Raw genomic sequence first — 57671 nt, 5'->3', positions numbered from 1 at the left:
CGCATCCATCGCATCAATGTGATGCAAGGCTACAGCTTCGGCCGTCTGCGGTTGAACCGGGCTTCCCCATTCCCCCAAATTATGATGAGATAACACTAAATGCTGCAACCCCATCACTTTCTCCGACTCCAAACTAATGCCTAAGCGGATCGCCGCCTCTGTAATCCAATTAGAAGCCATGGCAATATGCCCGATCAGCTTGCCCGGAACACTATACTCCGAAACGATACCGAGCTGGGATATCATTTCTTCCGGCTTGGCAATATCATGAAGAATGATACCAGCTTTCATTAAATCAGGGTTCAGAAAAGGTCGCTGCTTGCACAGGAACTCTCCAATCTCCAGCATTCGCACCATATGATAAGCAAGACCGGCAAAGTATGCATGATGATGGGTCTTAGCAGCCGGATAATGCATCAGTTTCTCTTCGACTTTGCTCACACAAAAGGAGACAATATCAGCGATTTCCCGGTCAGTGATACTCGTCATGGCTGTTTTAATCGTATAGATCAAATCCACCGGGCGAATGGGTGCCGAGCGGATAAAGTCGGTAAGAGCTACACCGTCAGACTCTACAGCAAGTCTCATTTTCGAGATTTTCACCTGCAGCTTCTCTCGGTAGGTATGAGCAGTACCCTGCACCTTCACCAGTGCCATCGGGAAGAACGTTTCCTTGTCCGTAGTAGTCACATCCCAAAACTTGGAAGATATCTGCCCGCTGGAATCACCTAATACAATATCAAAGTAATCCTTTGGAGGAGTACCATTGGTTTGTTTAATGACCAGCTCCCGCAGCAAGTAAAAACCGGTGAAGTCCTCTTGCGGAGTTAGTTGGTTAATTAGTTTCATATATGAGCCTCCCATTGAATTGCAGGTTGATGACCTGCTTTCTATATTACTGTTTAGACACTCGTCCCGGAAATCCCTTTAATCAATGAAAAAAGGGTCATCCCTCAGCCATTTGCATGACCTTAAGGATGACCCTTCAACATCTTAAATTATTGCTGTTTATTATTTACCAGCAGCTTCAAGTGCAGCTTTGATCGCTTCTACTGCTTTCGCAGAAACAGCTTTCTCAGCATCGTTGGCACCAAATGCAGCTGGGTTGTAACCATATTTGTGCATTCCGCCGATTGTGGATCCATCGATTTCACTCTTCACTGCTTTTTCTGCTGCAGTCAATTGAATATCAGTCTTCACTTTACCAGCAGCATCCAAGTAGTACACAAGCATGCTTACAGGAATACCGTGTTTAGTAGTTACCATTACGTTAACGGATTTATCTGTGCTTACACCGATGAAGATACCATCGAAGTAAGCGGTTTTGTTAACTTCTGCAATTTCGGCTTTGCCGTAAGCTCTTTCAACAGCGGCTTTCATTCCATTGCTGCTGCTAGTCGCGCCGGAGACAGCATCAACTGCTGCAACGCCTTCTCTGGTACCAGCTGCCATAAAGTTTGTAGTCAATTGCGGAAGAGCTTTAACAACTTGTGCATAAGCATTCGCGCCAAGGTCTACCATATTCATGCCCACACGGGACAATGCAATTTTAACGATTTTACCATTGCGAAGAGTTACGTCTGCTCTGTTAGTTCCTTTGTCATAAGCATTGCCATAAGCGGTGAAGGTTCCATCTTTATAAGCGCCTTGTGCTTTCGAAGCGTTAGTCAGAGCGTCTTCCAGAGCAGCTTTAGCGGCTTTGGACATCGCTTCTTGACCAACGATATCAGTCATGTTCACGCCTTGTGTAGTCAATCCTGCAGTCAATTTGCCAACAAGATCTTTTTGCTCAGCTGTCAATTTATCAGCAGCAATCAGTTTCTTAGTAGCTGCATCGAACAGGTTCACTTGAATAGCAGTAACTTTGTCACCGGCAATATCTACCAACAACATGAAGTTGGATTGGTTATCAACACCAGCGAATTTACCATCGAAGTATTTGCCTGCAGTTGGAACTTTCAATGCTTTTTCGAAAGCTCTTTCTACGGATTGGTTCCAGCCGTGGCTGCTTTCAGTAGCTCCGGAGATTCCATCAACCTTCTCATCGTATTTAGCGAAGTAAGATCCGTTAGCAAGTAGTTTAGCTGTCATAGGAGCGTTTGCTTTTACCACTTCAGCATAAGCAGTTGTTCCTCTGTCTATCAGATCAGTTCCAAGTCTGTACAGTTTAACATCAACCAGCTTACCGTTACGGATAACGATATCGGCTCTTTCAACACCAACACTTCTTGCAGTTCCGTATGCAGAGTAGAATCCGTCTACATAAGCGGATTTGTTATCGATAAGTGCGTTTTGTTGTGCATCCCAGAATGCATTTACAGCAGCTTTGAATTCAGCTTCAAGTCCAGCAGTTGCCTTAGCAGCTGTTCCATCAGCAAGAAGAGCTGGTTTGATTGCTGCAATTGCAGCGGTTTGAGCAGGTGTGTAAGTTTTTTCATCAACGAAACTTCCAGTAGCAGTCAAAGGATATACCTTAACGTCTGTCAGTACGTTGGAGTTATAAGTTACATATACTGCGTATTTACCTTCTGGATCAATACCCATGTGCTCGCCTTCAAAGTAGACAGCGCCAGCAGGTTGAACCTTCAGGGATCTTTGGAAAGCTCTGTCAACAGACAATTTCCAGCCTGCGCTTGAACGGGAAGCACCGGATACGCCGTCAACTGCAGCCGCTTGATCTCTCGTTTTACCGATCAATCTTGCTTCCATCAGTTCATACGCCTGCCAAAGGGCTTGATAGTTGCTGCGTGCATCTCTGTCAATCAGCTTAGGGCTTGTTCTCATAAGCTCAACAGCTGCGATTTTGCCATCTTTAATAGTTACTTTAGCGCCTTCAGTACCTTTGGAATACGCATTGCCGTAAGCAACATATACTCCGTCTTGGTATACAGCAGTTTTTACAGTTACAGGTTTAGCAGTTGGTTTAGCTGTTGCTGCTGGTTTAGCTGTTGCTACTGGTTTAGCAGTTGTTGCTGGTTTAGTAGTTGCTTTAGCTGTTGCTGCTGGTTTAGCAGTAGCTTTCGCAGTCGGCTTAGCTGTTGGTTTTGCTGTTGGTTTTGCTGTTGGTTTTGCTGTTGGTTTTGCAGCTGGTTTAGCAGTTGGTTCCGAGTATTCTTCGGAAGCTGCGGAAACCGCGTCTACTTTCAATTTCAGAGCAGGTGCGTTGAGTGTCAGCGCGAATGGCGACAACAACAATGCAGCAGTGATAGTCAAAGACATGAATTTTGAGTTTTTCAATCTGTATTCTCCTTTACCAAATCCCCAGTTTTATGTAGCCAGTTGTTTAAAGGTAAATCTACTGCAAGTAATATGATCACTTCTTGTGAAGAGCTTGTCCAGTCTCCACAAGAGGTCATCCCCCCTCTCCCGCTCACTTCTTCAAACATTCATACTTAGAAAAGTATTCTTTAAATCTTTATTTTGATAAAAGGTGAAACAATTCACATGTTAAGGTGAATTAATTCACATAAAAAAACTGTAACTAACTACCATATTTCCTGCTTAATAATACCATACTTTTTAAATGATTTTCTGTAAACAAAATCACATACAGGATGATATAAATCACTATTTCCCATTTGACATCCCATTAACACTACATTTTTCGAGCATAATATTCCTGATTCTCTCAAATACGACCATTTGGTAATATCGTACTATAGCAATTCTTACGACTATGTGATTCATATCACGAGATGACCATTTTAAAATGTCTTATACTTGAACATAGCAGATAGAAAAAGTGATATATGGAAGAATTGTACTATTTCAGTATAATCTAAGGGTAAAAGGAAGGTTCAGCTTGAACAATCCATCCCGGATCGGGGTTATTATTGCACAAATGGGCACTTCTGCCGCCCCCAACGCGAAAGCAGTCAAGTCATATCTGAAAGAATTCCTGTCCGATCAGCGGGTCATCAACTATCCAAGGGTTCTCTGGCAGCCTTTACTGCGATGCATTATTCTAGTTGTAAGGCCACGCCGTTTAGCTAAATTGTACAGCAGTATTGGGAACCGGTCGAGCTTGGACTTTCCTACGCTGAAACCGATGTATAACATTCGATAGCCAAGCTTGAAGCCTCCGGTATTAAACGAATCATTATTCTTCCTCTGTTCCCGCAATACTCCACCACCACGTCTGCTTGCAGAATTGATGGGCTGGAGCACAGGCTCTTGGGAGCTAAGCTACCAATCCCGATTCGGAAGTGAACAATGGGTAGGACCTTCTACCACAGAAGTGCTAAAGAGATTATCCAGCCGCGGAATACTAAATCCTCTCATTTTCTCTCCCGGTCTTGTGACGGACTGTCTGGAGACACTATATGAACTGGCAGTCGAAGGCCAGGAAGAATTCACTGCCGGCGGAGGCTCTGCGGATACTTTTCATGTTGCCCCCTGTTTGAATGCGGAAGACGAATGGCTACGCTTTCTGGCAAATCTTATTTCCCGAAACGCTCTCGGCTGGACTATGCGGTAAGCTGGTTGTATTTCTCAGTCAGCTCCTGAAACCACTGTTTATCCTGCAGAGCCAGCGCGAAATCGATCAGTTCTGAAATCTCACTTTTTTGCAGAGCCGGTGAATCATTAAAACTAATTTCAGCACTTGCTTCGGCATTGCCTTCAGCACCATCCGTGAAATCAAAAGAAAAGTACAGCTTGATGTCGCTCTCCGAAAATTCGTTCCGAAGGAAATACAGAATTTCGCACATCAGTACCGGTCTAACCTGACCTTCAAAAACACAATCCATTACTTTGGCCCAATAGTGCTGATTCGTGAGGTGCAGCTTGTCATTGGTCAAAAGATATTTTTCCCCACGAAAGTCGTTGACGAAATTCAGCTCAAGCGGCTCCATTTTAAAAATACCGGCTATTTGCTTCTTGGCAATTTTCACAATATCTTGCGTTTCCAATCTGATCATCACTTACACCTCATCTCTTGTATTCAAACCCTTAACAACAACTGTTGCTTCTGGATAATCGCAATAATAACAACAATTTTTAATTACTTTAAAATTAATATCGTCAGTTTGCAATACTTTGTTAATATCTTTTTTAAAATTTTCGACAAAAAATGATTCAAAACATCAAAATTCGTTTAATTTATGTACCTTAATACGTAAAAATGCTGCCAAGAGTCTTCAATGAGCTCCTGACAGCATTTTTTCATAATCAAATATTAAGGTCTCAATCAGCTAATCTTTCTGATTAGGCAAACAGCGAAACCAGTTGGATTCCCTCTTCCGGAGTGATTCTTACAAGTCCCTTGTCAGAGAGACGAAGAGTCGGAATAACCGCAAGTGCGAGCAGAGATAAGGTCATAAAGGCATAGTTCAAGGTACAACCCGCGTCATACAAGGCTTTGCTGATTGCAGCCGACTTGGCAGCAGCCGTCTCAAAAGGCTCTGTAGACATGAGTCCGGCTATGGATAACGGAAACAGCGTAGTTCCAGTAGACGTTAGGACAACAACTCCCCCTTGCGCATCTGCTACTGCATTCACAGCACTTGCCATCAGTTCATCATCACTGCCAATGACAAGGATATTATGGCTGTCATGCGCGACAGTCATGGCAATGGCCGCCGGCTCATGGAAGCCGATACCCTCTACAACACCTACGGCTTTGTTGCCTGTTCCTTTATGCCGCTCAAACACGGCGATCTTGCACAGACCGTCACTCACCTGTAATCTCCCCTCAGCTACAGGCAATCCGCGAATCAGCTCTGACGTCTCCACATGATTCTCCACGACCTTAATAATCCGCGTAGAGATCGTACCCGATTCAATTGGAGCTTCAATAATGAAGTCTTCCGCTGACGGCCTCTTCGGCAGGTGAACGGAAGCCAGCACTTCCTGCGGGTAAGAATACTCCGTCAACGCGGTTGTCATCTTGCCATTCTCAGCAACCACTTGCCCTGCCGCGATGGTCATGGATACTTTCACATCAGCTAAATTCCCATCCAGCAAAATAATATCCGCATACGAGCCCGGTGTAATGGAGCCGATATCACGAGCCAGCCCAAAACGTTCAGCCGTATTAATTGTAGCCATTTGAAAAGCTGTCACCGGCTTCACGCCTTGTGATATCGCATGGCGCACGACAAAATCCATATGCCCTTCATCCCGAAGGGACTCGGAGCTGCGGTCATCGGTTACAAGCAACATACGCCGCGGATCAAGCCCTCTTTCCGTATGGGCAGTAATCGTCTTCGCCACGTCATGCCAGGCGGAACCGCGGCGCATCTTGGCGTACATGCCAAGCCGGACACGCTCAATCACATCCTCAGCCGTCACACATTCATGATCGCCAGAGATGCCAGCCGCCGCATACACAGGAAGCCGCCAATCACTTGAAGGCCAGGTAAAGTGGCCATCTGCATATCTCCCTGCTCGAAGTGTGGCTTGAATTTCAGCGAGCATCTTCTCATCGCCATACACCACTCCCGGGAAATTCATTACCTCACCGAGCGCAATGACATCCTCTCCCCAGGTGAAAGCTTCTGCTACCTCTTCCGGCCCGATTGAAGCGCCTGTTGTCTCGAATTCAGCGCCAGCCGCCGGCACACAAGAAGCAACCTGCATGTACCCCGCAAGCGGTGTCCCGCGCAGCTCATCCAGCATTAGGCGAATGCCCTTAAGTCCGAACACATTCGCAATCTCATGCGCATCGAAGAATCCCCCGGTGGTACCAAGCGGCAGCACCGCACGGGCAAATTCAGTTGCTGTCAGTTGAGTGCTTTCAATATGGCAGTGGCCGTCCAGTAGTCCGGGGGCCATGTATCTGCCGCCGGCATCAATAATTGTTGTCCCCACGCCAATCATATGGGAGATGTCTTTGCCTACATAGGCTATGCGCCCGCCCTGTACACCCACAGACATCCCTTCCAGAATCTCACCGGAGCATACATTAACCAGCTTTCCGCCTGTAATGACAAGCGTTGCCGCCATATCTCCACGGGCGGTAGCCACAAGTTCAGGCACACAATCCGCCAAAGGTCTTCTAATAAAGGCCATAACGCTCTCTCCTCCCATTGGTTAACTTCTCTTCTCTATTTTAAGAAAAACGGCTTCATCGCCATAAAAAGACGAAAGCCGTTTCAGCTGGCAATTGCCGTCCGGTGCTACCCAGACTGCTGCCGATTCCATCCTGCCGGATGAAGTATTTTACCGATTATCTTATGTTTGCCTCATATACGTCAAGAGCTGCTTGAACGGCAAGACCGGCAGGGACCACTACCCTATGACGGATAAGCACGGCTTCGAGCGCTCCAAGCAGACGCAGCACATTATTCTCCCGGCAGCTGTAGCCCATCGTGCCAATGCGCCAGATCATACCTTTAAGAGGACCAAAGGAACTGGCAATTTCGATACCGAACCGTTCCAAAAGCATAGAACGCACTGACTCACCATCCACGCCCTCTGGGATCAGCACACAAGTGACGACTGTAAGCTTGCAATCTGAATCACCATATAATTCGAGCCCCATTGCCTTAAGTCCGGCCATAAGTGCCGCTTCATGCAGAGAGTGCCGGTCGAAACGGTCCTGAAGCCCTTCCTCCAGCACCAGACGGAGTCCTTCCCGCAGCGCATACAGCATGGAGGTCATCTCTGTATGGTGGTTCAGCCTGAGCGGACTCCAATAATCCTGGAGCATGCTCAGATCAAAATAGTTGCTGCGGACAAAAGATACCGCTCCTGCTGGGACCTCCCCTGTACGAAGGCCGCGTTCTACCCTTTTGCGGGTTAGCAGCTTTGCTTCGGCACGTTCATTATACGTGATCGGGGACATACCCGAAGGAACCGACAGGCATTTCTGAGTTCCTCCTACGACGGCATCCAGCTTCCACTCATCTGTCTTCACTGGGATGCCACCGATCGTTGCCACCGCATCCACGATTAGCAGGGCATCCCGTTCCCGGCAGGCGTTTCCGATCTCTGCGAGCGGCTGAACGCGTCCGGTTGAAGTTTCCCCGTGAACGATAGCCACGACATGTGGCTTGAAAGCGTCGATGGCAGCGATAACCTCTTCCGGTTCAAACACGCTTCCCCAGGCTTTTTCGATTACGTGTACTTCCGCACCACAACGCTCGGCAATCTCATGCAGAAGATGCCCGAACCGTCCAAAGATTGGAATCAGCACTCGGTCACCCGGAGCGATCAGGCTGACCATTACCGCTTCAATGCCGGAGCGGGAAGTTCCGTCAACGGGATAGGCCCATTGATTGCTAGTCACGAACAGTTCCCTGATCATCTCCATCGTCTCATTCATAATGCTGGTGAATTCCGGATCGAACTGTCCCAGTATCGGATAAGACATTGCCCTCAGTACACGCGGATCAACCTCCACCGGTCCCGGGGTCATAATGCACCGCAGCGACGGCGACAAATCTTCGTACCGCTTCATCATCATCTCTCCCCCTGAGGTTCGGCGAACCCTATTCCTTATAAGCCAAGTCATATAATAGCGCAGTAAGAACCTCAAGTCCGGCAGTAAGATCCTCTGGTGAACTATACTCATCCGGTGAGTGGCTAATCCCTGCCTGGCTGGGTACAAATATCATGGCCGTCTTACATTTTGGTGCGAATAGCTGTGCATCATGCCCCGCTCCGCTAACCATAGGCAGATAGGTTCTCCCTTGCTTCTGGCAGATCTGCTCCAGCCTGGAACACAACCCTTCATTCATGGGTGCCGGAGAAGAATGGAGTGTAGACTCTATTTCAAGCCCAAGATCTCTTCTAACTGCTATTTCTTCGAAAGTGGAGAAAATAAGATTACAGAACTTCCCCAGCTTCTCCTCTTCGCTGTGCCGGATATCAAGTGTGAACAGTACCCCACCTGGAATGACATTCGGTGTATTCGGATAAACTTCAAGGCGGCCGGAGGTGGCTACCAGAGGCTCACCCGCTTCACCGGCAAGACGCTCCAGCATATACAGCATCTCAGCCGCTCCTCCAAGTGCATCACGCCGCAGGTTCATCGGGGTAGTTCCCGCATGATTAGCGGTGCCGCTAACTTTGACGATAAACCTTCTTTGCCCCGCAATGGCCTGCACGATGCCGATCTGGATGGCTTTGTTCTCCAGGATAATCCCTTGTTCTATATGCAGCTCTACATACGCTCCGATATCTTTCCGCTCTGCAGGTCCGCCTTCAAATCCGCATGCAGACATCGCTTGTTCAATGGTGACTCCACTGGAGGCCGCACTGTTCCTGCCTGTATCCCCGTCGTATAACCCCGTGACATGGCCGGAGCCCCAGAACGTAAGCGGGAACCGGCTGCCTTCCTCTTCGCAAAAGGATACCACTTCCAGCGTCCGCAACGGTTGCCCAAAGGTCTGCCGCAGATTATCCAGTGCGATAACGGCCGCCGCTACTCCATACGCCCCGTCATATTTTCCACCGTTCACGACCGTATCTATATGAGACCCCGTCAGGATAACTGGCTCCTCCGGACGTATTCCGGCCAGTCTTCCATATACATTTCCAACCTTGTCGGTTGACGTTTCCAGTCCAACAGAAGCCATCTTCTCCTGCAAAAAGATCTGCGCCTTGCTCCAAGCCTCTGTGTACAGCAGCCTCGTAACTCCGGGGCCTGGTGAGCTGAACGCTGCCAGTTCATCCAGCAGCATCATCATCCGGGCCGCCGGCACCTGATTCACGGGCGCACTCATCGCACAGACTGCCCTTCTCTTAACGACAAATATTGTCCGCCGTCTTCTATGATCACTCCGCTTGCAGAGGTGTAGACCACTGCCCCCCTGCACAATGTTGCCTCCACCTTGCAGGATAAGGTCATGCCAACATATGGACTGTGTTTATGGCGGTATTGCAGCTTCTCCGCAGCTAGCGTGTATGAACTGCCTGGATTGAGTAGTACCAGATCGGCATCGAGACCAATTGCAATGGAGCCTTTCTGGTGCTGAAGTCCGAAACGCTTCGCCGGAATCTCTGAAAGCAGCTGTGACAAAAAGGGAACGGACAGTCCCCGCTTATTCACTCCTTCATGAAACATCAGCTCAAGACTGCTCTGTGCGCCGGATATACCGCCCCAAGCCTCAAAGAAAGACAACTCCGGATTTAGCTTCAGTTCCGGCGGGCAAGGGGAATGGTCCGAGGCAATCAGATCAATTTTGCCTTCAGCAAGGACGTCCCACAATTTCTCCTGCTCCTCTACACTCCGTAATGGCGGGGCGCATTTAGCTAAAGGTCCGAGACTTTCCATATGCTCTTCATTCAGGATCAGATAATGAGGACAGGTTTCCGCTGAGACATGTAGCCCGCGAAGTTTGGCTTCATGGATCTTTTCGATCGCGGCAGCCGTGCTGATATGAACAAAATGCAGACGGCATCCGGTGCGTTCACTGTACAGAAGCGCTCTTGCAACAGCTTCCAGCTCAGCCTCAGCAGGCCGGGAAGCAGCGAAATCACGTGCACTATTCAAGCCGTTTCGCACAGCATCCGCTGCAAGAACAGAGGTGATCTCGTCACTCTCCGCATGCAGCGCCAGGATTCCGCCCAGAGCGGCAATCTTCTTCATCCCTTGATACAGCGTCTCATCATCCACTTCACGGAATCTTCCTTCGCCTTCGCCTCCGGGATTGGACAGGAATGCCTTATAGCCTACCACACCTGCCGCCGACAAATCCTCCAAGTCATCCAGATTGCCAGGAACAAGGCCTCCCCACAGCACATAATCCACTGCAGAATTACCCCGGGCAGCTTCAGTCTTCAAGAGCAGTGCAGCTTTGTTAACCGTAGGCGGATTACCGTTCAGCGGCATATCCGCATAGGTGGTGCATCCTCCCGCGGCAAGTGCTGCTGAGCCGCTTTTGAAGCCTTCCCAGTGCCCAAAAGCCGGTTCATTGAAATGCACGTGCATATCGATCATGCCCGGCAGCACATAGAGACCCTCCGCTTCCATAACCTTGGTATCCACACCTACAGGCAGTTTCGCGCCGATTGCGGCAATTTTACCGTCAATAATTCCGATATCCAGCTCTGCCACTTCACCCGGGATTACGACATTGCCATTTCTGATCACTAGCTCATATGATTCCTTCATGAAGCGGTCACCCCGTTAATCAGATTATTGTTAGCTGCCCCTGTATGTGCTGTATCCACCCGGAGCAACAAGCAGCGGTACATGGTAATGATCACTAGCATTGCTTATATGAAACCTGATGGGGATTTGCTCTAAAAAGGATGGCTCCTGAGCTCCGACCGGCCCACCCGGCTGCATGCTGCGAAAATAGTCTCCAGCCATGAACAGCAGCTCATATCCGCCAGGCTTCATCCCGGTTCCTTTCAGAAGCGGAGCATCCAGCCTACCATCAAGGTTTGTTACAGCTTCGCACAGCAGAACTTCATCCTCACCCAGTCTTCTTAGCTGAAGCACCATTCCGGAGGCAGGAATCCCCCGGGATACATCCAGTACATGCGTAGTCAGCCGACCTGACGTTTCAGTGATTAAATCCTGCAGTCGGAAGCTAGTAATCCGCCCAATCTCAGACAAAGCCTGTTCCCATTCTTCATCTAATGTACGGTTAACCCGTTCATATATCGAACGGATAATATCGTCTTTGTTCTTACCACGTACGGCGAGAATGAAAGGGAACTGAAATTGCTCGGTATACGTCTGGTTCAGAGACTGTAATAACGTGAATTCCTCCGGGGTTAACTGGTCGAGGCCGGCTCCCTGCTGCTCAGCGGCTGACAGCGGACTGACCTGCATTCGTGTCGCAAGATCCGGGTGTGCTCTCAGCAGAGCCAAGACCTTCTCTTGTTCCGCTGTTCGTGCCGATTCAAGCATAACACTGTGCAATTGCTGAACAGAACGGAATGGCATACGGTCATACGCCGCTTCGGCCACCCAAGGGGAATGCTCAAAGATCCCGCCAAGACTGTGCACAAATTCCTCCCGGCTCATGAGATTAATATCATCCAATGTGATAAAGGGTGCAGGAGTTGCCATCTCAGCTCACCCCTCTTTCAATTGCTTTATTCACCGCCCGCATTATGCCGCCATAGCCGGTGCAACGGCAGATGTTGCCTGATAATGCTTCTTCTACTTCCGCCTGGGTAGGCTTAGGGTTCTCATCCAACAGTGCAACCACTGAGATCACCATACCCGGGGTACAGTACCCGCATTGAAACCCGCCTTCTTCCAAAAAAGCCTGCTGTACCGGATGCAATCCAGCACTGCTTAGTCCTTCAATGGTCGTGATCTCCGCCCCTTCGCATTGGTATGCCATTGTAAGACAGGCATTGACCGGCTTCCCGTCGATCAGCACCATGCAGGCACCACAGCGGCCGAGCTCACAGGAACGCTTTGTCCCTGTCAACTCAAGTTCCTCCCGCAGCACTGCAAGCAGGCGCCGTGAAGGTGGAACATCGACAGCTACCTGTTGCCCGTTAACCGAGCAATGGAGAGTGAAGACAGCTTCCAGATTTTCATGTTCACTGATATCTTCTTTGATGTTATCCGGCATGTGTATCCACCGCCTTTCGGAGAATAAACGGAGTGTCCTGCAGCATTTCAGGTTCAATCGGCAAGCGATTCACCCATTTGCCCACTGCCTGAAAGACAGCGGAGGCAACCGCAGGCGCCAGGTTAACCGAACCGACTTCCCCAATGCCGCGAGGCCCATAGGTGTCATGATCGGGCAAATCCTCAATCGCCTGAACCTGAATGCTACCATTCATATCCGCAATGGTTGGGACCAGGTAGGTATCCAAATTCTTAGTCAGATAGTTTCCGCCGGACATGATAGCATCCTCTGACAAGGTGAAGCCTACAGCCATGCTGCTTCCACCTTCAATCTGTCCAAGATAACCCTGCGGGTTAGCCACAGGACCAGCAGCTACGGCATGATACTGATCCGTTACGCGAACACGTCCGGTCAGGAGATTGACCTCCACCTTAACGGCGATAGCCGAATACGTGTATAGAAAATGCGCACCCACTCTTTCAAGCGAGGTTGTGGGGTAATTGAACTGAGTCTCGCTAACGAGAGGCTGATTTATCGAACGTGCCAAATCCGTGTAAGACATCAGCATTTCGCCACTTTTCCGCCAGATTCCACCCGGACCAATCTTAAGTTCATCAATCCCTACCCCGGGGAATGCATGTGCTGCTGATTCCAGCAGTTTAGTTGTGAACATTGGATGCAGCCGCTTCAAAGCCATCCACATCATACTGGTTGCCCTTGAAGCCGTGCTTGAGCCGCTGTCGGGAACGACATCTGTATCGCCGATAACGATCCGTAAATCGCCGGGTGCGAAACCGTACTGTTCAACCAGCATCTGTTCCATGGTTGCGATCAGTCCCTGACCAAACTCCTCATAACCGAAAATGGCTTCGATCTTGCCATCCAGTGCCAGCACCAGTCTTCCGCCTGCGGGATCCGGGATTCCATATCCGAGACCCGCACCATGCATAGCAATTGCCGCCCCGGTTCCGCTCACAATCCACGGTTCTTGTTGACCCGCTCCCGTGCTGAAAGTAGCCTCTGAAACTCCGTTCCCTGCAACAGGTAGATCTGTACCTGCCATCAACGGGCAAGCGGTCAATGCCTCCCATACCTGAATAGCTCCATGGCTCTGGGCGATTTCCTGTCCCAAGGGTCCGGGGTCTCCATATGTCCGCAAATTCAAACGCCGTATTTCCCAAGGCTCTATTCCCATTAATGCAGCCAGGCGGTCCATCTGTCCTTCCAATGCGAAGATCGCCTGATTTCCACCAAAACCGCGAAATTCACCCGAGACCCCATTATTGGTATATACCGAGAAGCCTTCCACATCCACGTGGTCAATGAGATATGGCCCCACTACATGTTCTGTCGCGAAATTAAGCACCTCCGCGCCCAGAGTTGCATACGCCCCGGTGTCCGACACAATTCTTACCTGATGGGCGATGAGCTTTCCATCCGAGTTACAGCCCGTCTTCATGGTTATTTTCATAGGATGACGCTTCAGACCGGCGCGGACGGATTCTGCTCTTGAATTATGAAGCCGTACCGGACGCCGTGTGCGCAGCGCCAGCAGGGCTCCATAAGGCTGAACATTCAACTCATCTTTACCTCCGAAGGAGCCGCCAATAGGACTTGAAATGACCCGGATATCTTCCTCCGGAAGTGCCAGAATCCTTGACAACTGCTTGCGGTCCATCAGTCCATGCTGAGTAGCCGAATATACCGTCAGCCGTCCGTTGTCTTCCGGGATAAACAATCCGCCCTCCGTCTCCATATACGTATGCATCTGCCGGGGCGTATAATAAGTCTCTTCTACAACTTCGAAGCATTCAGCAAAACCAGCGTCCAGATCCCCTTTACGATACTCGGTATGATGAAGAATATTTCCCTCCGGATGGAGCAGAATCGCATTCGGCTTCATCGCCTCCTCAGGATCTTCTAATAAGGGAAGCGGTTCATACTGCACTTCTATCAGAGATAAGGCGTATTCCGCAATCTCATCACTCTCAGCTGCCACGGCGGCGATCGCATCACCGGTGTACCGCACACGGTCACTGCACAATACCGGCTGATGCGGAAGCGCGATCCCAAATCCGTTAAGTCCCGGCACATCTTCATGGGTAATCACGGCATGGACTCCCGGCACCTTCAGCGCACGTTCTGTATTTAAGGCGATAATCCGGGCATGCGCCTGTTGACTGCGGAGCACACGCCCGGTCAGCATTCCGTCCAGGCTCATATCGGTCAAATACTGCAGCTTACCGGAGACTTTGTCATGACCGTCGGGCCGTGTACGCCAGCGGCTCCCGCTGGATTCTTTGTTCAGCAGCATTTTCCCTCACCCCTCCCAAGATATAAGAAGAAACGGCTTCGCCGTCAGTACATGGAGAGCAACCGTTTCTCATAGAAATATAAGGCTAACCTGTAGAGTGAAGCGGATAGATTCTAATATTCTTTAGAAAAAAAACTGCCGGAGTCCTGTATACGTTGTCGGCATTACCTTTAGCCACGTCATTTATCTTGCGGGATCAGTAACCTAAGTCCACTGAAGTTATCCTCTGGGTATAAAAAAACAGCGACCCCGCCATCTATCCGAATATTCACCTAAGTAACATTCCGGTTATAAAGCTGGATCACTGTTCTCTTCAATTCATTGCCTTCCACAGCTCGGATACGACGATATTCCCTGCGGTCTTCTTCTTATAAGCTTCCGTTGCAAATGGATCAGTATAGGTTTCAAAGCTGCCAGCTACTGCCTCGAATATAGCAGGAAGCATTTGTTCTTCATATACGGCGCCCTCCAGCACGGCTTCGGCTGACTGAAGACGCTGAGGTCGGCCAGAGCCTCCCCCTGCCGCAATCCGGACATTAGTCATCCGGCGCTCTGCACTCAATGTGGCAGCTAAAGCTACTGTCACAAGTGACGCCGTAAAAGCCTCTCTCCGGCCAACCTTGCGGAAGACTTCCAGCCGCTTCTCACCCTCCATCTCTTGGACAGGAGGAGCTATACGAATCCCGGCTACCAGATTAGCTGCTGGTACCCTGCCATTCCAGCGTTCATCCAACCATTCACGTACACTCGTAATTTTCAAAAAATTACCATTGTAAGTAACGAGCTCGGCATCGTAGATAAGCAGGGCTGGAAGAATATCACCATAGCCTGAAGAGATGTTTCCGCCAAGCGTACCGAGATTCCGGACCGAAGGAGCTGCAATACAGCGAGCAGCCTCCTGAACCGCAGGCGCGACCTGATACACTTCTTCATTCCTGCGGCAATCGGACAATGTCACCAGTGCACCAAGCGTAAGATGCATTTCCGTTGAGCTAATGGAAGCCAATTCTGTGATCCTGCGCAGATCGATCAAGTGTCCAGGCATGGGAACCGTCCCGGCTTCCCATTGTGTGCGCAGCAGCGTCCCCCCCGAGACATACAGGGCATCCGCTCCCAGCGAAGATTTCAGCTCCCAAGCTTCTTGAAGACTATGCGGCTGATGCAGACGGGGTGATCGCAATACTTCATCTTCCAGAGCTCCCATATCCCTCACCCTCTCCCGGTAAGTTACTGTTCAGCGTCTTCTTCGCTTGTCGGTACTAGAGATTGTTTAGAATCGCTGCTCCCGTATATAAGGGACACCCAGCGCCTCCGGCGTACCGGAAGGCTTATTGCGGTTGCGGTAGCCCAAATACATCAGGACGAGAATCGTTACGATATAAGGAATCATTTTAAGGAAATAAGATGGTATCACACTGCCGAGCAGTTGAATGCGGAATCCAAGTGAATCCAGCGCACCGAAGAAATATGCGCAGAACAGCGCCCGAAGCGGATTCCATCTGGCAAAAATAACAAGCCCAACGGCAATCCAACCGCGTCCTGACGTTAATCCTTCATTCCAAGTCGGCGCATAAGCGAGCACCATATCTGCACCTGCCAAGCCAATCAGCGCTGCGCCGATAATCACGTAGCTGTAACGGATCAACTGGACACGGACACCCATAACATCTGCAGTAGCCGGACTGTCTCCAACCGCCCGCAAATGGAGGCCCAGTGAAGTGCGGTGAATCAGGAGATGCAGAACCAGCACCAGTAACAAACTGAACCAGGTCAGATAATCCATATTCCCGAAAATATCTCCAAGAACCGGAACCGGCTCCAGCCAAGCCAGATGAAGTTTAGGTGAACTGCCTGGGAGCGGGATGCCGCTGACTGGTTTGCCAAGATAAGCACTTAACCCGCTTCCGAATAAGGTCATCGCCAGTCCTGACATAGTCTGATTAGCCCTCAAGGTAACACACAGGAATGAATGCAACATACCGAGCGCTGCAGTTACAGCTATGGTTGCCATCAGTGCCGCAGCCAAGTTTCCGGTGCGGATATACACAATACATGTAGTCACTGCTCCCATGAGCATAAGCCCCTCGGCGCCAAGCTGGATGATTCCTGCCCGTTCATTTAATATACCGCCAAGCGTAGCCAGCAATAGCGGAGTTCCGGCTGAAATCGCCGCGATTAATAACTGAGTCGTAAAATCCATGGTTAACTCCCTCCTTCAAACTATCCTTATCAGGGATAGTGTCCGTTTAGTTATGCGCTCCGGCGTATGCGGAACCGGTGAATCATATCCCCGGCTATCAGGAAAAACAGGATGGCGCCCTGCAGCATTTCCGAAATGGACGAAGGCAAGCCAATGGTCTGTACGCTAAATCCGCCGACGATCAAGCCGCCGAACAGAATCGAAGTTACAATCAGGCCAAGCGGATTCAGCTTCGCAAGCCAGGCAACGATGATGGCTGTATATCCGTAACCCGGGGATATCCCCTGCATCAGCTTGTGGGTGACGCCGGATACTTCCGCCATACCCGCAAGTCCCGCAAGTCCGCCGCTGATCAGCATGACAATAATGATATGACGCTTAATATGAATGCCTGCATAACGGGCAGCGGTCGGATTCGCACCGATCAGCTTCAATTCGTAACCCCAGCGGGTGAAACGGATCATTAAATAATAGATAATGACGGCGACAAGACCGAAGATCAGACCAATATGGAGGCGCGTACTGCCGAGAACCGGCAGGGATTGCGCAGCAGTAAACATCGGTGAGCCCGGAAAGTTAAAGCCCTTGGGATCTTTCCATGGTCCGAACACGACGTAGTCCAGCGCGAGGAGCGCCACATAGTTCAGCATCAGGGAAGTAATCAGTTCATTGACGCCAAAGTGTGTTCTTGGCACCGCAGTCATCAAGCCCCATAGTGCCCCTGCAGCGATACCAAACAGCAGCATCAGCAGAATTGACCAGAAGTGCGGCAGACCCGGAAAATAAATAGTAACGGCTGTTGCAGCCATAGCTCCAACAGTTAACTGACCTTCCGCTCCGATGTTCCACACGGATATCCGGTAAGCTACGGCAATTCCAAGTCCGCATAGCAGCAGCGGTATGGCTTTTACCAACGTCTCTGTGAAGCCGTATGAGGTGCCGAACGCACCGCGGAACATTTTTTCATAAACCGTGAAAGGACTCATTCCATTAGCTGCAATGAAAATAGCACAAAGCACCAAGGCTAAAAAGATAGATACGAACGGCGTCCACCAAGGGGATCGGGTACGGCTGGAATCATACTCCAGACGCAGCGAGGGCCGCTTGCCGGGTTTGGCTGCCGAAGGCTCCAGCACAGCTGCATTGCTATTTTTACTCTGGCTCATACGACACTTCCCTCTCTGCTCTGAATTCCGGCCATCATAAGTCCAATGCTCTCCCGATCTGCATTCTCATGTGATTCTTCGCCGATAATTGCCCCATTATAAATAACCAATATACGGTCCGACAGCTGCAGCAGCTCATCCAAGTCCTCTGAAATGAGCAAGACTCCGCTGCCGGATTCCCGTAGCTCCATCAATAAATCATGAACACCCGCTGTCGCGCCGACATCGAGCCCTTGGGTCGGGTGAACGGCTACCATCAGCTTGGGACGATGACTAACTTCTCTTGCGAAGAGCAGCTTTTGCTGGTTACCGCCAGACAGCTGCTGTACCGGAGTATCCAACTCTGGCGTTTTGACATTAAATTTCCGTACCAGCTCTTGGGACCAGGAACGGTTCTTCCCAGCTTTCAGGAATCCGAATTTGGAATGATCCTCACTGCGGTAAGATTTAAACAATAGATTATCTACAGAACCCAAGCGCCCGGCGAGTCCGCTCTTCATCCGGTTCTCTGGCACATGGGAGATTCCAGAATCGATAGCGCCGCGGACAGATGCTGTTTTTACCGTCTCTCCGTCAAAAGTAATCTCACCGTTCTTCCAGGTTCGGAGGCCCGTCAACACTTCAGCCAGTTCCTTCTGACCATTTCCCGCTACCCCTGCAACGCCAACGATCTCACCTTCACGGACCGTGAGTGATAAGCTGTCCAGCGCCTTGCGGCCATGATCAGCGAACACATCCAGATCCTTGACGACCAGCAGGTCTTCGCCTGCTGTGAGTTCCCGCTCCTGCCGGGTAATCGTTACCTCTCTGCCTACCATCAGGCGGGCTAACTCCAGCTCATCCGTCTCAGCCGTCGTAAGTGTAGCGATCATTTTGCCCTTACGCATAACCGAAATGCGATCGGATGAGGCCATAACTTCTTTCATTTTATGCGTTGTCATAATAACCGTCTTGCCTTCCGATTTCATTACACGAAGCGTATTGAAGAGCTGCTCGGCTTCACCGGGAGTCAGTACGGAGGTAGGTTCATCCAGTATAATGATATCCGCACCACGGTATAGGGTCTTAACGATCTCAACGCGCTGCTGTTCCCCCACGGACAGCTGCCATATCGGACGATCCACCGGAAACATCAAGCCAAAATGCTCAGCCAGTGCCTCGATCTCCTCGTGTTTTTTCTTCATCCATTTACTACCGCGCCAGAAAGACGACTTTTCGCCAAGTACGATATTCTCCGCCGCCGTGAGGCTCTGCACCAGTCTGAAATTTTGAAATACCATGCCGACGCCAAGCAATGCCGCGTCTTTCGGGGAACGGATTTTTGCCGTTTTTCCATGAATGAGAATTTCTCCCTCATCCGCTCTGTAGACCCCCGACAGCATGCTCATGACCGTGCTTTTTCCTGCCCCATTCTCACCAAGCAGCGCATGAATCTCACCCGCATTTGCTGAAAAATCGACTTGATCGCTAGCGGTCACCGGACCGAATTTTTTGACAATCCCCCGCATCTCTACTGAATGGTCCAGCATTTTAGAAAGCCCCCTCTCTTATATTTTTATATGGGTGAGGAAGGTTCCTTAGAGAACCCGCCTCACCCATTAGTTCACTCTATAATTATCTAGCTTCTATTATTGCGGAATTGTGCCTTCTACACCTTGAGCCAGCCAGTTCATTCCAAGCACTTCTTCAAGCGTCAGCTTTTGGCCATCCTGAACTTTAACATTGCCTTCGTTATCTGAAATCGGACCCGTAAATACATCCAGCTCTCCGCTGATAATCTTAGCTTTGGCGGCTTCCACCAGCGCCTTCACATCATCAGGAACCTTGCTGCCGAACGGTGCGAGTTCAATCATACCGTCAGCCATATCGCCGGAGTACTGCTCATTGGTCCAGGTTCCGTCCATTACGGATTGAACAGCCTTCACGTAATAAGGACCCCAGTTCCAAACGGGATTAGTCAAATAATTGTCCGGTGCATACTTGCTCATATCGGAGTCATTGCCTCCAGCGAACGCGCCGCGTTCTGCTGCAGCCTGCAGGGTTGCCGGTGAATCCTGATAAGCCATCAGTACATCAGCACCTTTATCCAAGAGACTGATTGCCGCTTGACGTTCTGTCGTTGGGTCATACCAGGTATTGGTCCAGACCACGCTGACTTTCACATCCGGATTTACACTTTGTGCACCCAGCGTAAAGGCGTTAAGGTTGTAGATTACTTCACTGATCGGGAAGGCCCCTACATAACCAAGCTGGTTGTTCTTGGTCATTTTACCCGCCGCAATACCGGACAGGTAGCTTGCTTGATAGTTCTTACCGAAGTAAGTACCCATGTTATCGGCTGTCTTGTAACCGGAGGCGTGCAGGAATTTCACATTCGGGAATTTGCCCGCTACATTCAGCGTGAAATCCATATATCCGAAGCTGGTTGTAAATACGATGTCATGGGATTGCGCAAGTTCCGTAATAATACGCTCAGCGTCCGCGCTTTCCGGAACGTTCTCTACAAAGTCAGCTTTGATTCCAAGCTCTTTCTCCATATAGAGACGGCCTTGGTCATGCTGATAAGTGTATCCGCCGTCACCCGGAGGTCCGATATAGACGAAAGCAACCTTAGGTTTCTCTGCCGCAGGTTCTGTGGTTGCTGTTGCTTCCCCTGATGTAGCTGCGTTTGTTGCCGTTGCTGTTGCCTCTGCTCCGTTGTTTGTTGCGGCATTATTGTTGCCACAGCCCGACAAAACTACTGTAAGCATAAGCAACAGCAGCAGACTGACTGAAAATGCCTGACCCCTCTTCTTCATAATTCTCCTCCTCCAAATTGTTCTAGCCTGATTCTGTGTAAGGCAGCATGATCTCTTTGGAAACCTTTACCGGATACCCGGTGGCCCCCTTCATTTTGGCCGTAGCCATGAATGTATCTCTACTATACTTAGGCCCAGCCATTACGTAAATTTATATAACATACGTTTGTTTAATTTTATAAAAAAGATGTCGTTTTTTGTGCATTACGCCCGTTTGTGAAAACGTATACTTAAAATCTGTGATATTAGTTGACACGAATACAGGTTTTTTCTGTCATTTCGACTTATTTCCCGTATATGCCGCTCCACTGGCCGACAATTTGTCCAAAGTCCTCTCTGGTGTCAGCATCCATGAAATAATGAGCTGAATCCGTCCCCAGAACGACACCTTTATAATCAGGCGAACGCAATATGCCTGCTGCGCCCCGATCTCCATCCAAGCCCTGCAAGACCGGGAATAAAGCTTTGGAGAACAATGCTGGCGGCATCGCAGATCCTTCGTAGGTGCTTGCCACGTAATCGAGCCCCGGCGTGTTCTTAAAGGTGTCTATTAAACGATTGACCAGTCCGGCATTAACAAAAGGCTGATCGGCCAGAGCGACAATTACGGCATCAGGCTGCGATGGGAGCACAGCATTCAGTCCGCAACGAAGCGAGAATGAAAGACCCAAATGTGCGGTCAGACAGGTCTCAGTCCGCCTATGTCCTGGTTTACGGGTCTCTGGAGGTAACCAATCCAGCGTATCGTCTGCACGTACAACCACAACCAACGGTGACAGCTCACAACGGTCCAGCTCACTGAGCGCGGCGCTCCCGAGTGAAACCTCCTCCGAAAGCTTCAGGGAAACCTTCGATACTCCCATCCGTCTGCTTTGTCCTGCTGCCAGATAGATACCGGCTATTCTCAATGTGTTCCACTCCTTTCGGCAGATTACGGGCGCCTGCCCTTCTGATTTGGATCATTTCGGCAACGATGCTGACTGCGATCTCTTCCGGTCCTTCTCCCCCAATGGGGACACCAACTGGAGCATGAAGAGAGGAAGGGGCGGTCAGACCATCCAGAAGAAGGCCAATTCGCGCCGATGATCCAATAATTCCGATATAACGCGGTTTTGCGGGAATAACACTTTCCAGAAACTGACGGTCCCTTTGAAATTGATGGCTGCCAATAAGCACATAATCGGCAGTAGTAATTCCCAATCTGGACAAAGCCTCGGAAGGCGGGCATATCACTCTATCCGCTCCGGGGAACGCATGCGACAAGCTACCTTCTCTCCAGTCGGCAACGGCAATCCGGAATCCCACTTTGGCGGCAAGCTCCGCAACGGGTTTCGCATCATGGCCTCCGCCAAAGATGATAAGCCGTGGACGGGGCACAAGCTGAGTGCTGAAGGTGTCATTATCAGTATCGGTATCACCTAATGTCACGAATGATGCAGGTAACAGTTGGTAGGCATAACCTAGTTCTATACTTTTACGGTGCAGCATCAGACTTTCACCTGCCGCCATTCGACCGTGAGCTTCGAGAAGCCTTTCTCTAAGCGCCCCGCGAACAGGTTCGAGGACCACCTTAATTTTGCCGCCACAGCCTACTGCCTCCCCCCAGGAAAAATCATCTGGAGACAGCATATCGTACTCCACCAGTTCAGGAATGCCCGAATCCCACACTGCGGAGGTGCGCAGCTGCAAATCACTTTCGAGGCATCCCGGGCTCAAGCTTCCGATGGAACCCTCATTCGTGAACAGCATCACTGCCCCTGCCTTGCGATAGGAATGTCCTTCCACGCTAATCAAAGACGCGAGCACGGAAGGGGAGTCATTTGCCTTGATATGTGCCACGATATCATGTGTATCCATGAGCAGCCCCTCCTTATATATGATGGTTAATTAATCTTTGGCCAGCATTCTCCGGAACATAAATACGAGCTTCAAACGCAGCAGATCATCAATTTTCTTAAAATCCACATCTAGCAACTCGCTGAGCTTCTCGATCCGGTAAGTCGCCGTATTCCGGTGAATGAACAGCTTTTTGGCCGTCTCGTTGATATGCCCATCATTCTCCAGATACACTTCCAGCGTGTGCAGCATTTCCCTCACATACTCCGGCTCGCGGCAGAGCAGATTTTCAAGGCTTGCACTGCAGTATTTTTGCATGGTCTCGAGTGGAATCTGCTGCATCATCAGAGTAATTTCAAGCTCGCGGTAATGAACAATCTGCCTATTGGGCCCCCAGCTTCGGGGATGAACCAGACATTCCTTCACTTCACTAAAGGCTTCCTTCAAGCCTTCCGGTTTGATTTTCCGACTGCTGACCGCTGCGCGAGGGTAATATCCCTGCTCTGACTTCAGCTTATGAAAACATTCCAGAATCATAGGCCCAAAAACTTCCGGGTCGTGAATATCTGCAGGGTATATCGAAAGTAACCCCTCATCTATAATGACATGAATTCCATTCATTTCCCGGAGTTCGGCATGGTCCATATATTCTTCCTTCAAACGCAGAAGCTCTCTCTTCCGCAGGTCGCCGGAAGCCGATGCCTCTGTCAGAAGCAGCTGGAATGGAGACTCCAGCAGGCAGATATCGAGTTTAGCGGCGGCAGCTGTGAACTCTGAAGCCGGAAGAGTACCATTCAGGCAGCGCCGGAGCAGCACGCCGAATTCACGCTGCTGTACAGGCTCGAAGCCGTCTTCATGTCCGGACTGGATATGGAATGAGATCAGTTCTGCTCCCTGAACGTATAAGCTCTCTTCAACAGGAAGCAAGAACGGATCTATCCCAAAATACAGAACATACCCGGTACATTCCTCTCTTTGAATAAGAGGAATGCGATAAGCGGCGCCTTCCCCCATGCGGATCCGCTGATTGCGGTTCGCCCAAGGCCAACCTCCCAGCAGTTGCATATCGGCTATTTCCGAATTGTTATAAATCACATCTCCACGGGAGTTAATCACGGCAACCGGATGCTCCATCACTTCGGACACCGAAGCAAAAAGCGGGCGGTTCCGGCCAGAACGCAGTGCGAACCGCATCAGCTTACGCTGTTTCTCCATGACCTCCTGCAAAGCATTAGTACTGCGTGTAAGTTCAGCCCGGAACAGACCGTTCATCTGATCGGAGAAGGTGAACTCAAAAGGCAGTTCAATCAGCGGAAAATCCAACTGTTCCGCTTCTGCAACCAGCTCTTCCGGTAGAGCATCCCAGAAGCGCCCCAGCTTAATGCCAAGCCCCGCTGCTCCCCTTCGGTTCAGCTTCTGCAGCAGCTCGGAGGCTTCTTCCAGATTATCCTTGATCAGATAAGCTGTCGTAAGGAGCATTTCGCCTTCCTTAATCCAGTCTGAAATGTCTGGGGCATCCATCACATTGATCGACTTGACGATGCGGTGCTTTCCCTTGGACCCGGCAATAAGTTTGGCTTCAGACAAGGGGTATACGGATAACGCCTCTTCAACCGTGAGATGCATGCCATCCCTCCTTTTTATGGGCTTCCTGCGATACTCATTTGTTTATGTTACTTTATGTAACATTATAGATAAAATGAACCGCCTTGAATAGAGTGTGTTGAAAAATACCACAATATCACGTTAGGTAATGTGACGTAAGTCACAGAAAATTAATATTTTACCTATATAAGTTTAATACAAGAAACTAACGTGAGCGTAGTCGCACTACGGTGAATATTTGGACTTCCGGTCGCTGTTGTCTCCAGATTTCTTTATTTATACCGCTGGTCTCGGTTGAAATCCGGAGACAGCATATGCTTTCGACGCGAGCTTTCCTTCGGAAAGCTTTCGGGCGAACGCTACGCTCCTACAGTTCCAAAATTCCCCTCCGTTTTGGACACTGCAAAAAGGCCGTCCCTATCTGAGACGACCTCTCTTAACTTTATCTGACACTAACACGCCTACAGTTCCAAAAACCTCCTGTCACTGCGACCGGTCAGGTCATTCATTTAACAATAAATCTAGAAGCTTACTCCCAGAACTCTTCGATCCATGATAACAAACGGAGATCCTGACCATGACCTCCGATAACGGAGAGTCCGAGAGGCAGCCCGTCATCTCCCTTTACTGGAAGGGTGACCTGCGGCAGACCAGCCAAACCGGCAATGCAGCAGAGCATCATCGCACCGCTCCGGTTAAGCTCAAGCTGCCGGGAATCTCCTCCGGGCAATGGGGCTGGTCCGGGCACAGTCGGAATAATAAGGCACCCCTGCTCCCCAAGCAGGCGGTGAAGCCGGAAAGTGATCTCCTGGCGCAGCTGCTGCATATGCGAAAGATCCTTCACCGCAAGGCCCGATGCCCAAGTGAAGCGGGCGGCAATATCCGGGCCGAATCTTGGCTTCGTACGCCCAATCCACTCCCCATGCGCAGCCCATATTTCGGCACCCTGCAATTCCCGAAAAGTATCCATCCATGATTTCAGCCCTTCCGGTGCAATATCCACTTCCTCGAAGCCGAGGGAACCACGCCTGAGAACCTCAAGCCCTGCCTGAAGGTTTGCGAGATTTTCCGTTCCAGCCAAAGCCCAGGCATCTGTAGCTACAATGATCCGATCCATTGTGTTGCCCTCTGCCGGATGCCCCGTCCTCCGAACACAGTCCCCCCCGGACGGGGGGGTTATAAGCACTTCTCCGACCTTCCGTAGAAGAGCCACATCTCCCGCCATCCAGCCTGCGGTATCAAAGCTGGGAGCAAGCGGGATAATCCCGTCCATCTCTACCGCCCCATGTGTCGGCCGGAAACCATAAATGCCGCAATAAGAGGACGGTACCCTTATGGATCCGCCCGTATCCGTTCCAAGCGCAAAATCTACACTGCCGGAGGCAACCGCCACCGCTGATCCGCTTGACGAACCGCCGGGAATACGTCCGGGAGCCCGCGGATTGGCAGGTGTACCGTAATGGACATTTTCTCCCCCAAGGCTGTACATCAGTTCATCCGTATGGGCAGCCCCTTTCAAGGCGGCTCCTGACTGCAGCAGCTTCGTAATTACAGCGGCGTTACGGGAATGAACCGGATGGCTGGACAGCCAATCCGGATTGCCCGCGGAAGAGCTGTGGCCGGCCACGGCGAACACGTCTTTTACCGTAAAGCTAAAGCCATCAAGAACGCCCTCTCCCTGTGGTGGAACCTCCAGCTCCGGCGCAATATACGCCCCATACCGATTATCCAGCACCATCCACTTCGCCTCCTTCCCCCTCAACGTCATCCTCACCTGAATACCTCACCAGCCGATCGCAGCACCGTCGCAGCGCGGGTCTGTGCCTCCTGACCGGAAGCCTTCCTCATCAATCGCAATAATATGAGCATGGCCCGTTATTCCATCATAAGCCTCAACAGTTCGAACCATATGCCCAGCCTCCGCGAGCTCATGCTGCACATTATCCGGTATCCGGCTCTCAAGCTTCAGCTCCTGCGTGCGTTCTCCCCACGTCCTTCCCCATACAAAACGCGGTTCCTCCACCGCCTGTTGCGGATTCATTCCATAATGAAGCATACGCGTGAGAAGCAGGGTTTGAGTCTGTGGCTGCCCCTCTCCACCCTGCGTTCCATATAATAAGGCCGGTTTCCCTTCCCTGCAGGCCATTGCCGGCATAAGCGTATGAAAGGTTCGTTTATGCGGCGCAAGTGTATTCACAGCCCCCGGGTCCAGTGAGAAGAAAGATCCGCGGTTCTGAAGTAAGATGCCGGTCTTTCCCGCCACTACAGCTGAACCAAATTCAAAGTATAAGCTTTGGATAAAAGAAACCGCATTACCCTCCTCATCGACAACCGCCGCATAAGCGGTGTCGCTGCCGACGGGTTCACTTGTTAAGGAGGCTGCTCTCTGAGAGGAGATTGTAGCTGCCAGTCCAGCTGCATAACCTTTGTCTAGCAGTGCCTTCAGGGGAATATTGCTGAATTCAGGGTCGGTAAGTACCCGATCACGATCCCGGAAGCTCAGCTTCAGCGCCTCCACAAGCAGATGATAATAGGAATAAGTACCGTGCTCAATGCCGGAAAAATCAAAATTCTCTAATATATTTAGTGCCAGCAGTGCTGTAAATCCCTGCGAATTGGGCGGCACCTGGTAAATGGTGTGTCCCTGATACTCCGTAAAAACCGGCTCCACCCATTCCCCTGAATGATCCCTAAAATCCTCTAGCCCCAGCAGACCTCCGGCTTCACGCATATAATCACAAATCTCTATCGCAATCTTCCCGCTGTAAAATGCTTCGCGTCCACCTTCAGCTAGCACCCGCAGCGTATTAGCCAACTGTGGCTGTATGAATCTTGATCCGATCTGCGGAATCCGGCCTCCCGGAAGATAAATGGCGGCGGTAAGCGGCTCAGCCTCAAGCGCTATCTGGGCCAGCCGTGTATTATGATGCTGATCCGGCGATAGCGCGAACCCCCCGGAAGCATATTCGAGCGCAGGCTCCAGCACTTCACTCAAGGAAAATCGTCCATACTTTCGCAGGACGGCATCCCAGCTGTCCACCATTCCCGGAACCGTAATCGCGCTGCGGATTCCCCGTCTTGGAATCGCCGCCTCTCCGGCATAAGAATCCCGGCTGACACCGTGTGCGGACCTTCCGCTTCCGTTATAGGCGCGCACACTGCCTTCTTTTGCGCTATAAGTCAGCCAAAAGGCATCACCGCCAAGCCCTGTCATATGCGGATAAACCACAGCCAGACACGCACTGACCGCAACTGCCGCATCAAACGCATTGCCGCCATTTAGCAGAATCCTTGCCCCTGCTGCGGACGCGAGGTAATGGGGACTGACCACCATCGTTTTGGTACCGGTTACCGGCTTCCCCGTCATATATCTCACCTCCGAGTCCATTACACTGACCTAATCCCACTGGACCGATTAATTAATGTCATTTAACATTACGGCATTTTTAAAGTCAACGGATTATAGCCACTCGTACGTCCGGCAGCCGTTATTTGTGAACCGTGCACAAACATTTGAGAATGGGATGGGCATAAAGAAATATACTATGGATGATTGCATACGAGTCGTATAGTATTTGTGATGCGGGAACGAGCGGACAGGAGGACAATATGCCAACTAAAGGTAATAAATATATACAGTTGTCTGTATCCATGTGCAGAACCGGGATTCTTGGGTACGGGGGAGGGCCTTCCGTCATTCCGCTGATCCGGCATGATGCCGTTGCGCGCTACGGATGGCTGGATGATGAGGAGTTCGGAGAAGTGCTTGCCATTGCCAATGCGCTTCCCGGACCGATTGCCACAAAGATGGCCGCATATCTAGGCTATAAACTAAAAGGAGCAAGAGGAGCTGTTGTCTCCGTTCTTGCCCATATTTTTCCCAGCTGTATTGCCATGATCGCCCTGTTATCAGCCGTCAATTATCTTAGCGGGTCCAAAGTCGTTGCAGGCATGATTGCCGGTGTTGCTCCCGTTATTGCCGTTATGCTGGGGCTCATGGGTTATGAATTCGCAAGCAAAGCCTACAAGGGGCTCGGAAAATGGCTGGCACTAGGTCTGATTCTGCTTGCCTTCCTGCTGCTTGAGGTCGTACAGCTTCATCCGGCCCTCGTCATTGTGCTTTTTCTCGGTTATGGCTCTGTTCATTTCAGTATTGCATCCAAGCTTGCCCGAAGCCGTAAAGGAGGGACACCGTGATGGTATGGCTCGAACTGATCATTGGCTTTTTTATAGCGAATCTGCTCGGTTATGGCGGAGGTCCCTCCTCCATTCCGCTAATGTACGAGGAAATCGTGCCGCACTACGGCTGGCTGACTGACGAGCAATTCTCCAATATGCTCGCACTCGGCAATGCGCTGCCGGGGCCGATAGCTACCAAAATTGCCGCCTATGTCGGTTATGATGTCTATGGATGGTTCGGATTAACTGCCGCTTTGCTGGCAACGATTCTGCCTTCCGCGGCGGCGCTTATCGTCCTTCTTCAGGTGATGCAGAAATACCGCAAATCTCCGGTGGTCAAAGGAATGACCCTTCTCGTCCAGCCGGTTATTGCGGTAATGATGGCCGTCCTTACCTGGACTATGGCTAAAGGGCCTGCTGGCTCCATCGGAATCTGGCAGACACTGATCATTGCTGCCATTGCCTTCTGGTTGATCCAATTCCGCAAGATGCATCCGGCCCTGGTCATTGTTGCCGCTTTTGTCTATGGAGGGCTTGTGCTCCGCTACATGGTGTAACTATTTCAGAATATACTGGGATAAAACCGTCTGAACCTCGTAAATATTCACACTCTTATTAAACGCCTTCCTGAGTGGAACAGCACTACCGGAAATATAAAGACTCAGCTCAGCATCCAGATCGAAATGTCCTGCCGTCTCGACGGAATAGTGGGTGATACTTTTGTAAGGAATGGAATGGTATTCCGTTTTCTTCCCGGTCACCCCTTGTTTATCCACGAGAATCAGTCGTTTATCCGTAAAAATAAACATATCCCTGATCAACTTGTAGGCACGTTCGATCTTTTCCTGGGGCGCCAGAATTTTGGCGTACTCCCTTTGTACCTCAGCAATATCCGCCTGGGTTGCATTTCCCATCAAACCGTCAAATAATGCCATGTTCACCGTCTCCTTTGCGAATGGTTGACTTCAGGCGGCAGGTTGTCCGCCTCCATATCCAATCATATTAAATTTCCAGGCAATTATTCGGCTGGACCGGTAATTCCACTTTTTTCTTGCATCCCGGCGGATTATTGTTTAAAATAACTTTAAATTTGTAAAAGAAGGAGGTGTGGCAGGATGGATCACAATGTGACTAATCGTATTGGAAGCCGGCTGATTAATATTATGGCTGGTATTGTTCATGCAAATGGTGTAGACGGGAGAAGTCTGTCCATTTACAAGAACCCAATAACTACTCACAACTGTGAAATGCCTTTCCTGCCATCACTCAAACGGAAGTAACAACCGTAAGACTGATTAGGCCGCGGGGAGATTTCCCTGCGGTCTTTTTATTTTGACTGGCGCAGGCAGGGCATTCCGATAAAGGAGAATACCCATGATTATTCAATGTCAAAATGTTCAAAAATACCACGGTGCCCAAGAGGTGCTCTCTGACATCACCTTCGATATCCGCCAAGGCGACAAAATCGGCCTCATCGGCCGCAACGGCTGCGGCAAATCTACCCTCTTCCAGCTGCTGAGCGGCGAGGAGCGCACGGATCGGGGGCAAATTTCAATCCGCAAGGGAAGCGTAATCGGCCTGCTGGCACAGATTCAGGAAGCCGGAAGCGATGAGACCGTCCTGACGATCCTGCAACGGAGCTTCAGCGAACCCCTGCAATGGCAGAACCGCTTGCGGGAGCTGGAAGCGGAAATGTCCACCTTGAGCGCTGAGTCGGATGAGGCAGGCTGGAACAGGCTGCTGAAGGAATACGGCAGTCTGCAGGATAGATTTGAAGCGGCTGGCGGCTACGAGATTGAAGCCCATATCCAGCGCGTCGCCGCAGGTCTTGGCATCGGAACCGGGCAATATGACCGCATCTTCTCCTCCCTCTCCGGCGGCGAGAAGACCAAGGTGGGGCTAGCAGAACTGCTGCTTCGCCGGCCCGATGTCCTGCTGCTCGACGAGCCAACCAACCATCTGGATATGGAAGCCATCGAGTGGCTGGAACAATTCCTTAAGGATTACGACGGGACGGTGCTCGCCATTTCCCATGACCGTTATTTCCTCGACGCTGTCATAAGTAAGGTGATTGAAATTGAGGATGGCGAAGCCTTTATCTACCACACGAATTACAGCGGGTACCAGACAGAGAAAGAAGCACGGCTGCTTCAGCAGTTCGCGGATTTTCAGGAGCAGCAGAAGAAGATTAAACAAATGAAAGAAACGATTAAGCGCCTCATCGAGTGGGGCAACCGGGCAGATAATCCGAAGTTCCATAAACGGGCAGCTGCGATGCAAAAGGCACTTGACCGCATGGTTAAGATTAAACGTCCCATCTTGGAACGCAAAGCCATGGATCTGCAGCTGGCCCAGCAGGACCGCTCCGGCAATCAGGCGATAGTGCTGGAGGATGTCCGCAAAGCTTATGGCAATCGGAACCTGTTCTCACAGGCAAGCGGGGTTCTTAAATACGGCGAGGCCGCTGCGCTTATCGGCGGCAACGGAGCTGGCAAGAGTACACTTCTGCGGATTATATTGGGTGAAGAAGAACCTGATAGCGGCAGTTGCTCTCTCGGCTCGCGGGCAGCAGTCGGCTATCTCGCGCAGGAGGCTGTTCCTGAAGGCAACGGGCAATCGGTGCTCCGCTATTTCCGCGAGGAGGCACAGCTGGAAGAAGGCGAAGCCCGGAACCAGCTTGCACGGTTTCTCTTCTACGGCAGCGATGTCTTCAAAGACATCACCAACCTTTCAGGGGGAGAATGGACGCGGCTGCGTTTTGCGGTTCTCATGCACCGGCGGCCGAATCTGCTGATTCTGGATGAGCCGACTAATCACCTGGATATCGATTCCCGCGAAATTCTGGAGGAAGCGCTAGAGGAGTTCCCGGGTACTGTACTTGCGGTTTCTCATGACCGCTACTTCATCAACCGCCTATTTCATAACATTTGGTCTCTTGAGCGCGGACGGCTTCATATTTTTGCCGGGAATTACGAGTATTTCAAGGAGAAGCAGCTGGAGAAACGCCTTTCAGAACCCCCTGCTCCGTCCGCTGTACCGGCTTCACAGAAGCGCGAGAGCAGCACGGCGGAAGGAAGCAGTAATGCGGCGAAACAGAATACTCCAGCCTCAGACGGCAAGCGTCGCCCCGTCCGTCCATTGTCCTCCTGGGAACAAGAGATTGCCGAAGTTGAACAACTTCTAGGGGACATTGACGCCCGCATGCTTGACCCACAGCTTAGCAGCGATGCAGCCGGACTCATTAGCCTGCAGCTGGACCGGGACATGGCACAAGCTAAACTCGAGCAGTTGTACGCCGGCTGGATGGCAGCCAATGCAGAAGAGTGAACATTAAAAGTCGTGGATAGCGCATTGAAATTCAAAAAGACTGCTTCCTTCACTAAGGAGGCAGTCTTTTGTATATAGTAACATTTCATTATCTGTTTGGATTAACGCCAGATCCCCATAATCCAACCGAGCACAGAGATCCAAAGCGGGATGCTGATGAGCAAGCCCCATATCAGACCTTTGGCAATATTACCCTCAGTCCTGCGTACTACAGGTTCCGATTTCAATGGAAGTCTTAACTCTTCTTGTTCCATGCGATCCCCTCCTAAAATATCTTATCGTCACAGCAGAGGAATAATTGTAGACCGCCTGACCCAAAAGATTAAAACTTTAATTATTTATTCTAGATATAAAGGCTCAGGGGCATTTGTTGAAAGTGCTTACATGATGATTATTACCCAGTTTTTGTATTCCGTCAATCATTTTAAATCTGTACATGTATACACTATATCCCCGTGGCCTAGTCCAATATTACCGGGTTGCCCGGATTCCGCAAAAATTCCATGCCATACCTCTTCTCATCGGAATCTCATACTCAAAGGCATAACATTAAATGACGGGAGAACAACCCTTTCTTCGCAACACATCGGTCAACAATCGTAAAACCTGCTTCAGCAATCATCTCATCCATAGCTTCAATAGCTACAATAACTACCCGGTCAGCAATCCGGCGGGCATTCACCAGAATAGCAAACTGCTCTTCAGGAGTGATGCTTGAGTATAGATTATACGGCATATCCACTATAGCAACATCGTATGACTCCGTGATATCGGCAATATCACCCAATGTCACTTCCGCAGTAAATCCGAAATGGTCGATATTGGTTCGTGCTCCGGCGGCAATAAAAGGATTAATATCGCGTCCCACCATATCGATCCCCATGGAGAGCGCCTCAATCATCACCGTCCCGATTCCACAGCAAGGATCAATCGCCCGGATTCCTTGTGGTTTCGGAACCGCCATATTCACCGCAGATCTGGCAACGCGTGTACTAAGTGCAATGGAATAACTGCGTGGTTTCTTCATCTGGTGGAACCAGGTTGCTTTATTCTTATGGTATGGGCCGAAGTACCAGCGTCCTTCCAGCGTCACGATGCCGTACACCACATCAGGGTGATTTACATCTGCTTCCCCTACAATACGCAGACCAATTTCACGTTCGATGACCCTGCGTTCGTTATATTCAATCTTGTCCGCAGCAGACAAATCATTGGTCTTCACAAAAATAACCTTGAATGTCTTCTCCCCGACATTAATCTGCTCCGTCTGATCATAGATTTCAGGCAGACTTCCGCCGCTATACATCACATCGATTCGTTCCTTGATAAACGGACTGCGGCTGACATCAATTTCAATGTCACTTGCGAATAAGGAAGAAGGCACTTCGCGGCCAAAAAGGCACCGCAGCTCCATCTGGCACAGAGACAGCTCGTCCTCCGAGCAGGCATAGGTATATATGAATATTGGTTTTTCATCTTCATTACGGGACTGGAAATCCTCTGATCCGGTAAAATCATGTACAGGCAAATAAATCCGCTCCTATCGCTTCTGTTACTTTTATGCAGCTCCTGCTGCTTGTCCTATTATTGCTTATCCTGAAAATGCAGTTTCAAAAGCTTCCTTCTACCTCTTCCCCCACTGTATCATGAGCGTGGTCATATTCAATCCGTGCCCTGGAGATGTCTGTACGTTTCACATTGACCCATTCCACCAGCAAGGTTAAAGGTCCGAGCAGCGACCTTCCCAGTTCGGTAAGACCATATTCGACGGTTAAAGGAACCGTTGGCGTTGCTTTGCGCCAGACTAATCCGTCGCGCTCCAGAAACCGCAGTGTCTGTGCCAGCATCCGCTGCGAGATACCGCCTGAGCGGCGCTGAAGCTCTTTGAAGCGCAGATTCTCCACGCCCAGATTCACAATAATCAGTACACTCCACTTATCTCCGACTCGATCCAGAATCTGCCGCGTAATCGAGAAATCCTCTAAAAACGGCTGCTGCCGGATATCTTGTTCTAATGGTTCATTCATAGACGGTTACCTCCATGTGACCTAAGCATGTAACAATGCCTTGTTACCGAATAAGCTAACTCAGTCTATCATGGTTACTGATCGTAATCAACAACCAGAAGAGAACTGATATTTAACAGAAATGTCCTTCCCTCAGGTGATTACTCCCGCAATAATTATCTGGCAGGAGACCTCCCGGTCTTTGATCCATGGCGTGTTCTCCAGTATAATGATCAAAGTAAAGGAATCTCAAGGAGGTACATAACCACTATGTCATATGAATCTTATTTCCAGGAACACAGGGAAGAACATCTTGAAGAACTGAAGCAATGGCTCACCATCCCCAGCATTTCTGCCTTGTCCGCGCACAAGGAAGACATACAGGCCGCAGCCCATTGGCTGCTGGACACGCTGAAACGTGCCGGTATGGAGAATATCGAGCTTCACCCTACTGAAGGACATCCGGTGATCTATGCCGATTACCTGCATGCCCCAGGCAAGCCGACGATCCTCGTATACGGCCACTACGATGTTCAGCCGGTTGATCCGCTGAACTTGTGGACGACCCCTCCTTTTGAGCCGCAGATCCGCGATGGTAAGCTATACGCCCGCGGTGCTACCGACGACAAAGGACAAGTATTCGTGCACATTAAAGCGCTTGAAGCGATCCTGAAGCAGGAAGGCACGCTGCCGGTGAACATCAAGTTATGTATTGAAGGCGAAGAAGAAATCGGAAGCGCCCATCTGCCTCCTTTCCTGGAAGCAAATAAAGAGAAACTGGCGGCAGACGCTGTACTTGTCTCCGACACTTCTCTTCTAGAACGCGGACGTCCTGCGATCTGTACGGGCCTGCGCGGACTGTGCTCACTGGAAGTGATGGTATCTACCGCTTCCACCGATCTTCACTCCGGCTCCTTTGGCGGTGGTGTACCGAACGCACTTCATGCACTGGTGTCCCTGCTGTCCTCCCTTCATGACGATAAAGGGCGCGTAACTGTAGAAGACTTCTATCAAGGTGTTCCTGAACTGTCCCCGCTTATGCGTGAGGAATTTGCCAAGCAAGGTGTCGATGAAGAGAAGATCAGACAAAATCTTGGCCTAGAGTCTCTCTATGGCGAAGAAGGCTACACCTTTGTGGAACGGGTGGGCGCTCGTCCGACTCTGGAACTTAACGGTGTATACGGCGGCTTCCAGGGCGAAGGCAGCAAGACTGTCATTCCGAAGGAAGCTCATGCCAAAATCACCTGCCGGCTTGTAGGCGACCAGGATCCACAGCATATTCTGGATGCTATTGAGACTCATCTCAAAGCTAATATCCAGTCCGGAGCCAGATTGCAGGTCAAGCAAATGGAAAAAGCCCGGGCCTTTAACATCGATCCGTCGAATCCGATCCTGCAGACAGCGGCAGACGCCTACGGCAAAGTATATGGAACCCGTGCTCTCTTCACTAAAGACGGCGGCTCCATCCCTATCATGGAAAGTTTCTCCCGCGTGCTGAAAGCACCGGTTGTTCTGATGGGCTTCGGTCTGGACGATGAGAACCTACATGCACCCGACGAGCACTTCAACTTGGAGAATTTCGATAAAGGCCTGCTTACCGTTGTCGAGTTCCTAAAATCGGTTTAGTCTGCATCAGCAGAACAATCTTTTGTTATATAGCAGGGCCGGCCCATATGCACAGTTTCTGCATATGGGCCGGCCCTTTTAAGTATTTTTATCATGAAAAAAAACAAATAAAAAACCCTTAGCTCTAAGGGTTGGATTGAAAAGTATGGAGCGGGTGATGGGAATCGAACCCACGCTATTAGCTTGGAAGGCTAAAGTTCTACCATTGAACTACACCCGCAATTGAATTAACACAAGAAACAGTATAGCATTTTCTTTAATAAAAAACAACAGGTCGCATCAGGATGAGATCTCCAGGATATGCCGGCTCAGAAATGCCCGTTCAAATTCAAACGCCCTGATTGGTTTACTGAATAAAAATCCCTGAGCTTCATGACAGTGCTGCTGGCGCAGAAATGACAGCTGATCTGCGTTCTCCACACCTTCTGCGGTTACTTTAAGCTTCAAATGATGGGCCATCGAGGTAATGGTAGATACTATAGCAGCATTATTACTGTCTTCCATAACTTCCTGCACAAAAGAACGGTCAATTTTTAAACGATCAATGGGCATATTCTTCAGATAATGCAGTGAGCTATAGCCCGTTCCGAAGTCATCGATACTTATAAATACTCCAAGTTCCTTTAGCCGCTTCAATTGTTCAAAGGCCGTCTCCTTGTCCAGTGTCATGCTTTCCGTGATTTCGAGGTCGACATAACACGGATCCAGGCCGATTTCCTTCAGGATCGTATCAATGTTCCCGGCCAGATTCGGCTGGAGGAACTGGCGAAGTGATAGGTTGATGGAGACACATATCGGCTGATACCCGGCCTCCTGCCATAGCTTATTCTGAAGGCATGCCGTTCTCAACACCCATTCCCCAATCGGTACGATTAAGCCGCTCTCTTCCGCCAGCGGTATAAATTCAGAAGGTGAAATTAATCCTCTCTTCGGATGCTCCCAGCGCAAGAGCGCCTCCATCCCAACTACTTCTTCGGTTTCAAGCAGGACCTGCGGTTGATACACCAGATAGAATTCATCTCGCTCCAGAGCCTTGCGCATATCATTCTCCAGCTTCAGGCGTTCCTTGGCCTTCATCTGCATAGCAGGTACGTATCGGCGGATATCAACCCCTTGTTGCTTGGCATTATGAACCGCTGTATCCGCATTCTGAATCAATTGTTCCGCAGTGTCTCCGTCACCAGGGAATAAGCACATCCCCATACTGAGTGAGATGTGATATTCTGATGCTTCCAGTTCAATAGGTATTTCGAATAACATTAAAAACTCTCTGGCGCGCATATGACTGCCCTCTACACTTGATCTTTCCGTCATCAGCAGAGCAAACTCATCGCCCCCCATACTGAACAATTCTTCATTGCGTCTGGCTTCAGTCTGAATCCGGTCCGCTACGGCTTGAAGAAGACGGTCACCCGCCAAATGTCCAAGAGAATCGTTAATGTTCTTAAAGTGATTAATATTCATGATTACTAACGCAGAGAATCCCTTGCTTGTATCCTTATCGTCTTCTGTAATCATCTCATCCACACGCTGCATTAAGCGGCGACGATTCGGCAGTCCGGTTAGATCGTCATGAAAGGCCAGATAATTAATTTGAGCTTCAATATGCTGCTTCTCTTGAAAAGGCTCCTCTATCGTCAAGCGGTAAACCCCATTAAGCAGCAAATAGTAAGCGATCCCGCTGAATATCATGCCAAACAAATAATCAGGTTCGTTAATATCAACCGGATGCATGAAAAAGGCCTGTCCAAGTACGAGAAAGATAATCGCCCTGATGATAATCAGCATGGAAGCCGAACGTTCTACCTTACCCGGATAGACAATAACAGCAACAGTAAACAGATATATAAAGAGCACGGACAGATCTAACAATCTCTTGAATGTATTCAGTTCGGCCGATGTCAATATCTGCGGTATCATTATCCGTCCGAAGAAACAAAGAAGCAGGGTAACCGTAATGATGATGACCGTATTGCGGTACATAGCCATTTTTCGCTCAGTGGTAACGGGCTCATCCGCTTTGCTGAATATGACCAATAATCCTATCGCACTGGCAAACCGCGAAAGCGTGAGTATCCACAATGAGTCATCGGAAGTAATATAAGATGAAAAAAGAGGTATGCCTACAAAGCTGAAGGTGTGCAAGAAGTCAAAGATACAAATACCTAAAAAAAGTGCGGAGGAATACAATCTCCCCTTCGAAAGCCGGCCCGAGAAATTCATCCGTCCCTGCGCGAAGATTGCAAATGCAAAAGCTGCGCTGCAGCAGCCGGCAATAAGATATAATGCGGATAGTACATCCCAGTTGCTCATATGATTGATCACAGCATGGAAAGCCATAGCGATGATGAACAACAAGATTCCAAAGACAGCTGTACGAATTGTTTTTTTCTCTTCTAATTTCATAAGTCCCTCGCGTCTGAGAATGATGTCTTTCTAGTAAGAATTGGATAAACTTACGTCCTATGTATAAATATCGGTTGGATAGGGTTGCAAAGTTACAACTTATTTTTAATAATACCAAAAGTCGGAAGTCTTATCTCCTATTTTTTATTTATGTTCATTCATATTTGTCGTATAAATATAAATCATTCTTCATTGATATTGTAAAAAAGCGCTGCCCTAAGTAAGGGACAGCGCTCTGGAAGACTTATTTATTTGTAAAAGTCACTTCTGGAGTCGTGAGCTTGTCATAAAACTCAACAGCATTATCCTTGTCTGCAGAGGAGCGGAGCGCCATAGCAGAACGCGGATGCTCATCAAGCGTACCTGTTATCATGTAAGGAATGATATAACCCCATTCTTCCTTCTCCCGCAGTGGAATCATCAGACGCTCCACAATATCCAGCACCGGGCGAAGTTTATACCGGGTATTCTTGAGATGCGTCACCAGCAGCTCGGTCGGGCAATTACCGGCTGCCCGGCCCATACCATAACACGAAGCATCCAACAGCTCAACGCCCTTCTCAGCAGCGATCAGTGTATTGGAGAATGCGAGCTGCAGATTGTTGTGAGTATGCACCCCAAGACGCTTATCCGGAAGATGTTTTTTGAATTTTTCCACCAGATAATGCATATCATTATGATCCAGGCTTCCATAAGAATCAACAATATAAACCACATCCACGGAGCTTTCCCGGATCTGTTCAAAAGCTTCCAGAAGCTCATTCTCCATAACATTCGACAATGCCATAATATTAAGTGTTGTTTCATAACCGCGGTCGTGGAAGGTCTGTACAAGCTCGAGCGCCTTGTCCACATCCTTACTGTAGCAAGCCACGCGGATCAGATCCAGCATACTTTCACTACGGGGCAGGATATCATTTTCATCTACACGGCCGATGTCGACCAGTGCTGACAGCTTGGTATGTCCTTTTTGCGGAATTACCTTGCGCAAGAAGTCATCATCCAGGAAACGCCATGGTCCGGCACCCTCGGCTCCTTTTAGCAGCTTCGGAGAATTTTTATATCCGATTTCCATATAATCAACACCAGCCTCATTTAAACCGGCGTACAAATTTTGGACAAATTCAACACTGAAATCCCAGTTGTTCACCAGTCCTCCGTCACGGATGGTACAATCGACAATTTTACTTGGATTGATCTTCACTTGAATTCTCCTCTCAGCTGACCTTCAATATATTTTATTTTTTCAGCAGGCAGCCATTATCATCTCATATTACCGTAGAAAAGTTAAGAAAGTAAAGAAAGTGTCGAACATTCACTCCCTCTTCTCATGCCTTGTGCATGTTTTTACAGTGACAAATATCACTGTTATCATTTAAAATTTATGATAACCTACAGGAAATCATTGAGATTGATTCTCAATCTCTATTGGAGGAGTTCAATGGCATCTATATCCTGCTCCCTGCTGCATCTTCAGCCTGGTTCAACTGGCTTAATTCATAAAATCGAAGGTATGGATCCCGTTCTGCGTCGCCGTTTAGCCGACCTTGGTGTTTCCGAAGGCGTCGTAGTCCGCATTAAAGGGAAGGGGCCTTTTCGGGGACCGGTCACCATTGAGTGCAATGGCCAGCTGTTCGCTATCCGTCGAAGAGAAGCATCCAGAATTGAGGTAAACGTATCATGAGTTCAATTGCACTAGTAGGTAATCCGAATACGGGCAAAACATCGTTATTTAATACCCTTACCTCTTCCTATGAATATGTAGGCAATTGGGCGGGTGTAACCGTAGAGAAGAAAGTAGGCAGTCTTAAAAATGGAGCGGGACAGCTTATTGACCTTCCCGGTATTTATTCCTTGCATCCTTTATCCCGCGATGAAGGCGTTGCTGCCCAATATTTAATAGAGGAAGACCCCGAGGCGCTGGTTAACATCGTAGATTCCTCACAGCTGGAACGGAATTTACTGCTTACAGTACAGCTCCTTGAATACGGCAAACCAACCGTGCTCGGACTTAATATGATCGATGTTGCCAAAGCCCGCGGTATTATAGTCAGCCCGGAGACTCTACAGAAACAGCTTGGTGTCAGAGTGTTCCCGCTTATTGCCAGAACCGGTAAAGGTACCGGTCAAGTCCTTAGTATGTTGGAAAACCCCGCCTCCATTCCACCTTCAAACTTCAAGCTGTACTATGGTGAAATCACGGAGAAAGCTATTTCCTCCATTGAGCGGGAATTACAGCATATTTCCGGACTTCCTAACTTGCGCTGGATTGCACTGCAGCTGTTGGAACAAAATCCGGTCATCCTGGAATATCTGAAATCACGCATGGATACCGTCAAAATCAAAGCGATATGTGATGCCTGTCAGAGTGAACTTCAGATTAAAAAAATCGCTTTAACCCTTCCGCAATGGATACGCTCAACCCGAATGGATTACATTCGTTCTTTATGCCAGAATGCGCTGGATACGTCAGCTCTGAAGCCTCATAACCTGACAGAACGACTGGATTCCATATTGACACATCGTTTTATTGGACTGCCTTTATTTATATTCTTTATGTATCTATTGTTCAAAACAACCTTTGACTGGGCTGGCGGTCCGTTATCGGATATCCTAGATGGCTTCATAGCCGGTCCCGTGAGTTCGGGTGCCTCTTCATTGCTGCAATATGTGGGCGCTTCAAGCTTCACTCATGCCCTTATTATCGATGGAATTATCGGCGGTGTCGGTGGCGTGTTAGTCTTCGTCCCGCAAATTTTCATTCTGTTCCTGATCATCTCCTTCCTGGAGGATTCCGGCTACATGGCCCGGGTGTGCTTGCTGATGGACAGTACCATGGAACGAATGGGACTTAACGGTAAAGCTTTTATTCCATTTATTATCGGCTTTGGCTGCAATGTGCCGGCCATTATGGCTGCACGAAGCATTGAACAACCGAAAGACCGGATGCTGACTACGCTGCTTATGCCTCTAATGTCCTGCTCAGCACGATTACCGGTATACGCCTTATTCGCAGCTGTATTTTTTCCTGAGCGGCAAGCAGCGGCAGTACTATCAATGTATGTAATGGGTGTTGTATTCGCCTTACTCCTGTGTAAGCTGTTCTCTAAGTACTTATTCAAGAATGAAACTTCCATCTTTATTATCGAGCTTCCTCCTTACCGTCTGCCGCAGCTAAAGACTTTGTCGCGCAGTACCTGGGAGAAAGGCAAAGGCTTCCTGCGTAAAGCGGGAACTATCATTCTTGCCGGCTCCGTTATCATTTGGCTGATGTCTTATGCAGGACCAAGCGGCTTCGGTGTCGAGATGAATTATAGTTATTTGGCAAAATTCGGCGGATTGATTGCTCCTCTACTGGAGCCGCTCGGATTTGGAACCTGGCAGGCTGGATCCACGCTGGTTCCCGGTTTTCTCGCTAAAGAGGTCGTTGTATCTACAATGAACATCATTTACCATACTCCGGATACAGCCGGCCTAGAAGGCCAAATCGCCCAGGTGTTTACACCGCTGAGTTCTATCAGCTTCATGGCATTCATTCTGTTGTATGTACCTTGTCTCGCAACAGTTGGGGTTATTAAAAAGGAAACGGCTTCGTGGAAATGGACTTTTTTCTCTATGGGGTATTCCCTTGTTCTAGCATATTCAGTATCACTTATTATCTTCCAAGGCGGACGGTTGTTAGGCTGGACGTAAGTTCTACTTAAAGAAAGCGGGGCAAGACAATGATCAACGTGCTTATAATCGGCCTTATATTCGGATATTCCGGCTGGATGATATACCGTCATGTGCAGAAAGGCAAAAAAGGGGCATGCGCGGGTTGTGACAAAGGCAAATCCTGTCCAGCGTCATCCATGGATTCACCCTTCTCATGCAGCAGTGGAGTCTCCGGAAGCAACAAATAAATCCAATACTCTTATAACAAATAACCTCCGGCCCTTACAAAGGACCGGAGGTTATTTCATTTATTAATAGCAAGACCTGCTAATGAATTAGTGGAAGCGAAATAGTAAAACTTGTTCCTTCATTTAATCTGCTGCTGACATTGATCTTGCCCCCATGATTCTTCACGATCCGATCACACACGGATAACCCAAGTCCCGTCCCGTTCTCCTTAGTCGTAAAGAAGGGATTAAACAGCCGGTCCAAAGTGCACATATCCATGCCCCTGCCGTTATCTGATATAAAGATGCGGACCTCAGCACCTTCACGTCGTGCTCCAAGTTCAACACGGCCGTTATAATGATCTTCCCGCTCAGCAATGGCTTCCATCGCATTGCGGATCAGATTAAGGATGACCTGCTTCATTTGCTTGATATCAACGGCAATAGTCAGATCATCGGGAAACGTACGCAAATGGATTTCGCAGCCCTTCATCAGTGCTTCACTTTCTGTCAGCAGAACGGCCTCGCGCAGGAGCACGGATACACGGATAATCCCAATCTGCGGAGCCGTAGGCTTGGAGGAAGCCAGAAACTCATGAATAATATCATTAGCCCGATCAATCTCTGCGAGAATAATTTTGGAATATTCCTCCTTGCCAAGCTGCTGCAAATGCGGCCGAAGCAGTTGGATAAACCCGCGGATCGCGGTCAGGGGATTACGAATCTCATGAGCAATGGAAGCAGATAATTTCCCCAGCATAGCCAGATTGTCATTCTGATAAGCGGTTTGCTCAATTAGCTTGTAGTCGGAAACTTCTTTAATAACAAATAAATAATTACCATTCATCACTTGTCCGCTAGAGACAGTAACCCGCCAATAGCGGCCATATTCATCGACGAATTCATAGTTTGATTTACCTTTATATACAGTTTCCCGGTAAATATTAAGCACTTGCTTCTTTTTGAAGCGGCTTAAAGGGAGATGGGACAACAAGCTCAGAAGATTACAACCTTCAAGTACATGGCGTTTTAACTCCAGCATTTCATACATATGCTTGTTAATGTAGCTTAAAATTCCCTCTTCATCAAAGATCATGATTCCGCTGTCAATTTGCTCTAGCACATTCGCATATGTAGCATTCATCAAACCCGATTGAAACGTTCTTGCTGATACAAGTAGCCCTTCCTGATATTCGCGTAACACGACACGAAGTTCCCCCTTCTACTGCAATTAACGAAGCCGATCAACGACATCAAATTACTATGTATCTGAGTATATGACGCAACCGTCAGAACATTCGATCTTTGTTGCATAATATCCAAGCCCTGGTTTATATATTCCAATCATATCCAAGTGGAGCTGTCAACGCAATCGGAGAAACTGTCGAAAAGTATATTTATTTAATAATTGATTCTCAAGACACATAAACAAGCCTCCGAAATGCCGGAGACTTGTTTGAAATAATTTAAATAATGATGGGTTCAGTGGTGGATCAGGCCTTTTGCTGCAAGCGAAGGCGGCGGCGGCTCATAACAGCCAGTCTTTTCTTAAGCTCACGTTCCCACTTCGCGTCCCCGATCTGTTTAGCCACGGCCAAGAGATCAAGTGACATGTCAATTTGACTGCGGATAATGGCCAAGGGATCCTCGGTCTCCATATTAATGACATTCTCAAAAATAGACTCGTCATCTTCCATTACATATTCCTGAAAATCCACGTCGGTCACGCCATCACCATGAGCGTATTCCGCCAAAATCTCATACTCATTCTCAACTTTGTAATGAACCTCGACCCGGTGGCATACCGGGCAGAACAGCAGGGGAACATTATGGACCTGCGTGCGATAATGTTTCAGCGTTCCTTTTGTACCTACCATACTAGCGCCACAGCAAAAGCTCATGATTGTTCACCCTCCCAGGTCATATTTAACGATTTCGTATTATTATATTACACTACTCACGGCGAGATTCCATCCCCCTGTGGGACATATTTTACATTTATGGCCCATTTTTATACGGGACAACGATGGGGGATTGTGACAAAAAACCTCCTGAATCCGGAAACGTCCGGATCAGGAGGTTCAACTGTACCTTTCAAAGAACACAGCTCCAATAAATATTAGAGGTTCTTGTCACCAGGCTTCCAGTTCATTGCGCAAAGCCCGCCGGATTGTAGTGCTTGAAGAACACGCAATGTTTCTTCTACGCTACGGCCCACATCATTATGGTTAACGACCTCGTATTTGAGTTCGCCTTCCGGATCGATAATAAACAGACCGCGTAGAGCGATTCCTTCCTCTTCAATCAAAACACCATAGTCTCTAGCAGCTTTCTTCGTAATATCGGCAGCCAGAGGGAAGTTCAAACGGCCAAGACCATTAGAATCTTTTGGAGTGTTGATCCAAGCCTTGTGACTGTGGATAGAGTCTACGCTGACACCGAGAATTTCGGTATCAAGTGCAGCAAATTGATCCGCCGCATTACTCAGTGCTGTAATTTCAGTAGGACATACAAAGGTGAAATCAAGTGGATAGAAGAAGAATACAAGCCATTTGCCACGATAGTCGGACAAGCTTACTTTTCCAAATTCTGCTCCATCACCAGATACGGTCTCCATTGTGAAATCAGGTGCGGGTCTACCTACCAAACGTTCTGCCATACGATACGTCCTCCTCTGATTATGTAAGAAAAACAAGCGGGTAACCACATCTTAGCGGTTGACACAATCCATGCTTTTCTCGATATGATAAGTTGGTTACTAACTTGCTGTTACACACCAAATGGTATCATCGCACAAAATCAAAGTCAAGATTATATCGATTACTTTTTTATAATTATTATAAATAAGAAACTTTTTGTGACATTTATCTCATTTGCGAATAGCCGCCGCAATCAGATCGCCCATCGCTGAGGTACTGATAGCCTTGTTCTTGTCCACGGCAATATCACTTGTGCGGTGGCCTGCATCTAGCACCTCCGCAACTGCAGCCTCGATCGCATCAGCGGCTTCCGCGTACCCGAAGGTTAAGCGGAACATCAATGCCAGCGATAGGATTGTGGCTATCGGATTGGCCAATCCCTTCCCTGCAATGTCCGGTGCGGAGCCGTGCACTGGCTCAAACAATCCGTAACTGCCTTCACCCATAGACGCGGATGCCAGCATCCCGATGGAACCGGTGAGCATTGCTGCTTCATCGCTCAGAATATCACCGAACATATTCTCGGTAACAATAACATCGAAGCTGGAAGGACGACGCAACAGCTGCATCGCACAGTTATCGACAAGCACATGTTCAAGTTCCACATCCGGATATTCCGGTGCAAGCTTATTAACAACTTCACGCCATAAACGAGATGTCTCGAGCACATTTGCTTTATCCACAGAAGCCAGCTTCTTGCGGCGTTTCTGGGCAATTTCAAAAGCCTGACGGACAATCCGCTCAACCTCAACCACATTATAAACACAGGTATCCACTGCTTCTTCTCCGAACTCTCCCTGGCGGCGGAGCTTTTCACCGAAATAAATCCCGCCGGTAAGCTCGCGGACTACCATTAGATCTGTACCCTCAAGCACCTCAGGCTTAAGCGTGGAGGCATCCTTCAGGCAGTCAAACACGACGGCAGGCCGCAAGTTCGAAAATAATCCCAGCGCTTTGCGGATACCAAGCAGCCCGGTCTCGGGACGCAGCTCCTTTGGATTGTTATCCCATTTAGGACCACCAACTGCTCCCAGCAGTACGGCATCTGCACTACGGCAGATCTCCAGCGTATCCTCAGGCAAAGGTGTACCGCGCTCATCAATCGCGATCCCCCCAAACAATGCATGCTCTGTTTCAAAGGAATACCCGAACACCTCTCCGGTTACCTTTAATACTTTTTCCGCCTCTGCTACAACTTCTGGTCCGATACCGTCTCCGGCAATTACAGCGATTTTTTTTACAATGCTCATCCCAGTCACTCCTCAAGTGTTCTGCATCCTGCAGACATAGTTCTTCTGTATATAGTTGTAACATACTGTATGCACAAAGGACAAAGATATAGATACTATTGCATTGATAGGCTGAACCTATAAGCCGGAAATTATACCCCAGGATTGTACATCCTTCATTTGCTCTTGTTTCCTGGGTTGATTACAATTAGTGTGCAGTTGTTAAATAAGATGATTTCAAATTCATTGAAGGAGTGATTGCACAGTGCAGTATGCAAAGCTTGGCAAATCAGGCATAAAGGTTAGCCGCCTATGTCTGGGAACGATGAATTTTGGTCCGATAACGGATGAGAAAGAAGCTTTTCGTATAATGGATACCGCATTGGATGCTGGAATTAATTTTTTTGATACAGCCAATGTATACGGATGGGGAGAAAATTCCGGACTGACGGAGAGTATTATTGGCCGCTGGTTCAAGCAAGGTGGAGGTCGGCGGGAGAAGGTTGTACTGGCCACCAAAGTATACGGTGCGATGAACGACAAGCTCGATGGTCCAAACGATGAAGCTGGCCTGTCCTCTTATATTATCCGGCGCCATTTGGAAGCTTCATTACAGCGGCTCCAGACGGATCATATTGAACTGTATCAGATGCACCATGTAGACCGAAATGTCTCTTGGGACGAGCTGTGGGGTGCTTTTGAACTCGCAGTAAGTCAAGGCAAAATCGGTTATGTCGGTTCCAGCAATTTTGCCGGATGGGATATTGCAGTGGCCCAGCTGGAAGCCAAAGCCCGCGGTTTCCTTGGGCTGGTATCGGAACAGCACAAATACAGTCTGACCTGCCGTCTGCCAGAACTTGAGGTGCTTCCGGCATCGAAGAATCTCGGACTTGGCGTTATTCCATGGAGTCCACTGGACGGAGGCCTCCTTGGGCGCAATGCACTCAAGAAAATTGAAGGCAGCCGCAGCGGTGGCAATTCGGAACGGGTAGAGAAGCACAAACAGCAGCTTGAAGCCTTTGCGGCATTAAGCCTTGAGCTCGGTGAACCTCAAGATAACGTTGCTCTAGCATGGCTTCTAGCCAATCCTGCTGTAACCGCACCGATCATCGGACCACGAACTCTGGAGCAATTCGAAAGTGCACTCCGCAGCCTGGAAGTTGTATTGGACGACTCCGTGATGGCCCGTCTCGATGAAATATTCCCGGGACCTGGCGGCGAGGCACCTAAAGCATACGCCTGGTAAACATAAGTTGGATAAAAAAGGGATTCGGAAGTCATTACCTTCCGAATCCCTTTTTGTAGTGTATTTACTCAACTTGGCGAATTAAACGCCCTTCAACCATATCTCAATCCGTTGTATCCACGGACACACTACCGTTACTGGTTGAAATCTCCACCACATGTGTTCCGTTCCCCAATACTAGGTTAGCTTGATCGTCTCCATCTTTTTCCCAAGATACGTTGCCTTTAAAAGAACCATTGCTGGTTTCGGCAGCTATCTTCGCATCGGCATTCTTGGGCAGCTCCAGCTCGACTTTACCGTTACTTGTTTTAAAGTTCCAATCGCCGGAAATGGCTGAGTCCGCTGATATTTTACCGTTGCTGCTTTTGGCTGTTACATCCCCATCAATCTGCTCTGCAGTAATCGAACCATTCGAGCTGACGAGCTCTATACCGCCCTGAATATTTCTGGCTTTCAAAGAACCATTGCTAGAGTGGCCTTCGACACCGCCCGCGATATCATGGAGATCCATTGTCCCATTGGAAGTTACGGCTGACAGGCCGGAATTCAATTCCATCGCTTCAATTGAGCCGTTGCTGGTCACGATTTCTACCTCTAAATTTCCGGGAACACTTACGTTCAGATACGGATTCTGGCTATTGAAGCCGAAATGAAGCCCTGCAAGCCAATTCACCTCTGCCTCCATTTCCAGAACCAGGGTGTCTCCTTCGATACCCGCTTTCCATTTCTTCACCAGGCTGCGCTGAGCTTCCTCAGGAGTATTTCCCGGCACGAGCAGGCTGCCTTCATACTGAACAGAACTTCCGGCCACCCCTTCTACCTTGACCTTACCATCTGGAAGGGAAATTCTTACCTTTCGGATTTCCGGCTTCACTTCCAGGTTCCCGCTAACGGGTGTAAGCTCCATGTTCCCCAGCAGACTTTTAACAGTACCACCGGACAACATAGACTCCCCGGCACTTGCGCCAATCAGCACTATAATAAGTACGATCGCCCAGCCGCTTACCCGGGTTTTAGCATCGGAACGGATCATTAGGCGGGTCAGCATTTCAAGTCCAAATACAATCAGCAATGCCGGCCATAAAAAACCTAGTACATCATATGATATTTTGTCAAATTGCGCCAGAACAATAACAACTCCGACTGCAATACAGCCAATCGCTGCAGTTAAGCTACCGATCTTCCATCTCCCCATGTTACATCCTCCCGACAACTTATGCCCTCGTGTTGTTTTTCAGCATCCGCAGGCCATAGCCAATCAGTGCTACCGACAGCAGAATCGTACCAATATTGAATCTCTCGCTTAAGAGCTCCCAGAGTGAGGGAAATACCGTAATCATCAGCAGCAGAACTCCGGAAACCACACTTCCTGCTCCAATCCAGAACGGATTGATATCCTCTTTGGGATAACCCGGAAATGCGTGCACATCCATAGACCACGGTGCTCCGAAGCTGTCCGGATGAAACATCAGACGTTCATGCTCTTCCGCTGAAATCTTCATCCAGGCCACCTTTTGCAGCGCATCAAATAATTGATAGAACCATAATGCTGCCAGTGCGAACGGAAACACCATCGGCACCGAAGGAATAAAAATAATACAGATGAACGCACCGATCATATACTGCAGACCGAGTTTTTTGAATCCCAGATACATGTGCCCTACACCAGGGGCCATAGCCAGCATAAAGGTAAGCCAGCGTCTCTTCCTAATCATGTAATATCCTCCTACTTGTCTGTTATTTATTTTTATTTATTTTGAGTGATCGGACGGAGCGCCAAACAAAGAAATCACCGAGTTTGACATCTGTCCATTAATTTCGGAGATATGATAAGCCAGCCCTTCAAACACGCCAAACTGCAATAACAAGAAAGTCAGGCAGGCCGCGAGACTGTAATGCACCCATGAGGTGCGTGGGCTAAAACGGCGTCTTGCCGAGGAAGGCTCCACTCTCCGTTTGCTTCGGCCGGACTCAAATTTCTCAATTTCAGCCATGACACTTCCTACAAGATCCGGAATATCCTCACCTTGCAGCACGTCGACAGTTTCAGCCATACTTCTCCAAAGCTCTGACAGTTCACGCGCTTCCTCCAAATGATGTGCACATCCGGGGCAGGAATCGACATGTAGTCGAATGATCTGTGCCCGTTCTAGAGACAGCTGACCATCAAGATAATGAGGCATCCATTCCATTACCTGTTCACAATTCATCGCCATTCCCCCCCTTGTTGTTTACGCATCATTTGTCTGGCGCGGTATAGCTGTGATTCCACCGTTTTAACAGAAACCCCTTTTTGCCTGGCTATTTCCTGATAGGAATGCTGGTGAAAATAGTACAGCTGCACGACCGACCGGTACGGTTCGGCAAGGCTGTTCAAATTCTCGTCCAGTTCAAGCGAGGCTTCTTTGTGAATTGCCGCATGCTCCGGCGTCTGCGATGTTACATAGTCGTTCTCCGTATATTCCGCAGAGCTGCGGTGCTTCCATTCCCTGTCATTGGCGCGTTTCCAGTCCAGACAAGTCCGGTAAGCGATCCGGTAGAGCCAGGTGGAGAATGAGGATTGTCCCCGGAAGGAGGGAAGTGCTTTATAAGCTTTGATAAAAACCTCCTGGGCCATATCTTTGGCCGATTCGGCTTCACCTGTAATTTTGACACATACTCTGTATACCATGCCCTGATAACGGTTAACCAAATGCCCGAAGGCCTGATGTTGACCGCTTAGCACGGCGGAAATCCACTCCGCCTCTTCCAGTTTACTCCCCTCCTCCAGCTACATTAAGTTAGACGCCGGACTTTGTGCATCCCCTGCGCCCTAATTTATTTTTCTTTGATTTCACACAAATGACAGGTTCAACTCTTACTTGTCTATCCTACAATAGGAACGCTCTAGAGAGAAGGAGAAATACAAAAGGTTCCTCCTACTGTAAAAAACCGCCAGACTCCTGCTTTCGGAGACTGGCGGTTTTTAGGTTAAATATCCGCAGGGATATTGAATTATTCGGATCTGCGCTTAAATCGAAGGTTCAGAGCATAGCCCAGCACGATCATCGCACTTCCCAGAAGATACAGCGGAAGGTGGCTTTCTTCCCCTGTCTGGGGCAGTGTAGGCTTCTTGCCACCTGAAGATTCGGTAACAGTACCTTTGGGCACTTCCTCGACATTAATTTCGATAATGATCTCCTCTTCGCTGCCTTCCTCATCCGTGACAATAACCGAGAATTTATCCTTCCCAATAAATCCGGGATCCGGTGTATAGATCCATTTATCCGGCTGCAGGGTTACCTGTCCGTTGTCCGGCTGCTTGCCGATGCTCGGAATTCCGCCAAGCGGAATCTCCCCTACGATAGGCGTATCCTCGGTTGTTGTTCCCTTGGTTGGCACAGGGGTCGGTGATGGCAGAACCGGAGCTGAAGCTGGCGGTGTCGCCAAAGGCGGTACGCTTGGAGAAACCGACGGCGTAATTGTTGGTGTCGGACTAGTGACAATCCCCGGAATGATGGATGGTGTAGGTGTCGGCGTTGGTGTGGATGCCGGCGGGTTCACTATTACCGGGATTATCGGCGGTGCAGGATCTTTTACATTGAGAATCTCAATGGTGGTCTCTGCAGCAGGATCAATGACTAACGCATGCTCCGTCTTGTCCAGAAGATATCCAGATGGTGCCGTTTTTTCAACGAGTATATAGTTGCCGCCTTTCAGCTTGGTGAACATCACCTCGCCACCAGCATCGGAAGTCCCTGCCTTCACCAGATTTTTGACTGGACCCGACAAACTGAACAACTCGAAGACTGCACCTTCAAGCGGCAGCTTGTCCCCATCTACCTCTGTAACCTTGGTTACTTTTAAAGAACCATTATAGGTATTGGCTATCGTCTTCTGAACCTGAACCGCCGAATTGATCGTTACTTTATGCTCGGTAGCGTCCAGAGCATATCCGGCGGGCGCCTGGGTCTCCTTCAGAATGTATTTACCGGCTCTTAGGTCGCCAAATTCATACTCACCGTTTGAATCGGTAGTGCCCGTCTTCTTCTCCTTCAGTTCGGATCCGACAATGCGATACAGCTCAAACACGGCTCCCGCAAGCTTTTCGCTTCCGTCCTCATTCGTCTTGGTTATCTTAAGTGAGCCTTTCACTCCGCTCCCTGTTCCCGCAGAGTCGACGACCACTACATTAATAACTTTTTCATAAGGAATGTTAACAACCTGCACACCTTCACCGCTGAAAGCGACATTATTCGTCAGCTGGACGTTGTTTACCGCAGCTATAACAGACTGATATTCCAGAATGTAGGCTTTAGAAATTGTCTGTTTGAATCGTAGGGTGAAGCTGTCATTCCCGCTGCTGTCCGTGGTAAAGTCAATCGTGTAGTCCGTATCACGAACCAGTTCGGTCGCTGTCTTGGTGATGATACCGTTCGCCGCAACCGTTGTAGTGTACAGATGGAAACTGTCTGGCAGAAGCACCTGATTGGCACTTGGCGTATCGATGATTTTGGCACTCCTCACAACCGACTGGTTATGATTGATATTTACCGTCCAGTTCATTTTCGTCCGGTCGACCGTATCCTGGGTGCCATTCTTAACAACGTATTGTCCGCCGTTCGGTATAGTAACAGAGCCCTTCAATTCTTCAGAGACCGGCGATTGGGCCTGATTATACAGCCTCGCAATATTAGTGACCGTACCTAGATTAACGTCTTCCCCGTTAAATTCCGTCTTAAAAACAACATAAAACGCATAGTTGATATCATTTAGCATTGTTACCTTTAAGTCTGTCGCTGTGGTGGTTAGTGAGTAATCTTCTCCTGCCATCAAAAGAGTGCCGTCGGTAGGATTACCGTTTTCGCCATATTCTAGCTTGAAGACCTGTACAGGTGTCATAGTATCCAGTTTCTGTCCAGCAGGGAAATTATCCACCAGATAAGCCCCAGCCACGAGGGGCTTTTTATTATAGTTCGCTCCTGCTTTCCAGGTGATCTTCTTCGTGACGGCATCATATGTCCCGCTCTTCAGACCGTTATTTTTCACTTCAGCCCGTGGATCGAACGTCTTCTCAATCTTCTGTTCCGGTGTACCGCCCGCTTTCTCAGTCCAGGTCATTTTAGCGGTGTTGGAGAATATCTTCTTGCCTGCCGTCAGCAGATCGTAATTGAAACTAGTTGTATATTCGATTGTGTATGGCACGGATATGGGCTTATTGAATTGAATTTTAAAGCCGTCGCCCGCTAAGTAATTACCGCTGCCAATCACGCTAAACGTATAATCATCTTCGTCTCCTTCAGGTGTAATCACAGGAGCTTCGATCAGCTTCAACCCCGCGTTGCCAAAAGTATCCGTCAGGAGTACATCCGTCATGGTGCGCTTGTCTTCATTGATCCGGATCTTCCACTTTACAGTCTTCGCAGCGTAATCTACGGTCAACCGGTCTTTGTTCAGAATGGTTTGATAAAGCTGCTGCTCGGCGCTTTTCGTTTCATTATTGTAGGTGACTTCATTTCTGATCTTCTCGTCCATGTAGATCCGGTCAATCACTTGGGTTTGATACTCAATCCGGTATGCTGAACTGATATCGTGGCTGAATTGCAGCCTAAAACCATGCTTGTCCGCCTTGTCCGTCAGCTCAGTCACCGTGTAATCGCCGGGATCAGCCAGCGTGCTCAGTCCCTCCGTGCCGTCCGAATTCAGCGTGACCCTGTACACTTTGAATGAGGTCCCTTTCAATTCCTGGTTCATGTTAAAATAGTCCGTTAGAACCGCCTTGTCAGCGGCAATATTCTTCTCATTATAATTAAACTTAATTGTCCAGGTAGTTGTTTCGGAGGCAGAATCATATGCCTTCGCCAATTTATCCAGCGGTTTGCCGCGGCCAACCGGAACCGTTACATTGTTGTTCTTGTTTACCCCGTCTCCCGTCAACACAGCCGTATTCGCAAAGCTGAGCAGATCGGAATTTGTAATCGAAGTTGAGAATTTTACCCGGTAGGCTTTGGTCAGCGGACTTTCATTAAAGGATAGAACCAGCTTGTCGTCCGCTGAGCCGTCAGTGGAATATTGATCTGCTGGAAGCGCAGCCTGCTCTGCTACGGTTCCATTAACGTTAACATCCAGCCCATATACGGCAATGGAAGTCTCATTCAGCTCCAGACCTGACGGCAGATTGTCTTTTATCACTGCGTTATTTATGGTATCGAGTGCCGTATTAACATCAATGACCCAGTCGATCCGCTCCGGATTATATTGCTGCGGCTGAGGCGTTCCGGATTTCTTAATGCTAGTACCACCCAGTGGATGGAAATTCAGCACAATAGAATTTGCTGCATTGCCTTGAATCGGGAATAGCAGCTCCTGCCGCGTCGAGCCTGTCATCTTGGTAGAGCTCAAAGTGGATTGGATTCGGAAAGTGCCACCTACATTAAATAGACCTTCAATATGCTCGTTAAAGGTCAGAGTCACTTTATTGTCAGGGGTAACGCTGTATGTACCTATTCCCTCTGCACCAAATTCATCGTAAGCCAAATTGCCGGTATATGTACCGTCGATCAGCAATTGGCTCGGGAGCTGATAAGTAAAGATATCCCCATCCCCATACTTATGTCCGCCTTCGGGAAGCTCAGGGAGCGCGTAAGTGAAATCCAGCTTAACCATGGAATCAAGCTTATAAATGCCGTCTGTGACTTGCGTTCCATTCTCATAGACCGCTGCAGTTACACTAGTTATCAGATTCTCCTGAATCGCGTCCGCTTTGACCGGAACATCGAATTTTAATCCTAATGCTCCCGCAATCTGCATTATTAGTAAGAACATGATTAACCAAGCGCCTATTCTTTTCTTCATTTCTTATGTACCCCTCTCTAGTTGTCTCTATGTATTGGTAGTAACTGAAATCATGTAACTAGATTACTAATTAGAACTGTTTTAAATTATACGATATCTCTCCATTATTTTTCCATTAAAATTTTTAATTTAATGAGACTTCACACCCAAAAATTCCTCGAAATCGACATTTTTTTGATCGATTAGTAATACTAAAGACCCTCGTACACTTCTATTCATACGCCTTTCTTATTCCTTAAGCCAAAAAAAAACTGCACCACAGGTTAATATCCCATAGTACAGTCCTTATTGGTCAGACTTATTTATTCAATCCTATTATTTCTCTGTGATGTCTATAAACTTGCGTGGTCACGATTCGTGACTGTTTTGCGTTTCTCCAGCAGCTTGTTCAGTGCATCGAGATAGGCCCGGGCACTTGCTTCCAAGATATCCGTGCTGAGTCCCCGCCCCTGCGCAGCAGCATCACCCTGTGACAAAATAACATGAACCTCGCCTTGCGCATCCTTGCCGCGGCTGACAGATTTGATGGAGTAGTCACCAAGTGTGACCTCTTCTCCCGTCGCCTTATCAATCGCATTATAAATGGCGTCAACCGAACCGTTGCCTTCAGACTCCGCTACAATCAGTTCCGCTTCCGGTCCTTGAATGATGACTTTAGCCGTTGGCGTCGCCTCATTGCCATAAGCAACAAAGATAGTCTTCAAGCTGAAAATCTCCGGTGTGTCGATCAGCTTCTCTTCCAGCAATGCCAGGATATCCTCTTCGGATACTTCTTTCTTCTTGTCAGCCAAATCCTTGAATCTGGAAAAAGCGGCATTCAGCTCTTCTTCACCCAAATCATATCCCAGTTCGCGAAGATTATCACGGAAGGCATGTCGCCCTGAATGCTTTCCAAGTACGAGCTTACTCTCCTTGAGACCGATTGTCTCAGGAGTCATGATTTCGTAGGTGGTTTTTTCTTTGAGCATGCCGTCCTGGTGAATACCTGATTCATGCGCGAACGCATTGGCTCCAACGATCGCTTTGTTCCCCGGCACGACCATACCTGTCAGCTTGCTGACCAAACGGCTGGTCCGGGAAATTTCAGAAAGGATCAACGACGTCTTCGCTCCGAAGAACTCGCTCCGGGTCTCCAAAGCCATGGCCACCTCTTCGATAGCCGTGTTGCCGGCCCGTTCACCGATACCGTTAATCGTCCCCTCAATCTGGTCCGCACCATTCTGAATTGCGGCAAGGGTATTGGCAGTTGCCATACCCAGATCGTTATGACAGTGTGCACTTAGCTGCACCCGTTCAATGTCAGGTACGTTTTCCTTCAGATATTTGAAGATCGCTCCATACTCAGCGGGATTCAAATACCCGACCGTATCGGGAATATTAACGACATTGGCACCTTCGCGCACAGCCATACCAACGACCTCAGCCATAAAATCATACTCTGTACGGCCGGCGTCCTCCAAAGAAAACTCCAGCTTCGAAAAATACTTTTTCGCATAACGAATGGCAGATTGTGCGGTTTCCAGCACTTCCGATTTACTCATCCGCAGCTTGTGGAGCCTATGAATGGGGGAAGTAGCCAGAAAAATATGAATACATGGGTCCTGTGCTCCCTGCAACGCTTCCTTCACAGCATCGATGTCGCTCTCCCGGGAACGGGATAGTCCGATGACCGTCACATTCTTGACCGCTCTGGCGACCGCATTGACAGCTGCCAGGTCACCCGGTGAAGCTGCAGGGAAGCCTGCTTCCATCCGGTCGATCCCGAGTTTCTCCAACTGATAAGCAATCTCTACTTTTTCGCGTGTGTTGAGGTTCACACCTGGCGACTGTTCACCGTCGCGCAGCGTCGTATCGAATACATATATTTTCCGCATGCTGGCACCCCCTAATCATTCAAATTATGCCCTAGAACCTTCAAATGCGGCTCGCAAATGTACGGCCGCATCGAAGTAATACATTCTATGTCCTGAAGCAATCTAAAATTTATGTTATTTCTTGATCCAGTGCATCATTTCACGCAATTGGGCTCCGACTACCTCTACCGGATGAGCCGCTTCGTTACGGCGGGTAGCTGTCAGGAATGCACGGCCGGATTGGTTCTCCAGGATAAAGTCGCGTGCGAATTTACCTTGTTGAATATCGGACAGAACTGCTTTCATCGCTTTTTTCGTTTCATCTGTTATGATGCGCGGTCCTGTTACATAGTCACCATATTCAGCTGTGTTACTGATGGAATCACGCATAGAAGACAAGCCGCCTTCGTAGATCATGTCAACAATCAGCTTAAGCTCATGCAGACATTCAAAGTATGCCATTTCTGGAGCATAACCGGCTTCAGTCAATGTTTCAAAACCTGCCTTGATCAATTCGGAAACACCGCCGCAAAGTACTGCCTGCTCACCGAACAAATCTGTTTCTGTTTCTTCACGGAACGAAGTCTCAATAACTCCGGCACGGGTACAGCCGATACCTTTAGCATAGGCAAGTCCGATTTCTTTTGCTTTACCTGTGCCATCCTGTTCAATCGCGATAAGTCCAGGAACGCCAAAACCTTCTACGTAAGTACGACGAACCATGTGGCCCGGCGATTTCGGCGCTACCAGCAATACGTCTGCATCTTTAGGGGCAGCGATTTGTCCGAAGTGCACGTTAAAGCCGTGAGAGAACATCAGCGCTGCGCCGCTTTTCAGGTTCGGTTCGATATCATTTTTATATACAGAGGCCTGTGTTTCATCTGGAAGGAGGATCTGAACTACATCGGCACGGGATACAGCTTCTGCAACCGAAAGCACTTCAAAGCCGTCATTCTTGGCGGTTTCAAAGGACTTTCCTCCACGCAGACCGATAACTACCTGCAAACCACTGTCCCGCAGATTTTGTGCTTGGGCATGGCCTTGGCTGCCGTAACCGATTACTGCGATTGTTTTACCTTTTAATACGCTAAGTTCTGCATCCTGCTCATAGTACGTTGTCACTGCCATTGTCAAAATCCTCCTTTAATTTGGGACCCATCTAAAGAGCGGGTGCTTCAAGAGAGCTAGGTGAAGAGGTACAAAGCTGCTCTTCAAGCTCCCGCTCTTCAGCAGGTCAGGTTATCTTGTAGTGCCAAAAAGCAGCAATCCGTTAAAGCTGTAAAATATACCTGTTAAGCATTGCCGCGAATCATTGCCGTAACTCCGGTGCGGGATAATTCCTTAATACCGTATGGCTTCAGCAGCTCAATCATAGCATCAATCTTCTGGGTATCGCCAACGACCTGTACCAGCATGCTGGTGCTGCCAATGTCTACAACAGAGGCCCGGAACGTTTCAACTACACCCATAATTTCCGGACGTTCCGAAGGTTCAGACTTTACTTTGATTAATGCCAGCTCGCGCGCAACCATCGGCTTCGAGCTTAAATCAACGACTTTGATTACATCGATCAGCTTATATAGCTGCTTCTCAATCTGCTCAAGTGTGTTCTCGTCTCCAGTGGTAACGATAACCATCCGGGATAACCCGGTTTCTTCGGACTGGCCAACGGTAATGCTCTCAATGTTATATCCCCGCCGTCCGAACAATCCCGAGACGCGCTGCAGCACGCCCGGCTGGTCATTCACAAGAACGGCAATCGTATGCTTCATCACTATTCTTCATCCCCCATCAGCATTTGATCGATGGTCGATCCCTGGGTAACCATCGGGTAGACATTTTCGTCCTTCGAGACAACGAATTCTACCAATACTGGTCCTGGCGTTTCCAGCGCTTCCTTCCACACGGCTCCTGCATCCTCTTTGTTAGTCGCACGCAAGCCTTTAACACCATAGGCTTCAGCCAGCTTCACAAAATCCGG

At 49.0% G+C, this 57671-nt stretch carries 50 protein-coding genes and 1 tRNA gene (2 of these 51 running past the window's edge); 11 read left to right on the top strand and 40 right to left on the bottom strand.

Translation table 11 applies throughout. The features are described 5' to 3' along the window. Positions 1 to 849 carry the 5' portion of a 3'-5' exoribonuclease YhaM family protein gene (locus tag ACAN55_RS12530; protein ID WP_379132839.1) on the bottom strand. Its footprint begins 108 nt before the window's first position, so only the first 849 of its 957 coding nucleotides appear in the window; it begins with the start codon at positions 847 to 849; its stop codon lies beyond the left edge, outside the window. Positions 850 to 1011: 162 nt separating this feature from the next. After that, positions 1012 to 3237: an FMN-binding protein gene (locus tag ACAN55_RS12525; protein WP_379132836.1), complete on the bottom strand. Its 2226-nt coding sequence runs from the start codon at positions 3235 to 3237 to the stop codon at positions 1012 to 1014. Between the two features lie 565 nt (positions 3238 to 3802). Here ACAN55_RS12525 and ACAN55_RS12520 point away from each other — a divergent pair. Further along, positions 3803 to 4066, top strand: coding sequence for a ferrochelatase (locus ACAN55_RS12520; RefSeq protein WP_379132834.1), 264 nt, complete (start codon positions 3803 to 3805; stop codon positions 4064 to 4066). A gap of 6 nt (positions 4067 to 4072) precedes the next feature. Continuing rightward, positions 4073 to 4477 (top strand): ferrochelatase, encoded by a 405-nt coding sequence (locus tag ACAN55_RS12510; RefSeq protein ID WP_489685773.1) that lies wholly within the window; start codon positions 4073 to 4075, stop codon positions 4475 to 4477. Here ACAN55_RS12510 and ACAN55_RS12505 read toward each other — a convergent pair. The 18 genes from ACAN55_RS12505 to ggt all read right to left on the bottom strand — a co-directional run bounded on the left by ACAN55_RS12505 (position 4467) and on the right by ggt (position 27771). Then, positions 4467 to 4919: an IDEAL domain-containing protein gene (locus ACAN55_RS12505; protein WP_379132831.1), complete on the bottom strand. Its 453-nt coding sequence runs from the start codon at positions 4917 to 4919 to the stop codon at positions 4467 to 4469. The genes ACAN55_RS12510 and ACAN55_RS12505 overlap by 11 nt on opposite strands. Before the next feature lie 286 nt (positions 4920 to 5205). Continuing rightward, positions 5206 to 7011, bottom strand: a complete 1806-nt coding sequence (locus tag ACAN55_RS12500) for an adenine deaminase (protein WP_379132828.1) — start codon at positions 7009 to 7011, stop codon at positions 5206 to 5208. A 157-nt stretch (positions 7012 to 7168) separates the two neighbouring features. Next, positions 7169 to 8401 (bottom strand): pyridoxal-phosphate-dependent aminotransferase family protein, encoded by a 1233-nt coding sequence (locus ACAN55_RS12495; protein WP_379132826.1) that lies wholly within the window; start codon positions 8399 to 8401, stop codon positions 7169 to 7171. Positions 8402 to 8432: 31 nt separating this feature from the next. Continuing rightward, positions 8433 to 9668 (bottom strand): Zn-dependent hydrolase, encoded by a 1236-nt coding sequence (locus ACAN55_RS12490; RefSeq protein ID WP_379132823.1) that lies wholly within the window; start codon positions 9666 to 9668, stop codon positions 8433 to 8435. Further along, positions 9665 to 11059, bottom strand: a complete 1395-nt coding sequence (locus tag ACAN55_RS12485) for an allantoinase (protein ID WP_379132820.1) — start codon at positions 11057 to 11059, stop codon at positions 9665 to 9667. Before ACAN55_RS12485 ends, ACAN55_RS12490 begins: the two co-directional genes overlap by 4 nt. A 30-nt stretch (positions 11060 to 11089) precedes the next feature. Beyond that, positions 11090 to 11968 carry a 2-oxo-4-hydroxy-4-carboxy-5-ureidoimidazoline decarboxylase gene (gene uraD, locus ACAN55_RS24255; RefSeq protein WP_489685772.1) on the bottom strand — a complete coding sequence of 293 codons (879 nt, stop codon included), beginning with the start codon at positions 11966 to 11968 and terminating at the stop codon, positions 11090 to 11092. 1 nt (position 11969) lies between these two features. Next, positions 11970 to 12485 (bottom strand): (2Fe-2S)-binding protein, encoded by a 516-nt coding sequence (locus tag ACAN55_RS12470; protein WP_379132817.1) that lies wholly within the window; start codon positions 12483 to 12485, stop codon positions 11970 to 11972. Next, the gene (pucD, locus tag ACAN55_RS12465; RefSeq protein WP_379132814.1) at positions 12475 to 14799 is read right to left on the bottom strand and encodes a xanthine dehydrogenase subunit D; all 2325 of its coding nucleotides are present in this window, start codon (positions 14797 to 14799) and stop codon (positions 12475 to 12477) included. The genes ACAN55_RS12470 and pucD overlap by 11 nt, the downstream gene beginning before the upstream one ends. A gap of 313 nt (positions 14800 to 15112) precedes the next feature. After that, positions 15113 to 16003, bottom strand: a complete 891-nt coding sequence (locus ACAN55_RS12460) for an FAD binding domain-containing protein (protein ID WP_379132812.1) — start codon at positions 16001 to 16003, stop codon at positions 15113 to 15115. Between the two features lie 66 nt (positions 16004 to 16069). Then, positions 16070 to 16999, bottom strand: coding sequence for an ABC transporter permease (locus tag ACAN55_RS12455; protein ID WP_379132809.1), 930 nt, complete (start codon positions 16997 to 16999; stop codon positions 16070 to 16072). 50 nt (positions 17000 to 17049) lie between these two features. Continuing rightward, positions 17050 to 18165 carry an ABC transporter permease gene (locus tag ACAN55_RS12450; protein ID WP_379132806.1) on the bottom strand — a complete coding sequence of 372 codons (1116 nt, stop codon included), beginning with the start codon at positions 18163 to 18165 and terminating at the stop codon, positions 17050 to 17052. After that, positions 18162 to 19694 carry an ABC transporter ATP-binding protein gene (locus ACAN55_RS12445; protein WP_379132804.1) on the bottom strand — a complete coding sequence of 511 codons (1533 nt, stop codon included), beginning with the start codon at positions 19692 to 19694 and terminating at the stop codon, positions 18162 to 18164. Before ACAN55_RS12445 ends, ACAN55_RS12450 begins: the two co-directional genes overlap by 4 nt. 99 nt (positions 19695 to 19793) lie before the next feature. Next, positions 19794 to 20963 carry a BMP family ABC transporter substrate-binding protein gene (locus tag ACAN55_RS12440; protein WP_379132801.1) on the bottom strand — a complete coding sequence of 390 codons (1170 nt, stop codon included), beginning with the start codon at positions 20961 to 20963 and terminating at the stop codon, positions 19794 to 19796. 284 nt (positions 20964 to 21247) lie between these two features. Beyond that, entirely contained in the window at positions 21248 to 21871 is a 624-nt protein-coding gene (locus ACAN55_RS12435) for an NTP transferase domain-containing protein (protein ID WP_379132798.1), read from the bottom strand. Further along, on the bottom strand, positions 21759 to 22820 hold the full coding sequence (locus ACAN55_RS12430; protein ID WP_379132796.1) for an XdhC family protein: 1062 nt from the start codon (positions 22818 to 22820) through the stop codon (positions 21759 to 21761). Before ACAN55_RS12430 ends, ACAN55_RS12435 begins: the two co-directional genes overlap by 113 nt. Before the next feature lie 30 nt (positions 22821 to 22850). After that, positions 22851 to 24425, bottom strand: coding sequence for a PucR family transcriptional regulator (locus tag ACAN55_RS12425; RefSeq protein ID WP_379132794.1), 1575 nt, complete (start codon positions 24423 to 24425; stop codon positions 22851 to 22853). 508 nt (positions 24426 to 24933) lie between these two features. Beyond that, positions 24934 to 26136, bottom strand: a complete 1203-nt coding sequence (locus ACAN55_RS12420; protein ID WP_379132887.1) for an amidase — start codon at positions 26134 to 26136, stop codon at positions 24934 to 24936. Between the two features lie 51 nt (positions 26137 to 26187). After that, positions 26188 to 27771: a gamma-glutamyltransferase gene (gene ggt / locus ACAN55_RS12415; RefSeq protein WP_379132791.1), complete on the bottom strand. Its 1584-nt coding sequence runs from the start codon at positions 27769 to 27771 to the stop codon at positions 26188 to 26190. Between the two features lie 242 nt (positions 27772 to 28013). Here ggt and chrB point away from each other — a divergent pair, with 242 nt between their 5' ends. Further along, complete coding sequence (gene chrB / locus ACAN55_RS12410) at positions 28014 to 28601, top strand: chromate efflux transporter ChrB (RefSeq protein ID WP_379132788.1); 588 nt, start codon at positions 28014 to 28016, stop codon at positions 28599 to 28601. After that, positions 28601 to 29140 carry a chromate efflux transporter ChrA gene (chrA, locus tag ACAN55_RS12405; protein ID WP_379132884.1) on the top strand — a complete coding sequence of 180 codons (540 nt, stop codon included), beginning with the start codon at positions 28601 to 28603 and terminating at the stop codon, positions 29138 to 29140. The genes chrB and chrA overlap by 1 nt, the downstream gene beginning before the upstream one ends. On the opposite strand, the gene ACAN55_RS12400 is transcribed toward chrA, so the two are convergent. Next, a complete protein-coding gene (locus ACAN55_RS12400) occupies positions 29141 to 29518 on the bottom strand; it encodes a PH domain-containing protein (RefSeq protein WP_379132786.1) in 378 nt (125 codons plus the stop codon). It lies immediately after the preceding gene. A 180-nt stretch (positions 29519 to 29698) separates the two neighbouring features. Between ACAN55_RS12400 and ACAN55_RS12395 the strand changes: the two genes are divergently transcribed. Continuing rightward, on the top strand, positions 29699 to 29863 hold the full coding sequence (locus ACAN55_RS12395) for a hypothetical protein (protein WP_379132784.1): 165 nt from the start codon (positions 29699 to 29701) through the stop codon (positions 29861 to 29863). A gap of 94 nt (positions 29864 to 29957) precedes the next feature. After that, the gene (abc-f, locus tag ACAN55_RS12390; RefSeq protein ID WP_379132782.1) at positions 29958 to 31910 is read left to right on the top strand and encodes a ribosomal protection-like ABC-F family protein; all 1953 of its coding nucleotides are present in this window, start codon (positions 29958 to 29960) and stop codon (positions 31908 to 31910) included. Between the two features lie 101 nt (positions 31911 to 32011). Here the strand turns inward: abc-f and ACAN55_RS12385 are convergent, their stop codons facing one another. The 3 genes from ACAN55_RS12385 to ACAN55_RS12375 all read right to left on the bottom strand — a co-directional run bounded on the left by ACAN55_RS12385 (position 32012) and on the right by ACAN55_RS12375 (position 33937). Next, positions 32012 to 32164, bottom strand: a complete 153-nt coding sequence (locus ACAN55_RS12385; protein WP_379132779.1) for a hypothetical protein — start codon at positions 32162 to 32164, stop codon at positions 32012 to 32014. A gap of 281 nt (positions 32165 to 32445) precedes the next feature. Then, a complete protein-coding gene (locus ACAN55_RS12380; RefSeq protein ID WP_379132777.1) occupies positions 32446 to 33438 on the bottom strand; it encodes an RNA methyltransferase in 993 nt (330 codons plus the stop codon). An 82-nt stretch (positions 33439 to 33520) separates the two neighbouring features. Further along, complete coding sequence (locus ACAN55_RS12375; RefSeq protein ID WP_379132774.1) at positions 33521 to 33937, bottom strand: winged helix-turn-helix transcriptional regulator; 417 nt, start codon at positions 33935 to 33937, stop codon at positions 33521 to 33523. 249 nt (positions 33938 to 34186) lie between these two features. On the opposite strand from ACAN55_RS12375, the gene ACAN55_RS12370 reads away from it, so the two are divergent. Next, positions 34187 to 35542 (top strand): dipeptidase, encoded by a 1356-nt coding sequence (locus ACAN55_RS12370; protein ID WP_379132771.1) that lies wholly within the window; start codon positions 34187 to 34189, stop codon positions 35540 to 35542. 146 nt (positions 35543 to 35688) lie between these two features. Here the strand turns inward: ACAN55_RS12370 and ACAN55_RS12365 are convergent. The 3 genes from ACAN55_RS12365 to ACAN55_RS12355 form a co-directional block, all read right to left on the bottom strand. Continuing rightward, positions 35689 to 35762 (bottom strand) — tRNA-Gly (locus tag ACAN55_RS12365). A gap of 59 nt (positions 35763 to 35821) precedes the next feature. Continuing rightward, positions 35822 to 37948, bottom strand: coding sequence for a bifunctional diguanylate cyclase/phosphodiesterase (locus ACAN55_RS12360; protein ID WP_379132768.1), 2127 nt, complete (start codon positions 37946 to 37948; stop codon positions 35822 to 35824). 244 nt (positions 37949 to 38192) lie between these two features. Then, positions 38193 to 39152, bottom strand: coding sequence for an aldolase catalytic domain-containing protein (locus ACAN55_RS12355; RefSeq protein ID WP_379132766.1), 960 nt, complete (start codon positions 39150 to 39152; stop codon positions 38193 to 38195). Positions 39153 to 39389: 237 nt separating this feature from the next. On the opposite strand from ACAN55_RS12355, the gene ACAN55_RS12350 reads away from it, so the two are divergent. Genes ACAN55_RS12350 through ACAN55_RS12340 form a run of 3 tightly spaced genes read left to right on the top strand, consistent with a single transcriptional unit; the run spans position 39390 to position 41850 of the window. Further along, on the top strand, positions 39390 to 39632 hold the full coding sequence (locus tag ACAN55_RS12350) for a FeoA family protein (RefSeq protein ID WP_379132764.1): 243 nt from the start codon (positions 39390 to 39392) through the stop codon (positions 39630 to 39632). Then, positions 39629 to 41641 (top strand): ferrous iron transport protein B, encoded by a 2013-nt coding sequence (gene feoB / locus ACAN55_RS12345; protein ID WP_379132762.1) that lies wholly within the window; start codon positions 39629 to 39631, stop codon positions 41639 to 41641. The genes ACAN55_RS12350 and feoB overlap by 4 nt, the downstream gene beginning before the upstream one ends. Before the next feature lie 29 nt (positions 41642 to 41670). Further along, positions 41671 to 41850, top strand: coding sequence for a FeoB-associated Cys-rich membrane protein (locus tag ACAN55_RS12340; RefSeq protein ID WP_379132759.1), 180 nt, complete (start codon positions 41671 to 41673; stop codon positions 41848 to 41850). A 79-nt stretch (positions 41851 to 41929) separates the two neighbouring features. Here the strand turns inward: ACAN55_RS12340 and ACAN55_RS12335 are convergent, their stop codons facing one another. The 4 genes from ACAN55_RS12335 to leuB all read right to left on the bottom strand — a co-directional run bounded on the left by ACAN55_RS12335 (position 41930) and on the right by leuB (position 45778). After that, positions 41930 to 43033 (bottom strand): two-component system sensor histidine kinase NtrB, encoded by a 1104-nt coding sequence (locus tag ACAN55_RS12335; RefSeq protein ID WP_379132756.1) that lies wholly within the window; start codon positions 43031 to 43033, stop codon positions 41930 to 41932. Between the two features lie 289 nt (positions 43034 to 43322). Next, entirely contained in the window at positions 43323 to 43730 is a 408-nt protein-coding gene (locus ACAN55_RS12330) for a hypothetical protein (protein WP_379132754.1), read from the bottom strand. 218 nt (positions 43731 to 43948) lie between these two features. Beyond that, a complete protein-coding gene (locus tag ACAN55_RS12325; protein WP_379132752.1) occupies positions 43949 to 44488 on the bottom strand; it encodes a peroxiredoxin in 540 nt (179 codons plus the stop codon). Positions 44489 to 44698: 210 nt separating this feature from the next. Beyond that, complete coding sequence (gene leuB, locus ACAN55_RS12320) at positions 44699 to 45778, bottom strand: 3-isopropylmalate dehydrogenase (protein WP_379132750.1); 1080 nt, start codon at positions 45776 to 45778, stop codon at positions 44699 to 44701. Positions 45779 to 46022: 244 nt separating this feature from the next. Between leuB and ACAN55_RS12315 the strand changes: the two genes are divergently transcribed. Then, positions 46023 to 47003, top strand: a complete 981-nt coding sequence (locus tag ACAN55_RS12315) for an aldo/keto reductase (protein ID WP_379132747.1) — start codon at positions 46023 to 46025, stop codon at positions 47001 to 47003. Between the two features lie 103 nt (positions 47004 to 47106). Here ACAN55_RS12315 and ACAN55_RS12310 read toward each other — a convergent pair whose 3' ends face one another. The 9 genes from ACAN55_RS12310 to ilvB form a co-directional block, all read right to left on the bottom strand. Further along, a complete protein-coding gene (locus ACAN55_RS12310; protein WP_379132744.1) occupies positions 47107 to 48198 on the bottom strand; it encodes a DUF4097 family beta strand repeat-containing protein in 1092 nt (363 codons plus the stop codon). A gap of 19 nt (positions 48199 to 48217) precedes the next feature. Next, positions 48218 to 48718 carry a hypothetical protein gene (locus tag ACAN55_RS12305; RefSeq protein ID WP_379132741.1) on the bottom strand — a complete coding sequence of 167 codons (501 nt, stop codon included), beginning with the start codon at positions 48716 to 48718 and terminating at the stop codon, positions 48218 to 48220. Positions 48719 to 48754: 36 nt separating this feature from the next. Further along, positions 48755 to 49213 (bottom strand): anti-sigma factor family protein, encoded by a 459-nt coding sequence (locus ACAN55_RS12300; RefSeq protein ID WP_379132738.1) that lies wholly within the window; start codon positions 49211 to 49213, stop codon positions 48755 to 48757. Continuing rightward, positions 49210 to 49737: an RNA polymerase sigma factor gene (locus ACAN55_RS12295; RefSeq protein WP_379132881.1), complete on the bottom strand. Its 528-nt coding sequence runs from the start codon at positions 49735 to 49737 to the stop codon at positions 49210 to 49212. The genes ACAN55_RS12300 and ACAN55_RS12295 overlap by 4 nt, the downstream gene beginning before the upstream one ends. 260 nt (positions 49738 to 49997) lie before the next feature. After that, positions 49998 to 53837 (bottom strand): collagen binding domain-containing protein, encoded by a 3840-nt coding sequence (locus tag ACAN55_RS12290; RefSeq protein WP_379132733.1) that lies wholly within the window; start codon positions 53835 to 53837, stop codon positions 49998 to 50000. Between the two features lie 332 nt (positions 53838 to 54169). Continuing rightward, entirely contained in the window at positions 54170 to 55711 is a 1542-nt protein-coding gene (locus ACAN55_RS12285; protein WP_379132729.1) for a 2-isopropylmalate synthase, read from the bottom strand. A gap of 114 nt (positions 55712 to 55825) precedes the next feature. Next, positions 55826 to 56818, bottom strand: a complete 993-nt coding sequence (gene ilvC / locus ACAN55_RS12280; protein WP_379132726.1) for a ketol-acid reductoisomerase — start codon at positions 56816 to 56818, stop codon at positions 55826 to 55828. Positions 56819 to 56982: 164 nt separating this feature from the next. After that, on the bottom strand, positions 56983 to 57468 hold the full coding sequence (ilvN, locus tag ACAN55_RS12275) for an acetolactate synthase small subunit (RefSeq protein WP_379132878.1): 486 nt from the start codon (positions 57466 to 57468) through the stop codon (positions 56983 to 56985). Beyond that, positions 57465 to 57671, bottom strand: the final stretch of a protein-coding gene (ilvB, locus tag ACAN55_RS12270) for a biosynthetic-type acetolactate synthase large subunit (protein ID WP_379132723.1). The gene runs 1539 nt beyond the window's last position; the window shows 207 of its 1746 coding nt (coding positions 1540-1746); the start codon falls outside the window, past its right edge; its stop codon occupies positions 57465 to 57467. The genes ilvN and ilvB overlap by 4 nt, the downstream gene beginning before the upstream one ends.

The organism is Paenibacillus oryziterrae (assembly GCF_042610485.1).
In the GTDB taxonomy this organism is placed as follows: Bacteria; Bacillota; Bacilli; order Paenibacillales; family Paenibacillaceae; genus Paenibacillus_AQ.
Note: the sequence above shows the minus strand (reverse complement) of the source record. Positions and strands in the feature narration are given on the sequence as shown.

Excerpts from the sequence above, each read along its gene's own strand:
- ACAN55_RS12425 (WP_379132794.1), bottom strand. The coding sequence starts at position 24,425 with ATGCATCTCACGGTTGAAGAGGCGTTATCCGTATACCCCTTGTCTGAA.
- ACAN55_RS12400 (WP_379132786.1), bottom strand. The coding sequence starts at position 29,518 with ATGGCATTATTTGACGGTTTGATGGGAAATGCAACCCAGGCGGATATT.
- ACAN55_RS12440 (WP_379132801.1), bottom strand. The coding sequence starts at position 20,963 with ATGAAGAAGAGGGGTCAGGCATTTTCAGTCAGTCTGCTGCTGTTGCTT.
- chrB (WP_379132788.1), top strand. The coding sequence starts at position 28,014 with ATGCCAACTAAAGGTAATAAATATATACAGTTGTCTGTATCCATGTGC.
- ACAN55_RS12445 (WP_379132804.1), bottom strand. The coding sequence starts at position 19,694 with ATGCTGGACCATTCAGTAGAGATGCGGGGGATTGTCAAAAAATTCGGT.
- feoB (WP_379132762.1), top strand. The coding sequence starts at position 39,629 with ATGAGTTCAATTGCACTAGTAGGTAATCCGAATACGGGCAAAACATCG.
- abc-f (WP_379132782.1), top strand. The coding sequence starts at position 29,958 with ATGATTATTCAATGTCAAAATGTTCAAAAATACCACGGTGCCCAAGAG.
- ACAN55_RS12325 (WP_379132752.1), bottom strand. The coding sequence starts at position 44,488 with ATGGCAGAACGTTTGGTAGGTAGACCCGCACCTGATTTCACAATGGAG.
- ACAN55_RS12340 (WP_379132759.1), top strand. The coding sequence starts at position 41,671 with ATGATCAACGTGCTTATAATCGGCCTTATATTCGGATATTCCGGCTGG.
- ACAN55_RS12330 (WP_379132754.1), bottom strand. The coding sequence starts at position 43,730 with ATGAGCTTTTGCTGTGGCGCTAGTATGGTAGGTACAAAAGGAACGCTG.
- ACAN55_RS12305 (WP_379132741.1), bottom strand. The coding sequence starts at position 48,718 with ATGATTAGGAAGAGACGCTGGCTTACCTTTATGCTGGCTATGGCCCCT.
- ACAN55_RS12310 (WP_379132744.1), bottom strand. The coding sequence starts at position 48,198 with ATGGGGAGATGGAAGATCGGTAGCTTAACTGCAGCGATTGGCTGTATT.
- ACAN55_RS12500 (WP_379132828.1), bottom strand. The coding sequence starts at position 7,011 with ATGGCCTTTATTAGAAGACCTTTGGCGGATTGTGTGCCTGAACTTGTG.
- pucD (WP_379132814.1), bottom strand. The coding sequence starts at position 14,799 with ATGCTGCTGAACAAAGAATCCAGCGGGAGCCGCTGGCGTACACGGCCC.
- uraD (WP_489685772.1), bottom strand. The coding sequence starts at position 11,968 with ATGGCAACTCCTGCACCCTTTATCACATTGGATGATATTAATCTCATG.
- ACAN55_RS12495 (WP_379132826.1), bottom strand. The coding sequence starts at position 8,401 with ATGAAGCGGTACGAAGATTTGTCGCCGTCGCTGCGGTGCATTATGACC.
- ACAN55_RS12285 (WP_379132729.1), bottom strand. The coding sequence starts at position 55,711 with ATGCGGAAAATATATGTATTCGATACGACGCTGCGCGACGGTGAACAG.
- ACAN55_RS12360 (WP_379132768.1), bottom strand. The coding sequence starts at position 37,948 with ATGAAATTAGAAGAGAAAAAAACAATTCGTACAGCTGTCTTTGGAATC.
- ACAN55_RS12370 (WP_379132771.1), top strand. The coding sequence starts at position 34,187 with ATGTCATATGAATCTTATTTCCAGGAACACAGGGAAGAACATCTTGAA.
- chrA (WP_379132884.1), top strand. The coding sequence starts at position 28,601 with ATGGTATGGCTCGAACTGATCATTGGCTTTTTTATAGCGAATCTGCTC.
- ACAN55_RS12300 (WP_379132738.1), bottom strand. The coding sequence starts at position 49,213 with ATGAATTGTGAACAGGTAATGGAATGGATGCCTCATTATCTTGATGGT.
- ACAN55_RS12450 (WP_379132806.1), bottom strand. The coding sequence starts at position 18,165 with ATGAGCCAGAGTAAAAATAGCAATGCAGCTGTGCTGGAGCCTTCGGCA.
- ACAN55_RS12290 (WP_379132733.1), bottom strand. The coding sequence starts at position 53,837 with ATGAAGAAAAGAATAGGCGCTTGGTTAATCATGTTCTTACTAATAATG.
- ACAN55_RS12385 (WP_379132779.1), bottom strand. The coding sequence starts at position 32,164 with ATGGAACAAGAAGAGTTAAGACTTCCATTGAAATCGGAACCTGTAGTA.
- ACAN55_RS12395 (WP_379132784.1), top strand. The coding sequence starts at position 29,699 with ATGGATCACAATGTGACTAATCGTATTGGAAGCCGGCTGATTAATATT.
- ACAN55_RS12430 (WP_379132796.1), bottom strand. The coding sequence starts at position 22,820 with ATGGATACACATGATATCGTGGCACATATCAAGGCAAATGACTCCCCT.
- ACAN55_RS12350 (WP_379132764.1), top strand. The coding sequence starts at position 39,390 with ATGGCATCTATATCCTGCTCCCTGCTGCATCTTCAGCCTGGTTCAACT.
- ggt (WP_379132791.1), bottom strand. The coding sequence starts at position 27,771 with ATGACGGGGAAGCCGGTAACCGGTACCAAAACGATGGTGGTCAGTCCC.
- ACAN55_RS12485 (WP_379132820.1), bottom strand. The coding sequence starts at position 11,059 with ATGAAGGAATCATATGAGCTAGTGATCAGAAATGGCAATGTCGTAATC.
- ACAN55_RS12505 (WP_379132831.1), bottom strand. The coding sequence starts at position 4,919 with ATGATCAGATTGGAAACGCAAGATATTGTGAAAATTGCCAAGAAGCAA.
- leuB (WP_379132750.1), bottom strand. The coding sequence starts at position 45,778 with ATGAGCATTGTAAAAAAAATCGCTGTAATTGCCGGAGACGGTATCGGA.
- ACAN55_RS12470 (WP_379132817.1), bottom strand. The coding sequence starts at position 12,485 with ATGCCGGATAACATCAAAGAAGATATCAGTGAACATGAAAATCTGGAA.
- ACAN55_RS12490 (WP_379132823.1), bottom strand. The coding sequence starts at position 9,668 with ATGAGTGCGCCCGTGAATCAGGTGCCGGCGGCCCGGATGATGATGCTG.
- ilvC (WP_379132726.1), bottom strand. The coding sequence starts at position 56,818 with ATGGCAGTGACAACGTACTATGAGCAGGATGCAGAACTTAGCGTATTA.
- ACAN55_RS12460 (WP_379132812.1), bottom strand. The coding sequence starts at position 16,003 with ATGGGAGCTCTGGAAGATGAAGTATTGCGATCACCCCGTCTGCATCAG.
- ACAN55_RS12455 (WP_379132809.1), bottom strand. The coding sequence starts at position 16,999 with ATGGATTTTACGACTCAGTTATTAATCGCGGCGATTTCAGCCGGAACT.
- ACAN55_RS12375 (WP_379132774.1), bottom strand. The coding sequence starts at position 33,937 with ATGAATGAACCATTAGAACAAGATATCCGGCAGCAGCCGTTTTTAGAG.